Here is a 54,142-nt window from a genome sequence, read left to right on the forward strand (position 1 = left end):
TCGCCGATGACGATCTCGCCATCCGTCAGGGGAATCAAGCCCGCGATCAGGTTGAGTGTCGTGGTCTTGCCGCAGCCTGATGGCCCGACCAACGCGACGAACTCGCCATGCTCCACCTTGAACGACACGTCCTTGACGGCATGCACGGCGCCATAGGCTTTCATCACGTCCTTGAGGACCACTTCGGCCATCAGCGTCTCCTAAGGAAAAATGTGTTCGGGTCGAAACGCGTCTGTGGTGTAACTGACTGGAAACATGAGCATTTTTCGATTCCTGGTGATTTGGCCTGAGGGTAAAACCTGCTAGTGCTTGACGGCGCCTTCGGTGAGGGCACGCACGAAATATTTCTGCAGGACGAGGAAGAGCACCACGACAGGCACGCTCATCAGGAAGGTCGCCGCCATCAGGCCGGGCCAGTCGGTGGCGAATTCGGTGAAGAAGCGCTGGATGCCGACCGGCAAGGTCATCGTGTTCTGCTTGGAGAGGAAGGTGTAAGCGTAGACATATTCGTTCCAGGCGCCGATGAAGGAGAAGATCGAGGTGGCGATGATCCCCGGTGTCGAAAGCGGCAGCACGATCAGCAGGAAGGCCTGGAAGCGCGTGGCGCCATCGATACGGGCGGCCTGCTCAAGCTGGACCGGGATGTTGTCGAAGAAGCCCTTGAGCAGCCAGATCGAGAGCGGCAGGCCGAAGGTGAGGTAGGTCAGGATCAGCGAGCCATGGGTGTTGACCAGCCCCATCCAGCGCATCAGCAGGAACAGCGGCATCAGGAACACCACGGCCGGAAACATGTTGCGCACCAGGACCCCGAAGAACAGCAGGGACCGGCCGGGGAAGCGGAAGCGCGAGAAGGCATAGGCCGCAGGCACCGCGATGACGACGCCCAGGATCGTGCTTAGGAGTGAGACGTAGAAGCTGTTCCAGAAATAGAGCAGGAATTCCTGCCCGATCGAGTCGGCCGGATTGATCAGCCGCCAGTAGTTGCCCAGCGTCGGCTCGGCCGGCCACCATTGCGGCGGGTATTGCAAGGCCGCGAATTGCGTCTTGATCGATGTGAGCACCATCCAGAGCATCGGCAGCACGGTAAAGATCAGGAGGAGCACTAGGGTCAGCCGGCCGGCCCAGCGCCACCAGTCGGTGGGTTTGCGGGCGGCGCGGCGCGTGGGTTGCACGATCTGGCTCATTCCGCCCTCGCCTCGTCGCCGCGCGTCAATGCCTTCACGTAGAAATAGCCCAGTACCATCATCACGATGAACAGGATCACGGCATAGGCCGAGGCGACGCCGTAGCGCTGACGGCCGAAGGCGATGTTGTAGATGTCGGTGATCCAGATATCGGAGGCGCCCGCCGGCCCGCCGCCGGTCATGATCCAGGGGATGATGAAGGAATTGAAATTGGCCACCATGAGCAGGAGCACGGTGACCATGGACACGCCCTTCAGATGCGGGAAGGTTACGTGCCAGAAGCTCTGCCAAGTGTTGGCGCCATCGACGCGGGCGGCCCGCAGCAGCTGGTCGGGCACGGTCTGCAGCCCAGCCATCAGCATCACCATCGCGAAGGAGAATTCCTTCCAGATGTTGACCACGATCAGGGAGGGCAGGACGGTGGTGGTGTTGTCGAGGAAGTTGATCGGCTTGTCTGCCAGGCCCAGTTGCACCAGCAGGGCGCCGATGACGCCGAAATCGGAGTGGTAGAGCCATTTCCACACATAGGAGGCGGCGACCGCGCTCACCACATAGGGGATCAGCAGGACGGCGCGCAGCAGACCGCGTCCAGCGAACTCGCGGTGCAGCGCAAGGGCCGCGGCGAGGCCCAGCAGAAAGGAGAAGCCGGTCGAACAAACCGTCCAGATCAGTGTGTTGACGGTCACACGACGGAAGGAGGCGCTGGAAAGGATGGCGGCGTAATTGTCAAGGCCGACGAAGATCTTGTCCTTCATCTGGAGGTTCGGCGGCGTTTTGAAGAAGCTCAACTCTATCGTGTAGTAGATGGGATAGGCGATGACGACGAGCATCACCAGAATGGCCGGCAGCACATAAAGATAGTCGGCGCTATGATCGACGATGCGCTGCAGGATGTTGCCGCGCTCGCGCCGCCGGGGCCGCGCAGGCGCGATGATCTTCTGGTCGGTCGCGATGCTCACGGGCGCGAGACCTTTCAGCGCTGGATTGAACCTCCTGCCGGGGGCTGTGCCGCCGGCAGCTGCACCTTGCCTGACAAGATTATTTTCCAGCCATCAGGTCCTGGACCTTGGCCGCCGCATCGTCGGCCGCTTCCGATACCGACATCTTCTGGGTCAGCACGTTCTGCATCATGTCCGGCACGATGTTGTTCATGATCTCGGTGGATTCCGGGACGACGGGGAAAGGGATGCCATTGGGCAGCATGGATGTCGTGACATCGAGGAACTTGATGGTATCAAGCCGCTCCTTCATCCATTTGGTCTTGAAGCCGCGCAGATTGCCCGGGTTGGAATCGACCCAGGCCAGTTTCGTCGACCACTCCGGACCGGTCCAGAAGCACACGAGCGCCTTGGCTGCCTTTTCGTCGAGCCCGCCATCGACATAATCGCTCTTGATGATGTGAATGTTGGAGCCGCCGAACACCACGGCACGCCGGGCCGGCCCCTTGGGGATCAGGCCATATCGCATGTTCTGGACCACCTTGTCGGCCACGGCCTTGTCGGCGCCGGTGGCTTTGGAAGCGAGGTCCACCATCTTGGCGTATTCGGCCGGATGGGCGATCATCATGCCGAGCCTGCCGGCAATGAAGGGGTTCTGGTTCTCGTTCTGCGTATTGGTCAGCGCCGACACGGGCGCAGACTTGTCGCGCACATACATGTCGAAGATCGCCTGGAGGGCGGCCTTGGCGCCGTCATTGTTGATCTCGACGGTCTTATAGGTCGGCTTGTCGCTGGATTCGTCGAGGGCGCCGCCGCCATAGGCCCACAATTGCGGCATGAAGCGGAACGGCGTGTTGCCGGCATTCTGCTTGGCCACCAGACCGTACCCGGGAATGCCCAGCTTGTCGTGAATCTGCTTGGAATAAGTGACGACATCATCCCAGGTTGCCGGCGGGTGCTCCGGATCGAGCCCGGCCTGCTTGAACAGGTCGGCATTCCAGATCAGGGCCATGGTCTCGTTGTTGGTGGGAATGCCATAGGACACCCCGTCATACATCACCGACTTCATGGCCCCTGGCCAGAAGTCGGAGGTTTTGTAGCCGACATCCTCGGGCTTCAACGGCATGAAGTAACCTTTGGAAGCGAATTCGACGCTGCCCAGGATCTGCAGCCGCACCACCATCGGGGCGGCGTTGCCTAGTGTCGCCGTGCGCAATTTGTCGAGAAGCTGATTGTAGTCGATGTTCTGGTAGTCGAGCTGGATGTTGGGATAGGTCGCCTTGAACGCGGCCCAAAAATCCGCATGGACCTTCCGGGACAGGTCGGGCGAGGCATCGTTCGGCCCCGTCCACCAGACAGTTACCTTGCCCTTGTAGTCGAGCGGCACGACCTTGGAGCACTCCGCCGCCGTGTCCACGCTTTCGGTGCCGGCGATGCTGCGGATGTACTGCGGTGACCATTTTGAGAGGTCGACGTCCTGTGCGCAAGCGACGGTCGCCAGCATCGACACCGTCACACCCAATGCCACCGTCCACAGGCGCATCGGCCGTTCTCGTTCCGGCCGTGCGGCGGCGACGCGATCCTGCGAATTCCTCATCGGGATATCTCCTCCTCACGCCGGCAAGCGCTTTCGGCCGACCGCGCATGCGCGTCTGAATCTGGCGCAGTTCCACCCTCGACGGTCGGCATTCTCCGACTTCGTCCAAAGTCTCTAGACACTTCCAAACCAAATCGTATCTGTCAATCTAAATCAGATCGTACATTATTTTGAGCCATTAGCGTATGATAGGCTTGGCTTGCTGTAAAAAGGTGCTTAAACAGGCATTCATGGACAAAACGAGCCCAATCCCTCCGCCGTCTGGGGATACCTTCGACCAGCCAGGCTGGGTCTATGAAAGGATCCGCGACGAAATCGTTTCGGGCCGGCTCGGTCCCAACGAGCGGCTGAAGATCGCGGAGCTGGCCGCTCGTTATGGCACCTCGACCAATCCGGTCCGCGAGGCGCTGCAGCAGCTGCGGGGAGAGGGTTTCGTCCTGATCGAGCCCAATCGCGGCGCCCGTGTGCGGCCGATCGACGAGGACTTTGTCCGCGACATTATCGAGATCGAAGTGCTGATCGAGCCGGCGCTGACGCGCTGGTTCGTCTCGATTGCCGGCGACGCGGATATCGCTGCGCTCGAAGAGGTGCAGGCCGAGATCGAGGAGCTCAATTTCCGCGATCCCATCAGACATGCCGCGCTCGACACACACTTTCACCAGCTGATCTATGACCGTCACTACAACCGCCATGCCGCGGTGCTCTGGTGGACGCATCGCGAGATCCTGCGCGCCATCAGCAGGCGGTTTCCGACTTCGCTCAGCCGGCGCGTCGCCGTGATCCGCGAACACCGCGAATTGATCGAATGCATCAGGGCCCAGGATGCCGATGGCGCCGCCAGGGTCGTGGCCCGGCACGTGGAAGGATCGGGCCGCCACGTTATCGAGCAGATGGGCGCGGCCAGGCGAGCGAGCCAGGCAGCCCCTGTGCTCGCCAGCAAAAGAGAAGAACGATAGGGAACGCCAGCATGCCGCTTGATACGATCGAAAACAATGTCCGGACCGCCTCGCACCCGAGCGAACTGCGCATCACGGACATCCGGACCGCCACCATCGTCGGCCACGGCTATTATCCGATGCTGCGGATCGACACCAATCAGGGCATCTACGGCCTTGGCGAGGTGCGGGACGGCGCCCATCATGACACCGCCATGCGCCTCAAGCATCTGCTGGTCGGGCAGAACCCCTGCAACGTCGATTATCTCTTCAAGTCGATCAAGACCTTCGGTGGCGACAGCCGTGAGGCCGGCGGCGTCTGCGGCATCGAGATCGCGCTGATGGATCTGGTCGGCAAGGCCTATGGCATTCCCTGCTACCAGCTGCTCGGCGGCAAATATCGCGACAAGGTTCGCCTCTATGGCGATACGCCGGCACCAGACAAGATGACGCCGGAGGGCTATGTCGAGGTGGTCAGGCAGCGCAAGTCGCTCGGCCTCACCTTCATCAAGTTCGACCTGCCGGGCCAGTTGTTCGAGGCTACTCCGGGCGCCCTGATCGGCAGCAACACCAAGTATGAATATCCGCAATACAAGCAATGGTACGTGCCCGGCCGAGGGCCGGGGCCGCGCATCAGCCAGGCTGGCGTGGAACTCGCAGTCGAGATCACGCGCGCCGTTCGTGCGGCGGTGGGCGACGAGATCTCGCTGTGCACCGACCATTTCGGCGAAGGTTTCTGTACGGCTGACGAGGCCATCAAGATCGGCCATGCCCTCGAGCCGTTCAACCTTGCCTGGGTCGAAGATCCCCTGCCCTGGACCGATATCGCCAACCACAAAAAGGTAGCCGATGCCCTGCTAACACCGGTGGCGGCGGGCGAGGATCTTTATCTCTGGGAAGGTTTCCGCGAGGCCATCGAGACCCGGGCCTTCGACATCATCCATCCTGACATGTTGTCCTCGGGCGGCCTTATGGAAACCAAGCGCATCGCCGATCACGCCGAGCGTTTCGGCATTCCGACTGCGCTGCACGCCTGCTGCTCACCCATCGGATTCATGGCCAATGTGCATCTGGGTGCAGCCGTCGCCAGCCTGGTGGCGGTGGAACATCACGGGCTCGACCTGCCCTTCTTCACCGGCCTCGTCACCGGCATGACCGACGATTATATGGCGGACGGTTATGTCACCGTGCCCGACAAGCCGGGCCTGGGCATAGACCTCAACGAGCCCGTCATCCGGGAGCACTTGCGCGAGGGCGCCAGGTATTTCGGTGACACCAGCGAGTGGAACCATCTGCGCGTTGGCTTCGACCGCGTCCCGCACTAGAGCGGGCGCTCAGATAGAAGCAAGTTTTGCCATAACCCTTTGTTTTCAAGCGTCTTTGCGCGTCATGCCGGTGTCGGCCGACGCGAGATGCACCAAGGATGTTTTCCATGAAGATCACCGACCTGCGCTGCGCCGTCATCGGCCGCCATCCCATCGTGCGCATCGTCACCGATGAAGGCCTCCACGGCCTCGGCGAAGTCGAGTACACCAAGCCCTATCTGAAACCCTGGGTGCTGCATTTCCGCGAGGCGCTGATCGGCGAGGATCCGACCGATGTCGAGCGCGTGATGCTCAAGATCCGCCAGCGCGGTTCCTTCAAACCGTATGGCGCAGCTGTTAGCGCCATCGAGCACGCTCTTTGGGATATTGCCGGCAAGGCCGCGGGCGTACCCGTCTACAAGCTGCTGGGTGGCAAGGTGCGCGATAAGGTGCGCGTCTATAACGGCTCCATCCGCAAGAAGCGTACGGGCGACCGCCCCGAGGACTATGCGGATGACGTGAAATGGATGATGAAGCGGCCTGAAAATTTCTTCATGGTGAAGCAGGGCATAAGCTTCCACTCCAACATGAAGCGCAGCATCCCGGGCTTTCACTACGGCGTCAGCCAGCCGCCGGATTATCACGGCGCAATGGACCAGGGCCCGATCAGCGAGCGCGGCATGGCCCATATGCTCGACTGCGTCATTGCCATGAAGGAAGTGCTCGGCGACAAGGTCAGCCTGGCGCTGGACTGCGGCCCGGGCTGGATGTTGCCCGACGCCATCCGCTTCGCCCGCGCGGTGGAGAAATACAATCTCGCCTGGCTCGAGGACATGCTGACGGGCGACTACGTTCCCTGGGTCAATCCGCAGGCCTATCGAGAGCTCACGGTATCGACCACCACCCCCATCCACACCGGCGAACAGATCTATCTGCGCCATAATTTCAAGGAGTTGATCGAGACGCAGTCGGTGCGCGTCATCGGCCCGGACCCGGCCGATATCGGCGGCATCGCCGAGCTCAAATGGGTGGCCGAGCACGCCCACATGCACTCGATCCTGATGGCCCCGCACGGCACAGCCAACGGTCTGCTCGGTCTCGGAGCCCTGATCAATGTCTGCGCCACCTTGCCAGCCAACTACATCGCTTTCGAATATCCCTCCGCGTCCGATCCCTGGTGGACTGACATCGTCACCGGCCTGCCGAGGCAGATCGTGACCGACAGCATGGTCGACCTGCTGGAAGCACCAGGACTGGGGCTGGATATCGATGCCGAGGGGGCGAAGAAATATCTCAAGGAGGAAGACGCGGGGTTCTTTGACTAGAGGCCGCGAGGATCGGTCGCATTAGCATCAGTTTCTGGCACCGTGGGCAACGGATATGGCGAACCAGCCGAAATCTGGTTCCCGGACGAGAACCGATCGTGTCTCCAGACTGGTGTAGCTCGTTGTATCCAACTGGGAGCTGTACCGACCGCGTCGATGGCGAACTCTTATTTTTTGGTGATTGTGATTCGCACCCTCCATCGCGTCGTACCTATTCGATGGGGCTCGCCACCCTATGCATTAGCGAAGCCTTGGATGGTCTGGATAGACTGCTGCGATAGAGCTCGCGTCCCGGGGCGTGGAGGAGCAGGGCCCCGCAATCGATCGGTGAGGAGTGCTCAAGCTGCGCGAGGGGCGATGTTGAGTTTAGTCTCAGCAGCCACAGTAAGGTGAATTCGCCAGATGGTGGCCTGACCTGAGACCCTCCTCTCCTCCGGTTTGAGAGAGAGTCTTCGATTTCATTTCTGGCCTTAAGCGGCCTGATTTTCCATTGTTGCTTTCAGCCCGAACTCGGCAGGCGTCCTATTGCTGAGGGCTGAGTGTGGTCGGTGGTGGTTGTAATCTTCTTCCACGAGGTGATGGCGCTGCGGGCTTCGACGAGTGTGGAGAACAGTGTGTGATTGAGGCACTCGTCCATAGAGCGTCCGTTGAAGCTCTCGACGAAGGCATTTTTCATGGGCTTTCCAGGCGCGACGTCGTGCCACTGGGCAGCGGTTGCCTGGCACCATCAGGGGAAATGATGATGCAAAACCAATAACTGATTGTACATTTAGAAATGGTAGCGAGGAGTGGACTCGAACCACCGACACGCGGATTATGATGATTGTAACTCACGTTGATTCATAAAGCAAATCTGACTCCATGTCGCGCCTATGTCGCGTCAGGCCAGCAGTGACCGCTCCGCCTCAGCAAGCTCACTACCGTCGTCTCCTCTCGGAAACAGGTGACCATAGACGTCCATCGTCATCACAATCGACGAATGGCCGAGCCGTTCCTGGACGACTTTCGGCGGCAGTTCGAGTCCACCGTCGGCTTTCCGATTGATGCACCACGAAGCATAGAAATGCCGGAGTGCGTGCATGCCGGTGTACTTCGCCGCCAAGATCGGTTTGCCTTCCTCATCCAACCTTGGGGTACCATCTGCTGCCACTACCGGAACGCTGACCTTGCCGGCCAGTTGTGGGGGAACCAGGCCGCGATTGATGATATTGCCAAGGGACTCGACGTTGCCGGTCCCGGTCGGGAATACGAGGTGCAGCTTGCCTTCGTCGTCCTTCTTCTCCTTGCGACGTGGGCATGACAGCTTCCATTCTCGCAAGGTGTTCAGGACCAACGGGGGCAAGGGGACGACCCGCTCGCCGGCCTCCGACTTTGGGGCTCCGATTTCGTTGTACCGGTCGGCTCGCTGTCGGACATGGATCTGACGCGCATCGAAATCGACATCGGACCAGAGCAAGCCGCGAAGCTCCGAAGCTCGCAAGCCTGTAAAGATCGCAGTCAACAGCAGAGGGCGCCAACGGCCGGCGACGGCGCCGACGATCGCCTTGATCTCTTCACGAGTCGGAATATCCACGCCAATCTTGAGCTTGCCCTTCTGACGACGCTCAGAGCGCCGCTCCTTGCCGCGGGTCCGCTTCGAACGAAGATCCCGAACGACGTTGCGCGCGACCAAGCCGCGCTCCTGGGCATCGCCAAGCAGCGAACCAAGGCTGACCAGCACCTTGCGGACCAGTGCTGCCGAGCGCGATTTGGCTTCCTTCTGCCCAGGCGCGGGCGTGCCCTTCCGCAGCCGGTCCTCGAACTCCCGCACCAAGGGTGCCGTAAGTTCAGACAGACGATGGTCTCCCAAATAGGGATTGATGTGCAGCGTAATGTGCTGGCGGTATTGGTCCAGCGTCGAGCGCTCGAGGCCGTTCTTTTCGCCAGTGCCGAGCCATTTGTCGGCGGCCTCCTTCACCTTCACGCTCTGGCTCGAAGCCGTATGCGTGCCGTCGCGGACCTCGCCCATGACAGTCGTCTGGTACGTGGTTGCATCCTTTTTCTTGTCGAAGGTCTTGATATGGCGCTTGCCGGCCTGGTCGACATAGTCGAATACCCAGGCCTCTTTGACCTCACCCTTCGCGGTTTTCCAAGTGCGCTTGCGGATCGACATGACAGATGACTTCGCTTGATTACCAACAAAGCCATCATGTTGCAAATTAATCCGCTTGTCAACGCGTACTTTGTGCCCTTCGCAGATCTACTCTCGATTCTCAATTTTCAGGGAAAAGGATGAAATTGGCAAAATAAAAAACACAAAGACCATATGACATACCAAGAGTTATGGCGTTAAGCTTAGTAATTCGTAGAGGCACAAATAAAAATGACATGGTGCCACCGATCGACACAAGCAATAAATACCTGAGCAGGAGACCTAAAAGAAAACCTGCCGATTGATGATTCAACAATTCCGGATAATTGTGTTGAAGGCGAGAAAGATTTAAGAGAAAGTCAATCAAGCCCGAAATTAATCCTCCAATCATACAATAAAACAGACGAATTTGACTTGGCATTAACAAAGTTACAACAAATCCGTCCTCTTCGATTGCAGATTTCTCTTTATTTTCCTTTGAGTTTACAAGTAAATGGGTGTCCTCGGGTAATCGCTCTAAATCATTTTGTTTCCTATAGAGTTCGATTTCGTATCTTAATTTCAAAAGTTCCAGTTGTGAGCGCTCTTGCTTTTGATGGCGGTTTTTCGCTGTCAAATCGATTACCGCCTGTGATAGGCCGGGCCAAAGAGCAACAGAAACTGACAATAATATTAGCGGGGCAGATAGCCACTGTGGGAGAGTGGGCAGTAACGTCTGTATATCAGACATGTCGCTTATCCCGATTGATGCGGCTTGAACCCGCTTTCATAGCTATACCGTCCCACCTTCGCAGTAAAACGCAGACACCCAATGGATATGCTTCGTCCGTCATCTGCTATTTAAAAGATACTGTCACAATTGGCCCAAATCTCAAGGACTTGCATCGAGCGACATGAACTGGAACACACCAAAGGGGCGAGCTTATTGCCGCCCCTTTGGCTTCGAACAGATCGTTTCAGCGAAAACTCCTGTTGATCAGGCTGCACAACTGCCTGCGTACCACCCTCACGTCTCTCTGTGCCGCCCGGATCCGCGCCAGCCCGCCCAGATTGAGACGGGCGAGTGCGGCTTGCTCCAGGGCGAAAAGCGACTCAGCAAGGGCGGCCGCAATGCTGCGGGCAGACTTGGCTACCATTGGCCCTCCCGCTGCTTCAGATTTGCTGCCATACCCGTCGCGTAGACGCCCACGGTGTTCATAAATCCAATGACCATCCCGTTTCGGCCACCAGGGAGCATGTCTACGACGATACCGCCCAAAAGAGTGGTGTTGCCATAGGTCGGATAGAGCCCCAAGAAGGCGATGTATTCCTCAGCAAACGCCTTGCCGGCTGCATAATCGTCGCAATAGTTGCCCGTCGGTTTTACATCCCAGTAGTTGGAGCCACCGCCTCTTGGCTTCCGCCTGGTAACAAAGGACAGTGCATCGGCGAGAGGTGGCGCGGACGCCTTTACTGCCCTCTCGCGCGCTTTGCGGACCTTACCCAAGCTAACGATGTTTCCCATCCTAGCTCCTCCAGTCGCAGCCAACGGCGCTGAGGACGATCGCGGCGCGCCGCGAGGCGTGTTGTCCTGAGCTCCAATCTCGATAGTCATCCGCGTGAAAACGGGCGCCACCGTTCGCCATGGGAATGAAGTCGCAAGCCTCATTCCATTCTTTCGGGTACATCTCGGCCATGAGGAGACGGCGCTCGAAAGCGAGCCATGCGCTATAGCTGTCGAGCAGATCGTGCGTGAGGGGCTCGGCGGCGGCCGTAGGCTGGCCTATGAGGGTGACGCCGCCACCGATGAGCGGAAGAGCGGCAAGGCCACGCAGGATGCCACGGCGATTGAGGAAATCAGCCATTGGTCTTGTCCTTCTCCTGCTCGCGCAGCAGCCGCCGGCTCAGAGCAAGGATTTCGCTTTTCTCCTCCGGAGACAGGATCCTGAACGCGGCCAGCAGCCAGGTTAGTTGATCGAGTTCGGAGCCATTCCTAGGCGCCGGCCCGAGCGGACGAGGACGGGAGGTTTCAGGCAAGCCGGTAGCGGCTGCCGGAACGTGTGTGTTCGGCATGGGATTGCTCCATTTTCAAACTGATGGCGAAGCGGCCCATATTGTGGTATCGCTTCCAGCATCATTTCTAGCTTGACCTCTGACATTTCGTCAAGCATCATTTGGAGCATCGTTTACAGCATGGATCAGGAGACGAAGGTGAAGGAGAACAAGCTGCGCCGTATCGCGGACCGCCGCGGGTACCGGCTCGTAAAAAGCCGTTCTCGCGATGAAGGCGCCATGGACTACGGCCTTTATGCCGTCATCGATATCAGTACGAACGGGGCAGTAAATCCGGCTATTGCTGGGCGATGGGTCTGTAGTTGGACACTCGACGCAGTCGAAACGTTCTTCGAAACTCCAGAAGCTTGATATGACAAAAGATCGCAAAGATGCTGAGGCGGTAGTGCGTTATGTGATCGCGGACGGCGCCCAACAAGGCGTGAGCGATTATGCAGCGCGAGGACGGCGGTTAAGGTCGACCAGTGATGACGAACTCCGGTCGTTGTTTGTTGCGGCCTATGGTCGTTGGGCGCTGAATCCCATGGCGCCAGATATTCAGCGCGAAACGGACGATATCAATGCCGAATACACGCTAAGAGGACAAAGTTGCCCCTTCGACTTGGTCTCCGAACAAGTGGAGGCGGCGATCAATAAAGTAGCAGCGGGCCTCCTGAATTTAGATGAGGAAACGCGTGCCCGCATCGACGGTGAACTCCACAGAAGGTACGATGAGGCGCATCGAAACAAGAATTAGCCTCCCGACCTACCCAATCTTCGTCGCCGAGAATGGCGAGGGGCCGGGCGTGAGGCTGAGGAAGGCTGCCGCGGGCGGCATCGTTGGCAACGGCTGAGGGAAAAGGGATACCTTGGGAAATGAGCGACGATCAAAAGCCGCCGGAACACGTGCGCATTACCGCGCCATCGACCGATCAGGCCCGGTCGCCGATGCAATATCTTTGGCCAATGCCTCCAGCCGAGCCTAGGAGAACTTTGACTAGTGCTGACTTTCGGAACGCTTCCATCGACGGCGTGATCGACGCGCTGGGGCAGCTCGAAGCACGGTTCCCAAAGGACGACCCTGTGCGTGAGGCCATCGTGAACTGCAGGCGCGGTGTGGCCAAGCACTATGTCGCGCCGACGGGGCCTTCTTCGGATGGACTCAAAATTGTGAAATGACCTGCGGGCCTAACGGCGCCGCCGGTGTTATCTACGTCGCGGAGAATGGCGAGAAGGCCACGTGATACCGAAAATCGACGATCCGCTATTCAGCCCAAAGTGCAAGCTGGCGAGAGCTAAGACCTTGATCGCGGAGATTGAGGAAAAAACTCAAGATTTCGTTCGCACCGCTCCGATCGAACTAGCGGACACACCGCATCCCAACACGGCTAGTAAGCGCGCGGTGTTTCTAATGGCACCCACGCCCCCGCCAGTTGAAATCTCGCTGATCATCGGTGATGCAATTCAAAACCTTCGAGCTGTTTTTGATCACATCGTCGCCTGTCTCGCATTGGCCGAAGGCAACTCCTATACAGGCGTATCCTTCCCTTTCAATATAGATTCAACCAAGTTTGAACAAGACTACAGGCGAAGCACAAGAAAGATTTCCCCGCGCGCTCGAAAACTCATTTACCGCCTGAAGCCTTATGGAGGTGGTGATTATTGGCTCTACTTACTGAATAAATTGTCCAATGCCGACAAGCATCGCACCTTGACGCTTTGCGCGGTATCGGTTGGTCGACTTGTACACGAGGTTTCATGCGATACGCCGTTTGAAGCAAGCAAGGATTTTACTGGACGATTAACGCAGGGAATTCATTTGTTTACCTATCCGGCCGATGCAAAATTTGAAATCAGGAATGCCAAGGCCGATATTGCACTGGCATTTTTGAGTTTTTCCGAGGCGGAAGATAGGCCGGTGTTGGATATATTGCGCTCGCTATGTAATCGCTCGGAGCGAATTCTTATTATGTTTGAACGCCTTTTCTTCAAGTGATGTGGAGACATCACGCTTTCCTCGGCCGGCGCTTACCCGTGAGTGCAACGGTTTCCTCGGCCCAGTCCAGAAGGGCGGCGACTTCGCGGTGATGGTTGAAACTCAAATCTAAGCGACGCCGCTTACTTTCGAAGGCCTATCCTGCGGTGTCCCGCTCTACGTTGAACTGCGAGCTGTTCGTCAAATCTCTTGAAGCGACGCCTGTCAAGGAAGTCGCGGGCGACGTCCTCGAATCGCTCAAGCGCAGCGAAGAACAGTCCAATGAGGAAGATGCCAAGTACGAACCCAATGAGGTCATGCATCACAATTAATCCTCTAGCTCGAGGCCAGGCTCATAATCGCATATTTTCTTCCGCTAGGAGACTGAAAATTGCAACGGGCCAAGGTCTCGGGCGCGATCCGCAAGATTCTTGTCTATGCCCACCTCGGATAGTGTCGGAGCTTTGGGTTTTTCCGCAACCCATTGCTTGTGCTGATTACTCCCGTCTCCGCCGGGCTTGAGAAGCCCTGTATCCCGCTGCGCCGCCATCAATTCGCCAATGCGGCGCTCGGCGCGGATGCGGATTTCAGAAGCGTCGATTTCAAGCTGGCGGTTGGCTAAGTCGGCAAATTTGCCTATCCTGCCGCTCGCGGCGCGCCCTGAGGCAGCACCTATCCCCGACGAGGTGCGGGCCTGCCGCTTCCAACTGCAAAAGCCTTGGGGCGCGCCGATCCTTCTGGAGGAAACAATGCGGTTCTTGGGATTGGCGGTAGCGCTTCTCTGTGCCGGGCCGGCGGTGGCGGCCGAGAAGGTCAACGTCTGGATAGACATATGTCCCAAGGCAATGGTGCCGGCAGATTGCACCTTCTTTACAGCGATCCACTGGTATCAGATCCCTGAGCCACAGGCTAACTCTGCTTCACCGGCCGTTCGGTCCGCTCAAAAGCGTCTTCAGAAAAGATTGCCGGCGGGCACCTACATGAAGGTCGAGCAATTTGCCGTCGGCCAGAGCATGGGAACGGATTCTTATATGTTCTTCGCATGCGACCTCAAAGGCCAGGACCCAGCGACTTTACCTGATAATACCGAGGCGGCCGTGAAGGGAAGTTGCCTGAGGTAGGCGCTCACGGACATGTGGCCGATATCGAACAAGGTCAACAGCCCAAGCTACAACGAGCCCGATGTGGCGGATTCGGTCGATGCGCCACCGGCGCCGGCTGGGGACTATAGCGAGGATCCGGGCCTCTTCTAAGTCGAAGCCGGCCCCTCCAGGAGGGGTGAATCACACCGGAGTCACGCTTACAATCCTCATCATCGAAATCAATGAGGGAGGACAGAATGACAGATAATACCGTGGTTCATCTTGGAGAAAATTCTCCGGAACAGGTTGCCTACAGGCTTTTGGAAACCATAGCTTCAAATGAAGGTAAGTCATTGGAAAGCAACATGGCGGGTAAAGCTTTGGCCGAACGGGCGTGGCTGCTTGATACCTATGCTGAGTGCCTGTTGGTGGTTAGAAATCCAGCGGGTCGCAAGAAGACCGCTAGCTAAGGCTTCGATTATGTGAAGGAGACACGGGAACCTTCTTCTCCTCTGGAAGAAGGTCTTGACCGGAGTGAGGCGAATTGCGCCAATCAGCTCGTCACGGGCCTACCAGCGGTGACTCGGTTTACGCAAAATTGAACTTTCTGATGATATCTTGGGTTATTGACGGCGAACGCTTCCCGCCTATATACGTTACAGCATCACCACCCCTCGGGAAACCACCCGCTGTGTCGGCCATGGGGAACCGAGATTCATGACCCCGGGGACGCCTTGCGCGTCCCCGTATTTTTTGAGGCGAGAAGTGACTGCAGTTCCACCGGTTCCGATCAGCAGACTTCGCGTCAGGATTTTTGTTGATTGGTGGAACTTCTCACTTTCCCTCAAGCGGAAAGATAGCAATTTCAACACGGATTGGCGTCCAATTGGTCCGCTTCTGGCATCGGAGGCGGGAAAGATGGTCGATCCGAGTGCTCCCGCAATTTTTGAGGGTATGCACGTCTACGGATCGTTCGATCCCAATAAACCCAACGACGTTCGACTGCGAAACTGGTTCACCAATAAATTAGACAAAATGCCCGGTACGCATGTTGTCCTTCTCGCTCGGCAGAAGAAAAAGGGTTACCCAAAATGCCCTCAATGCCAGGCAGAAGCTACTCACTGCCATGCGTGCGGTGCTGATATGCGAGGCACTGAGGAGAAGGGTGTCGACACTAGAATCGTGGCCGACATGATCAGCCTTGCGTGGGCGCAGGCCTACGACGTGGCCGTGCTCGTCTCAGCGGACCGCGATTTTGTGCCGGTAGCCGAATTCTTGCAAACCAAAGGCATAAAAGTCGTCCATGGTGCTTTTCCTCCCAACGGAAGTCATCTTTCGCAGAAGTGCTGGGCGAATATTGATATTTCTAAATTGATGGCACAGTTCAAGAGACCGTAGCTCGTCGCCATCCTCGATTGTCCGGATGCGCGAGAACAAGTCCCTCAATGAACCGCGCCGCTCTCCATCGGCCGGAACATGGCGAGGATCTCCTCGCGCAGCCGTTCGAAAAACTCGACGGTGGCGCGGCATGACGGTTCGCCCGTGAGGTCATCGGCGATTTGCGCCATGGTGTTGAAGGCGAGCACCAACTCTTCCGCGGTAACGAGAGCGGGCTCCCGGAAGTAGCTCTGAAAGGTCAACTCGTAGTGGTCGAGCGCGTCCAGGAGGGGCTTGCCGGCAGGGGTCGACGAGCCCAGCTTGCGCGCACCTACAAGCATCGCAGACGCCTCGGGATTGAAAGGCGGGATGATCGGTTCAGGTTGGTCGTGATCGTTGCCCATGTTATGCCGGTCCATAATTCGCGGTGGCGGTCATGGTGGTGCGGCGAATCTGGTCACTCAGCGCCATGGCGATGCCCCGCGCGTCGCGCGCCATGGTGTGGATGGTGATCGGGCCGGTAACGTTGGTCTCGTTCGAGATCGAGCTCGTATTCAGGCCACCGGCGCCCACGCTGCCACCGCCTCTGGCCTTGGCGGCGGCGCCTGCACCGGACGGAAGGGCCCCGATTCCTCGATACCCGTAGATCCCGTGAGCGCTAGCGCCGTGCCAAGGCGACCAGCCGCCCTTCCTCGCCTGATCGAGCGCGAAGTCGACCTGCTGTTTCCAGGTATTTGGATTGCGAGCATTAAGCCCAGTGGTCCTGGTAAAGGTATCCCCAAGGCCACCGTTCATCATGCCGCGGGCAAGGCCGCCGTAATGCAATTGGAACGGGCCGAATGACGTTCCAAGATCGCCGCCATGATCAGGCTTCGTCGGGTCGTAACCACGCAAACCTTCGGATGCGGCAACACGTAGCGCGATGTCCGGGTCTATCCCGCGCTTGATGGCAGCCTGACGGATATAAGCGACGACTTCTGCATTGCTGCCGGTGAGACTTACAGCGCCACCAAGATTGGAGCCATAGCCGCCGCTGCCTGGATGACGCGGGCGACCTCCGCCGCCGCTACCCATGTTGTTGCCATCGGGGGTGTAGCCGAGGTCGGCGCTACCACCGAAGAACATGTCGTTGATGTCGTTGCCCCAACGCACCAGGGCGACGGGGACCGGGTTGCCGTGATCGACAGACCTGCCCTGCACCTGGAGATCGCCGCCGAGCGCGTGGTTGGGCGTGATACTGCCGCCAGCGCTGCCGAGTTGAAGGAGCTCAGGTCCGCGCTCGCCGACGAGATAGCGCTTTCCAGCACCTACGGAACCGCCAGATGCCTTGTGCCCATCGACCGGCCCAGGCCCGATCACACCGGGGACATTGCGCACCCCGTTTTCATCGACCCCATCACCCTTGGTTTGGGCGAAATGTGAAATGACGTTCTCGCCGGGTTTCAAACCGAGCGGGTTTTGGGCCTTCTGCATGAACTTGTCGAAGGCATCACTGTACGAACTGATGGTCACGATGCCGTCGGCTATCGTCTTGATGGCGCTGGCCGTCGCATTCGCCGCACTGGCGAAGTCGCCCATGCCCTTTGTGACCGCCTGCCAGTTGATGCGCTGCAGAGCGTCTGCAACAGAGGTCAGGATCTCGTCGACCTTCGAATTGATCAGGTCGCGGTTCTTGTCGACCCATTCTGCCATGGCCTTCAGAACCGGCGTAAGCGCCTTGTCGAGGATCGGCAGCACTGTGTTGCCCAGCGACGTCGCAGTCTGGACGAGCGCTTCCCATGCCGCATAGAGGTCCCGCGATGCCTGAATCTGGGCTTGTGTCGGGGCGAGCTTCTCGAGCGACTTGACGTAGGTATCGAGCGCCGAGCCGCCCTGCAGCATCAAGGCGATCGTACCCTGATCGATGCCGATGGCCTTCAGATAGTAGGCGGCCTTCGACGGGTCGGTCTGCGCGAGGACATTGGCGGCCTTGGCCAGGTCCTGCATGAATTTCACAGGGCCGTGCTCGGTGTCGATCGGCCGGTTCGCCGCCGCCATCAACTGGTAGAAAGCCAGCGGCAAGGTCTGGCCCTGCGTATGAAGGGCGTTCAGCGCGTCAGAGATCTTCTGGAATGAGCCGGCCGTCGCATCCGCGCTGCCGCCCACGCGCTCCGCCGCCTTGCCCCAGGCATCGATCGTCTGCGGCGAGGCGCCCAGCGTGTTGGCGAAATTGCCAAGCTGGGTATTTGCCGAAACCAAATCGGCAATGAAACCCTTGAGCGAGTTGGCACCGGTGATCGCAGCATACAAAATCAAGATTTCGGTCGCGATTTTCGAGATGCCGGCCGCAACGCTCTTGGCGCTGTCCTCCATCTCCTTGCCTGCCTTGGTGAAGGCAGATTTGGTCTTCGCAATATTCGTCTCGGCCTCTTTGCGGCCCTTTTCTAAAGGCTTGGTGTCCCAGCCGAGTTCGAGGATGAAGGAATCGAGCAGCGTGGCCATAGGGTGTCATTTCAATCGCAGTTAGAGGGGTTGCCGGGCGCCCGGCCAAGTACTCCGTCGCCCGGCTGCGCATCGTTACTGCCGCCACCAATGCGCTGGGCGGCTTGCGGCTTCCAGTCCCCGCAAGAAGCTCAAATCTCCGGCAAAGGCGCGTTGGCATCGATCAGCAGCGCTCGAAACGCGGCGTTCCAGGCCGCCCGCATCTCGTCGAAGGCCTTGCTGCCGCGGCTATGCTCTTCCTCCCCGAGCACCGCCTCCGCGGCGCGCTGCAGAGCCTTCGATTCAACGGTGGGCGGCCAAGTTGGAAATCCGGCATCGCGAACGACCGTGCATGCGGCCCGGATGCGCAGCCAGTGAAGCCGGGCTTCCTCCGCTTTCTGAATGAGATCCGCCGCCAAGGGCGCCATGACAGCACCGGCGGCGTTGCCGATCTCCTCACGTGCGCGGCTTGCCTCTGCCTCCGATTCCTCATGCTGACCGCGTACCGTGTTGAGGGCCGCCTGCGCTGCCTCGAGCGCGTCCTCGGCTTCCGCCTCTGCTAGTCTGGCGCGCCTCAAGACTTCGCCGGAACCCTTCTGGCGCCCTTCGATCACCGCAGCGAGGGTCTCGCTCGCCAGCCCCTTCCTAGCCGTCTCTACAGCGGCCTTGGCGCTCCCGAGTGCACTCTCGGCATCGCTCACCATGCGCTCAGCGCGCTCCACGGCCGCGCGGCGCAGTTCGAGCGTCCCGCGCTGGCCGGATGCCCGTTCGATCGCCTCCGCAAGCCGACGGCGCGGCTCGCTCAAGGTATTCCTGTCATCGTTGGCCACCAGGCCGATGATCTTCGCCATGGCGCCCTCACTTCATCGCGTCAGGAAACATTTCGGCAAACGATGCACGGGCCTTGGCGCTCGGCGCCTTGTGACGGTCGGCAGGGCTGCCGGTTGACACACCGAAGCCAAAGCCGGTGCTGACTGCCGGCGCGCCCGGATGCATGTCTGCGAAGCGCTTGCGCACAGCGCCGTCCTGCGCACCCTTCATCGGGTCCATGGTCCCACCGGGGCGAGGCCGGCCAGGGAACGGCTCCGGCTCGTCGCCGGCCATGTCGGGGTCGTCGTCCTCTGCCTCTTCTGCCTTTGCGGATTTGCGCTGCATGAAGTCGATGAACGCCTTCTTGTTCGTCTCGAAGTCTTCCGGCGCCAACGCGCCGATCGTGCGTACGACCCGATGCAACGGGCTCAGCTCGCTCTCATCGGAATCGGGGTCCTCGTCCGTGGCAAGGCGGCGCCGGCCAACATAATCGTGACGGCCGCCCTTTTTCAGGTCGTCCAGTGTCGGCGAACGATCGAACGAGCGCTTCACGGTGGGTGCGCCCGTCAACAGCGACGCATCCAGGCCCAGGGCCCGCACCGCTGCCTCTGGCGTCTTGTACTTTTTCACCAGCGCATCCCGCAGAGCGCCGTCCGCGGCGTACTCTTTGGGGTGGCTGATGTGCTCATCGGCCCACAGATGCCAATTCGCCAATTCGTAATCCGATAAGGCCCGAGTGGGGTGACCTTCGCTAAGTTGCAGTTTCATGGTTTCCTCATTTTCCAAATTTGTCAGAATACGATCCGACGAAATTGCTGAAGACTTGCTGTGTCGGCGGTGAATGCGGGTTGGAGTGGTCCGACAGGCTGCCCTGAAAGCTCATCGGCATCCGCGGCATCCGCCGATCGATCGACATCGGGCGCCCGTAGCGCGGGTCTGGCGCCATACGCCGCATGTTCTGAATCAGTTCGTCGGAGATGATCATCGGGGTCTTGGAAGATGCAGCCCAGATCGCACCACCGGCCGCGTTGATCACGTCGTCGTGGCCGTTCCCGGTCTCAGGGTGATTCACCTGATCCTTGCCGCCGGGCCCGACGCGACGCTCAAGACTGCTCAACTGGTCGACAAGCCGAGCATTGTCCAACAACTCGACCCGCCTGGAGTTCAAGACCGGCAATATCGTCTTGTAGATGTCAGACCGCGATATCTCGCAGCGCTCGTACGTGACGCCGTGCTTCCGAAATGCCGAAACCGGCCACTCGCCGCCGTAGCTGTCGCCGATGACCTTCCCGATACGGTAGATCTTCAGCACCTCACTGAATTCCTCAACGACGGCATCAGGGCTGAAAGGTGGTCGTACTTCCCTCACAAGATCCAAGACGATCATCTCGCCTTGCCGGTGGGCTATTCCAAGCGTCATGCTGTCTGAGCGCCCTCCAGAAGGGTCGCAGAACGCATGGAAAACCTTCCCAGGGATATAGGGCAGCTCTCGGCGCCCTTGCATTACCAGGCTTTCAACGAGCTCGCGGTCGATAAAGCTTTCGATGTCGGTGCGGAATTGGCCGCCATATTCAGCACTCGCTCGGGCGGTGTCCTTCTCATAGGCGCGCTCGACGACCTTACGGCTCAAGCTAGGGTTCAGGTCCAAGCTGGCGGCTTGCGCAACGAGGATAAGCTCGTCGCCGTCGGGACCGTAATGGCGTTTGTATGTTTGGTACGCTTCGCCTTTTCGTGCATGCGGCGATGAGATGCAGGCCAGCATGCCGCCCGTCGTGGCCAAGCTCGGCCGGGCTGCGCCAAGGATTTCCGTGTCGGGATTGGCGACACCCTCGCCACTGCGCCAAAAGCAGATCTCGTCAGCCACGATCAGCACGCTCGTCGAGCTGCGAATCGTCCTGAAGCTCGCTGCCGCGATGGTGATCTCGATCTGATTGCGAAGGGTGATGCTGTCGGCAGTGACGCTCTGGACGAGGTCTTGCCATTCGGGCACGGTCCTCAGCGTGCCTTCCACATACTCCATGATCTTCTTGGCCTGCCCCTTGCTGGCGCTCAGCACTTGGATGGCGCCCCACTCGCCCGGCGCCAATACATGCTGGTGGCGCACGATCACGGCGAAGAAGACGACCAACGCTGCAATCGCGCGGCTCTTGCCCGACCTCCGACCGGCGATTACCCAAAATTCTTCTATAATGCGCCCAGGCTCGCGCTCGCGCTTGGTGAGCCTTTCGAAGATGCGGCGCTCCTTGCGGCTCAGCTTCTCGCCAAGGGCCCCAATCAAAAGGACATGCCAGGCGGCCCAGCTCGCGCCTTTCAAGGTCGCGCCGAGCAGGTCCTCCCGCTCCAATGCCTCGCGCATGCTGTAGTCGGCTACGAGGCTCACCGGGCAGCCCTCGCGCGTGCAGCCTTCTCAGCCTCTACCTTGGCTGCCCAACGCTGGCCTGGGGCAGGCTCCTTCGTGCGCCGCTTGATGCCCAGGCGCTGCAGGAGGCGAGCACTGACGTTGCTGACGCGGGTCAGCTGTTCGAAATCGATATCGTCACCTCGGATGATACTGTGCTGCATCTTCTCGCTAGCAACCACACTCGCCGCGGCTTGCCGGATCAATGCGCGCTCGGCCTGAGACAGCGCCGCCTCGCCGCCGAGATCCTCCGTGAAGGCCAAAATGAGATCCACGAAGCGACGAGCGGTTGCTGAGCGCTTGTCAATATCACGGGGCAGCAACGATCCATTGGAGATGGCGGAACGGGTGCGCGGCGGCCTTGCGATGATCTGGGGACGGGTGGCTGTCATGGCTCACATGAATGCGGACAATGTGCGCGACATGCAAGCAACACGGCAATGTATCTATTTGTAATCGTTCGGATTAATTGTCGACAAGCGGATATATAGTCTGCTTGTTCGTAACCACCTCACGCGAACGTGAACGGAGGTAATTTGCCGGCGGCTCCAGCGCGGAAAATCAAGCAATTTCGCACACTTATTTTGCCGCCTCCATGAAGGAACAGGGCCACCTTATCACCAGTCGTTCACACCCTGCGTTCACACCCCTCCCTTTCAGGGAGGAGGGGTGGTGTGAACTGTGAACGCATTGGGGTTTTGTTCACACCTCTGTTCACATGTGAACGCCTTTGATTTCAGGCACTTGCAGCGTTCCCGTTCACGCCTGTCGTTCACTGTGAACGGTGTGAACGAAATCGGCCCTTTGTTCACACCAGGTGTGAACGCTATTTCAGGCTCCTGGGACTGCTGTTTTCCCCTTGGGGGTGATGCTCCATTTGCCAAGCGTGACCTCGACGAGCTTCTCCTTGGCCATCGCCTGGAGCTTACGGTTGACGTTGGATTTCGTTCTGCCAATCGCAGCGCCCCATGTCGTTTGCGTGCCCGTGGGCTCTTCGAGCATGGCCTTCAGCAGCGCGACCTTGATATTGATTTCGGCGTCGTGGCGCTCCTCTGCGAACTCCTCGGCGCTCGGGCGCAGCGTCGGCAATTGCACTTGGCGACCTTTGGCGTCGATCACCTCTGGGCTGCCCGTGATTTCAAACCGGAAATAGATCGGCTTGAATTCGAGGCCGCGGAGCTTGCCTTGCCAATGCAGGGTGACGAGGCCTGTATCGGCTTGCTTGGCTAAGCAGAGGTTTCCGTCGACCTCATTGAGGATGGCACCGCCGCCATATGGAACGAGATTTTCCTCGCTGGCATTCTTCACCGGGTGTGCAGCGACCAGGACGGACGGCAGGCCAGAGATTCGGGTAAGCGGCCGGATCCTTCGCATGAATTCGCCTCCCTGCACATTGTCGTTGATGTTGTCGCCGTCGAACCATGCCGCCAGCGTATCGACAAGGATGAGGCTGAAGGGGCGCTGCATTGCCATCGCGTCCAGCTTGGCGAGAACCTCCTCAGGCTTCAGACGAGCGTCCAGAATGACGAGGTCATCTGCCAGCTCGGCAAGATCGATATTCAACAGGTAGGCGGCGATCTTGAACCTCATTCTGGCATCGTCAGGATTCTCGAAGGCAAGATAGGCGACGCGTCCGCGCGACACCTCGACACCCAGGATATCTTGCCGCCCGGTGGCAATTGCTAAGGCAGCAACGATCTGGAAGGCCGTCTTGCCTGCGCCGGTCCGAGCCGTAATGGTGTACAGGGATGCCGACCGCACGATCGGTTCAATCGCATAGGAGAGCGGCTGGTATTCCGCACAAAAGGCCGCCGCCGACTTAAAGCCGGGCGACGTCGCAAGCGGCTGATAGCGCTCGGCGATGACAAGGCCTTCAGCGCCGGCCGGAACCGCAATTTTCCTCATTGGCGACCACCAAGGATGGCGTCGTTGAGGTCGTTCAATCCCACATGCGCAGTGCGGACGAGAATGACTTCTCTGCCTGCGGCGCTCCAGGATGAAGCACACTGCTTGGCAGCTCGTTCTCCCGCCGGGTCCCGGTCTATGAGGATGCTCAAACCTTCGATCCCCGCGAGAACCGGAAAGCTTGCTATCGCGCCGGAAGTGCTCGCAGCCCATGCGGGTCGAAAGCCAAGCTGGCGAGCGGCCTGGACGGTCTCGATGCCCTCGCCGATGACGAGGCCGTGAGTAATGCTTTGGTCCGGATCCAGCTTGATCACACAACCAGCGACCGGCCCAAGCATGGCGCGGTCCATCTTCCGGCCTTCCGACGAGAAAACGGTGCGGTGGATGGCCTTCGGCTGGTCGGTGATGATATCGCGATAGAGCGCGATCATCGCAGGATGGCGTGCGCCCTTGAAGGGACATGAGGGATGAAACCGGATTACGGCCGCACCGGCCTCCGGAAGCTCCAGACCGCGGTTGGCGAGATAGGTCTCTACGAGGGTCTTCCCAGGCTCGACCGCCTCTTTCCAGATTCCAATCGCCAACTCTGAACGATCAGTGTCATCACTGGCGCCATCAACCAAACGGCTGCGTGGAGGTAGGGCAAGATCGCGGCGGTGTGACATTTCAAGGCCGAGGCGCTCCATCGCATAGCGCTTGCACGCGATCGGGTCGTCGCCGGCGTGGCTAAACACCACGAAGCCATCTGGCGCACCCGGATTGATCCGAATTGACAGGGAGCGATCCCGCGCGCTGTGGCCTGGACCTGGTGCAAGGATCTGATTGCGCCCGACGGCGTCGCCACCGAGAGCACGAGCGATCGAAAGAGGCGAAAGCATCCCGCGGCACCTCAGAACGGAATGTCATCATTGGGATCGTCGACACGGGAGGCACCCGGGCCTGCATTGGAAGTCGGCGACGAATTCTGAGTCTGCTTCCGTTTCTGACGCCGCGCGGCAAGGACACAGTCGACCAAGATAGATAAGGCGATGCGGGTCTCTGTGCCTTTTTCGTAAGTCTCGACTTTCAGCGCTCCGCTCACCGAGACTGCTTCGCCGTCGGTAAGTGTTGCAAGATCATCAGCCGCATCGCCGAACGCGATGAGAGACCACCAGGCTGTACCGTCCCCCTGCCCTTCCCGCACCTTGGCGGTGACATAGGACTTGCCGGCCTGCGACGTCTTGCGTTCCGGCATGCGGAATAGTTTGCCTGAGACCATTGCAATTGCCATTTCAGCCTCCCCTCGCTTACCGCTCCTCAGACGCGGATTCGGGAAGCTTTCCGGCTGCAATGTTCGAAAAGAAGGTCTTCAGACCGGTCCGCGATGCACACCACGCTCGGCCGACTTTCTGCGCGGGGATCATGCGCTTTTCCAACATATAGAACGCCCGCCGGCGATCGAGGCCGAGTTCGGCAGCGATTGCGTCAGCGCCCCAAATCAAATCTTCCTTCACCGAGGTCATAAGCCTCTCCCATAGAATCTAAGTCCGAACTTAGGATTATATCGGATGGGAATGAACCGCAAGTGCGGACTTGAGATTTATATGCGAAAGCTCTACTGTTCCGTAATCAGACGAGATAATGGGGATCGATGTGTACAGCTATAAGCAGGTCGAGGCAGCGCTCGCGAAAGTGCAAGGTGCCCCGGAGCGATCGATCGGTGTCATTCGAGGGCGCATAAAAAGGCTGCAGACCCTCGGTCTATCGCCAAGCAACCCCGGAAAAGGGAAGCGTCTTACCTATCAATTTAAGGACATCGCCCTCTGGGCATTGGCCCTGGAAATGGCACAACTCGGCTTAGATCCGACCTACATCGCCAAGTCCGCAAAATTCGCAGGAGAGAAGGTCGGTGCTGTTTTGTTCGAGGGACGCTCGTACGAAGGGGAGCCTGCCGATTTCATTTACAGCTTCGCGCCAAATCACATGAGCGCGGATGCCGTCGACGAAGCCTTCCGAAAAGGGATGCCAGAGCTTCTCACCGACACGGCGAGTCTATGGCTGAAAAGCGCCGGAGCAACAACGGCTGCCATTCAAGCTGCCTTTGAGAAGATCGACGACAAGGCGAAACAGTCAGAACGAGCTAAAGACGCTTGGCTCCCCCCTGTCCGCTCGTATTGCTCAATAAACGTTTCGAAGTTGAGGCGAGACTTATTGGTGGCGCTCGATTCGGTTTCAAAATGAGCCCTTCCACGCATTTCGTGTCGCAGCCGTGTCGCGCGGACCTGCCGACAATCTCAAAAAATCGTTTGAAATCAACGGTAATAGCTTGCAACACGTGCAACATGAAAAAGCCCCGGAGATTTTCTCAGCCGAGGCCTAACATATTGATCTTGAAGAAGAAAAATTGGTAGCGAGGAGTGGACTCGAACCACCGACACGCGGATTATGATTCCGCTGCTCTAACCAGCTGAGCTACCCCGCCACAGGGCCCGGATGAACCGGAACGGCGCGGGTTATGAAACGCCGGGCCGGAACTGTCAAGCGTTTGGGGGCGGAAATCTTTTCCCGGCCCCGCTTTGTGGACAACCGCTCCGTCAGGCCTTGGCGAGAGCGCCGAGCAGGCCCTTGTGGATGGCCTCGTTGCCGGCAACGATATCGCCGGTCTCAAGCATGGTGTCGCCGCCCCGGATGTCGGAGACGAAGCCGCCGGCTTCCCGCACGAGCACGATGCCGGCCGCAAGGTCCCAGGATTTCAGCCAGCGCGAGGCGAGGCCATCCAGGCGGCCGGAGGCGACATAGGCGAGTTCCATGGCAATCGAGCCGAGATTGCGCGCGCCCGCGACATGGCCGAGCACGGCGCCGAGATCGGCGATATTGGCGCCCTGGTGGCCATGGCCGAGATGCATCAGCCCCATGCCCACCAGTGAGTCCTCCATCAGGCGGCGGCCGGACACGCGCATGCGGCGGTCGTTGTGGAAGGCGCCCTTGCCGCGCTCCGCGACGAACAGGTCCTCGGTGGCGGGATTGTAGACGACGCCGGCCACCAGCACGCCCTCGCGCTCCAGCGCCACCGAGGTGGCGAAGAAGGGCATGCCATGCAGGAAATTGGTGGTGCCGTCGAGCGGATCGATATGCCAGCGATGCGTCTTGTCGGCCCCTTCGACGACGCCTGCTTCCTCCATCACGAAGCCATAGCCGGGGCGCGCCTTCTCCAGTTCCTGATGCAGGGTGCGCTCGGCTTTCTTGTCGGCAATTGAGACGAAGTCGCCGGGTCCCTTGGTGGAAACCTGCAAGTTCTCGAGCTCGCCGAAATCGCGCTTGAGACCCTTGCCGGCCTTGAGCACGGCAGCAACCATCACATTCATCAAGGGTGAACGCAGCATCACGGAACTTTCAAATAACGGGCGCGCGACAGGACACGCGGGAGGGTATGAGTTGGAGGAGGCCTGTCTAGTGGAAAACGGCGCAGGATTGAACGGGAAAGTGAGGGCGGCGGTGAAAAAGGCTGGGCTCGCGGAGAGGGGGTGGGGAGGAGGCCGCCCCTTTACGGCAGGGATTCCATTTGCCGGGACGCCGGCCTCCCTCACAGGCCGTGATAACGGGCGCCTTCCATGGCTGCTGCCTGCACCTCGGGGGTCTGGCGGGCCATGAATTCGTCGAGCTGCTTGTCTTGCAGTCCAGCCGCCTTGGCGAGGATGTTCCACATGCAGGCCAGGATCGGATTGGGCGCCAGGCCGACACCCGCCGCATACATGCGCGCCAGGCGGTTGCGGGCGATCGGGTTGCCGCGATCGGCGGCGCGCTCGAACCAGTCGCCGGCGAGCTCCTGGTCCTCCTGCACGCCGTCGCCATTGAAAAGGGCAATGCCATATTCCACCATGCCATCGAGATTGCCGGCATTGGCGGCGGCCTGGAAGAAGTCCGCCGCCTTCTTGGGATCAGCCGGCGTCCCCCTGCCTTCCTTGGTCAGGATGCCGAGGGAATAGAGCGCCTCGCCATTGTTGGCGATAGCCGCCTCGCTGAAGCGCTTGTAGGCGGTGGCATAGTCCGGCGGCCCGTTGGTAGGCTTGAGCGCGATAATGCCGAGATTGTACGAGGCCTCCGGCACCATCATCCCCGCAGCGCGGTTGAGCAGCAGCATGCCGCCCGCCTCGTCCTTCGGCACGCCGTTGCCCAGGAGCTTGATCATGCCATAGGCGAAGATGGCGTTGCGGTCGCCGCGCTCGGCGGCTTCCGAATACCATTGCGCCGCCTTGAGCTTATCCTGCGGCACGCCGAGACCGCCGGCATAGAGCTGGGCGAGCAGGGTCATCGCCGCCGGGTCCTGCGCGGCGGTCACACGCTTGGTCGCCTCGTCGAAGGCCTTGAAGTAGAAACCACGCTGGAAAGCGCCGTAGGCCAGATCCGGCGGCGGGCTGCCCGCGACCGGCTCGAGATCCTCGCCATCCGGGTCGGACACAGCCGACCTGAGCAGGGTCTCCCGCGGGTTGGCATCATCAGGCGATGGGACGACGTTCGTTGGGAGTGTCCCGGCCCTGGGCAGCATGTCAAGCGGCGTCGGCCCATCGGCGGGCGAGGCGGCGTCCGCGGGCTGCGTCGTCGTGGCCGGGTTGGCAGTATCAGTTGGCTTGGAATCATCGGCAGGGTTTGAGCTGTCGGCAGCCGGCGCCTGAGCGGGGGTGGCCGCGTCCGCGGGCTTGGGTGCGTCCGCGGGCTTGGGTGCGTCCGCGGGTGCTGGAACATCAGCGGGCTTGGCTGCGTCAGCGGGCTTGGAGCTGTCGGCGGCCGGCGCCGCTACTGGCGTGGCCGCGCCAGCAGGCTTGGGAGCATCCGCGAGTGCTGGAGCATCTGCCGGCTTGACCGTATCGGCGGGCTTGGCCTGATCCACCGGTGGCGATGGCGTCTGTTGCGCGAACGCGGCCCCGGTCGGTCCGAGGAGGGCAGCCGGCAGTGCCAGCGCAAGGACAGCAGCAGCAACGCGCCCCTTCATGCGTGGTCCCTTTGTTTCAGCACTCGATCGGCCAATGCGACGGCCTCGGCCGGGCCTTTGTCGTGATCCCAGACGGCATTGCCCAGGGCGATGAAATCGGCGCCGGCATCGGCGAGCACCGGTACGGCGGCGAGATCAGGCGCGAAGGCGACGCAGGGCACCTCGAACAGCTCGGCCCACCAGTTCGTGCGCTCCACCACGCCCTCGAGCGGCGGCAGGCGGCCGTCGCGATTGGGTTCGCCAAACATCACATAGTCGACGCCCGACTCGGCGATCGTCATGGCGTCGTCCTTGGAGCGGATGCCGCCCGCCCCGACAATGCGTTCGGGTTTGAAGCCCTCGAGCGCGTCGGTGAGGCCCTTGCGCCCGTCGCTGAGATGCACGCCATCGGCGCCGGCGCGCGCCACCACGGCCGGCCAGCCGCTGACCAGCAGGGCGGCGCCGGCGCCCTGCACTGTCGGCGCGATCTCCTTGATCAGCTTCTTAGCGCTCTGGTCGTCGCCGGCCACGGGGGTGAACAGCACGCAGGCGACCTCCCCTGCCCCCAGCGCCGCCTTGAGCACGGGCAGAAACCCCGCCACGTCGGCGATGGCAGGAGTGACCAGGTAGATCTGAACGGGCGGGCGGGGCGGACTATCTGCCATGCTGTTTCCTAGAAACGCTGCGTCCTCTTCGCATCATTGCCGCTTCCTTGGCGACAGCCGGCATTGAATCGGCATGCCAGGCAGGGTCAGCGGTCTTTCCGGCAAAGATGCGGCAAGCGGGCTCAGGTGCGCAGGATCTCGACACCCGGGAGCGGCTTGCCTTCCATCCATTCCAGGAAAGCGCCGCCGGCCGTCGAGACATAGGAGAATTGCTCGGCGACCTTGGCATGGTTGAGTGCCGCCACCGTATCGCCGCCGCCGGCAACGGAGAGCAGCTTGCCCACCCTGGTGCGCTTGGCGACATGCTTGGCGGCTTCCACGGTGCCGTGATCGAAAGGATGGAGTTCGAAGGCGCCGAGCGGGCCGTTCCACACCAGCGTCTCCGCCTCGTCGATGGCGCCCTTGATGCGCTCGATCGACTGGGGGCCGGCATCGAGGATCATGCCGTCATGCGGGATCGATTCCAGGCCATAGGCATGGCTCGGCGTATCGGCGGCGAAGTGATAGGCAACCACGGCGTCGACGGGCAGGATGATGGCGCAATTGGCCTTCTCCGCCTTCTCCAGGATGGAGCGGGCGGTATCGGCGAGGTCGCGCTCGGCCAGCGATTTGCCGATGCCGACGCCCTGGGCATAGAGGAAGGTATTGGCCATGCCACCGCCGATGATCAGGGCATCGACCTTGGCGACGAGATTGCCGAGGAGCTCGAGCTTGGTCGAGACCTTGGCGCCGCCCACCACGGCAACGACCGGGCGCCTGGGCTGCTCGAGCGCGCGAGAGAGCGCCTCGATCTCCGCCTGCATGGTTCGGCCGGCATAGGCCGGCAGGAGATGGCCGAGGCCTTCGGTCGAGGCATGGGCGCGATGAGCGGCCGAGAAGGCATCGTTCACCCAGATATCGCCATTGGCGGCCAGCGCCTTGACGAAGTCCGGATCGTTCTTCTCCTCGCCCTTGTGAAAGCGGGTGTTCTCCAGGCAGAGGATGTCGCCGGGCTGCATCGCGGCCACCGCGCTCGCAGCCACCTCGCCGATGCAGTCATCGGCGAAGGCGACGGGGCGCTTGGCAATCTCGGCGAGCTTGGCCGCCACCGGCTTCAGGCTCTCTTTCGGGTCGACGCCCTTGGGACGGCCGAAATGCGCCAGCAGGATCACCTTGGCCTTGGCGCGAGAGAGCTCGAGGATGGTGGGGATCACGCGCTCGATGCGGGTGGCGTCGGTGACGGCACCATTCTCCATCGGGACATTGAGATCGACGCGCACCAGAACGCGCTTGTTCTCGACGTCGAGGTCATCAAGGGTGCGAAAAGCGCTCATGCCTGTCCTTGTCCATCCATTTTTCGGCGCACTGCCTGAACAGCGCCACTTCACCAATCAAACGGGGGAGCAATAGACCAAGCGCGGTCGCTGTTCCAGCGCGGAAGGTGAATTTGGTTGGCGGATTTTTGAGAAGGACCGAAGGAGAAAGACGAGAAGCCAGCAGGCTCTGGCCGCGCGGCCGTTGCTGTTCGGGCTAAAGCCAGGTTCAAGGTGAGGGAACAGGCCAACGGCATGGCCTCCCGCCAGACGAAAACAGCGCCCCGGTTTCCCGAGGCGCTGCTCCAAACTCAGATCGAGCGCAGCGCTCAGATCAGGCTGGCGAAATGCACCGCCGTGTCGGCCATGCGGTTCGAGAAGCCCCATTCATTGTCGTACCAGCTCAACACGCGCACGAACTTCTCGTCGATGACCTTGGTCTGGTCGAGCGCGAAGATCGAGGAGTACGGGTTGTGGTTGAAGTCGCGGCTGACCAGCGGCTCGTCCGTATAGGCCAGCACGCCCTTCAGCGAGCCACGCTTGGTGGCCTTGATGATGGCTTCGTTGACCTTCTCGACACTGGTGCGCTTGCGGGTGTTGATCTTGAGATCGACCACCGAAACGTTGGGCGTCGGCACGCGGATCGAGGTGCCGTCGAGCTTGCCCTTGAGTTCGGGCAGCACAAGGCCGACGGCCTTGGCGGCGCCGGTCGAGGTCGGGATCATCGACAGGGATGCCGCGCGGGCGCGGTAGAGGTCCTTGTGCATCTGATCGAGCGAGGGCTGGTCGTTGGTGTAGGAATGGATCGTGGTCATGAAGCCACGCTCGATGCCGAAGGCCTCATGCAGCACCTTGGCGACCGGCGCCAGGCAGTTGGTGGTGCAGGAGGCGTTCGAGATCACCATGTGGTCCTTGGTGAGCTGATCGTGGTTGACGCCGTAGACCACCGTGAGATCGGCACCATCCGCGGGGGCGGAGACCATGACGCGCTTGGCGCCGGCGGCCAGGTGGGCGGCGGCCTTGTCGCGGGCGGTGAAGATGCCCGTGCATTCCATGGCGATGTCGACGCCCAGGTCCTTGTGGGGAAGGTGGGAAGGATCCTTGATCGCGGTGACCTTGATCTTCTGGCCCTGGACGATGATCGAATCGCCCTCGATCTTCACTTCGGCCGGGAACTTGCCGTGGATGGAGTCATAGCGCAGCAGATGGGCATTGGTTTCCACCGGTCCGAGATCGTTGATCGCGACGATCTCGATATCCTTGCGCTTGCCTTCGACCACGGCGCGCAGGATGTTGCGGCCGATGCGGCCGAAGCCGTTGATGGCGACACGAACTGTCATCCGACTTTTCCTTTTTTCTCTACCTTCGAAATTGGCGTCACGGCATTTCCCGGCAGCTTGAATACCCGTTCTCGCGTGGGAAATGCATCAGGCAAAAAGAGAAGCACTTTCCAGATCCGTATGACCGGGAAGTACCTGAGCTCGCGTCAGCCGTTGTGACGGCGCAAGGCGGTCTCGGCCACGGCCTCGGCGGTGATGCCGAAATGGCTGTACAGATCCTTGATCGGGCCGGAGGCGCCGAAGCCGGTCATGCCGACGAAGCCGCCACTGGGTCCGATCACCGCATCCCAGCCGAAGCGCACCGCGGCTTCCACCGCAACCTTCACCGGCGCATCGCCGATGATGCTGGCCTTCACCTCGTCGGGCTGGGCCAGGAGCAGTTCGAGCGAGGGCACCGAAACCACGCGGGTGGGCACGCCGCGCTGGTTGAGGATGGCGCGGGCGTTCATGGCGATCTCGACTTCCGAGCCCGAGGCGAACAGCGTCACCGCGGCCGTGCCGCCGCCGGTGCCGGCCAGCTCATAGGCGCCCTGGGCGCAGAGGTTCGCCGCAGTCGCATCGCGCAGCAGCGGCAGGTTCTGGCGGGTCAGCGCCAGGATGGTCGGGCCGTTGGTGCGCTCCAGCGCGAGCTGCCAGCACTCGGCCGTCTCGATGGCGTCGCAGGGACGGAACACACGCATGTTCGGGATGGCGCGGCAGGCGGCCAGATGCTCGACCGGCTGGTGGGTCGGGCCGTCTTCGCCGAGGCCGATCGAGTCATGCGTCATCACATAGACCGGCGAGGTGCCCATCAGCGCCGCGAGGCGGATGGCGGGGCGGGCATAATCGGTGAAGATGAAGAAGGTGCCGCCGGCCGGCACGAAGCCGCCATGCAGATAGATGCCGTTCATCGCCGCGGCCATGCCGTGCTCGCGAATACCCCAATGGATATAGCGGCCCTTGAAATCCTTCGGCGTGATCTCGACCAGGCCCTTGGCCTTGGTGTTGTTGGAGGGCGTCAGGTCGGCCGAGCCGAGCACGAGTTCGGGCATCACCTCGACGATCACGTTGAGCGCGGCCTCGGAGGATTTGCGCGTGGCCATGGCGGTCGGGGTGGCGGCCAGCGCCTTCTTGTGGGCGAGGATAGCCTTGCCGAGCTTGGCCGGGCGCTCATGGCCCATGCGGCGCTTGAACTCGGCCTGCTTGCGTTCGGACAGGGCGGCGAAGCGCTCTTCCCATTCCTTGCGGGCGGCGACGCCCCTGGAACCGGCTTCGCGCCAGGCCTTGAGGATGTCGGCGGGCACCTCGAAGGGAGCGCCGGTGATGCCGAGATTTTCCTTGGTGAGCTTGGCCTCTTCCGGACCCAGCGGCTCGCCATGGGCCTTGGAGGTCCCGGCGCGATGCGGGGAGCCGAAGCCGATGGTGGTCTTGCAGGCGATCAAAGTGGGCTTGTTGGACTTCTGCGCGGCCTCGATTGCGGCTGCGATGGCGTCCTGGTCATGGCCGTCGACGTTCACGGCACGCCAGCCGGCGGCCTGGAAGCGCTTGACCTGGTCGACCGAGTCCGAAAGCGTCAGCGGGCCGTCGATGGAGATGCCGTTGTGATCCCACATCACGATCATCTTGTTGAGCTTGTAGTGGCCGGCCAGCGCGATGGCCTCCTGGCTCACGCCCTCCATCAGGTCGCCATCGGAAGCGATGACGTAAGTATAGTGGTCGACCACCTTCTTGCCGAACTGGGCGGCCAGCATCTTCTCGGCGAAGGCGAAACCGACGGCGGTGGAAATGCCCTGGCCGAGCGGGCCGGTGGTGGTCTCGACGCCGACGGTGTGGAAATTCTCAGGATGGCCGGGGGTCTTGTGGCCGAGCTGGCGGAAATGCTTCAGTTCCTCGACCGTCATGCCGGGGACGCCGGTCAAATAAAGCAGCGAATACAACAGCATCGAGCCATGGCCGGCCGACAGGATGAAACGATCGCGGTCCGCCCAATGGGGCTCGGCGGCATCGAATTTCATGAAGCGCGTGAACAGAACAGTGGCGACGTCGGCCATGCCGAGGGGCATGCCGGGATGGCCCGACTTTGCCGCCTCTACGCCGTCGATCGCCAAGCCACGGATGGCGTTCGCCAAGCGGTTCTGCATTTCGCTGAGTGCCATGGAATGCTTCCTGATGAAATCCGCCGGAAATTGGCGAAAAGGGCGTCGGGTTCTTAGCACCTCATCCCCGACTGTCAATGATTGCCAGGTTTTTGCACGAAATTCGTCGGAAGCCATGCCGTCAATGCGATGGAATGGTGCTATTGTGAGAATCAGGGGAGCGCGCCCGGCCTTGGCTGCCGGGTCGATCCGCGTTAGCTTTATACTTTGGAGCCAAAGTCAGCCTTTTGATGATTCGAACCCGGGCTGTCATAGCGAAAAAGAGTGAGTACGCCCTTGTCTGTGGATACTGCCTTGCACCGCCTCAATACTGCTTTAGCCCAGCTTGAAGAAGTAGCCGAGCATCGTGCAGAACTTGATCGTACTATCGCCGGGCACCGTATCGAAGTGCAGGCCCTCTCGGAAGATCGCAGCCGTCTCGCCATGGAGCTTGACGCGAGCTACGCTCGTTTCTCCACCCTGGAAACGGCCAATCGCGATGTGTCGCGTCGGCTGGACCAGGCGATGGACTCCATTCGTCACGTGCTTGAGCCGCAGGACCGCTAAGTTATGGCCCATGTATCCGTCACAATCGCGGGACGCGCCTATCGAATGGCTTGCGACGAAGGGCAGGAAGAGCATTTGCTGGGCCTCGGCCGGCAGCTCGATGCCAAGATCGATGCCCTGCGCTCTTCCTTCGGCGAAATCGGCGACATGCGCCTTGCCGTGATGGCCGGCATCATGGTCGCCGACGAACTCGCCGAGATGCAGCGCCGCGCCGCCGCCCTCCAGCAAGACCTCGAGGATCTGCGCCAGACCCGCGACGGCGCCCTGCAGCGCGAGCAGCAGACCCAGATGCGCGTCACCCAGGCCCTCCAGGACGCCGCCCAGCGGGTGGAGAAGCTGGTCGACACCCTGTCGAAGACGGGCGTGTGACTTCCTGGGACCGCTGGCTTTCAGCCGGCTCTTGGAAACGCCAACGCTTCGGACCGAGATTGGCCGTTGACGACGCTAGAGCACGGTGGCTTTAGATCCGATCGCCGATGAGGCCGGAGAGGCTGTCATCCCCGGCGAGCATGTCACAAGCTCTTGCTTGTGACTGCGAGGAAAGGGGATCCAGGGGCCGAGGTCTCTGCCCTGTCGGCCCCTGGATCCCCTTCCCCTCGTTCTCTCTCGCTGCGCTCGCGAGCAACTCAGCCGGGGATGACAGCCAAAGCAATCGAACTTGATGCCACCGTGCTCCAATGGCGATGTCGCTGCTGGATCCCGAACATCATCGTTTCCAAGAGCCGGCTAAAAGCCAGCGGTCCCAGGCAGGATTCTTCTCGTTTCCCACTAGCGCAACCCCCTCCCCGTCCTTATTATCTCGACTGCGGTGCTGCCTGGTTCGTCAGGACAACTGTATCCCCGGGGCCATACGACTCCCAAGGGAGCTGTCACTGTCCTTGCCCCTGGGCTTGGGCATTACGGCGCCCACCTACATTAGTAGGCGCCCGGGATCGAACCGTCCAACGGCCGAGGTGGCCCGCTCCTTCCTTTTTCGTGCGTCTGATGACTTCCAGCGATCACAAGACCCATCTGCGCCAGAAGGCGATGGCGGCGCGAGCAGAGATCCGCGGCCATCAGCGCCAGGCAGCGACGGCGAGAGCCGCGCATCACGCCTTGAGCCGCCTGAAATACACCAGCGGCGTCGTCGGTCTTTACGAGGCCTTTCGGGACGAGATCCATCCCGGCGAAATAGCCGAGCGCCTGCACCATGCCGGCCGCAGGCTGGCTTTGCCGACGACACCGAAATATGGCCAGCCCCTCACCTTCCGCGCCTGGGCCCCCGGCGATCCGCTGGTGGTAGGGCGCCACAACATTCCCGAGCCCTCGCCCGAGGCGGAGGAAGTGCATCCGCAGGTGCTGCTGGTGCCGCCCGTCGCCTTCGACCGGCGCGGCTATCGCATCGGTTATGGCGCGGGTTTCTATGACCGCACCATTCCCCAGTTGCGGGCCCTGCATCCCGTCTTCACGCTCGGCTATGCCTTCGCCTGCCAGGAGGTCGAGTATCTGCCGGCCGAGCACCATGACGTGCCGCTCGACGCCATCGCCACCGAAAATGAAATCATAACCGTGTCGGGGCGTTGAAATGCGTATCCTGTTCCTCGGTGATATCGTCGGACGCACCGGCCGCAACGCCGTGATCGAGCGCCTGCCCGGCCTGCGCGAAGACTGGAAACTCGACGCCGTCATCATCAATGGCGAGAACGCCGCCGGCGGCTTCGGCCTCACGGAAGCGATCTTCGACGATGTGATCAATGCCGGCGCCGATGTGGTGACGCTCGGCAACCATTCCTTCGACCAGCGCGAAGCCCTGGTCTTCATCGAGCGGGCACCCCGCCTGATCCGCCCCGCCAACTATCCCAGGGGCACGCCGGGACGCGGCGCCACCCTGGTCGAAACCAGGGCCGGCGCGCGCCTGCTCGTCATCCAGGTGATGGGCCGTATCTATATGGACGCGCTGGACGATCCCTTCGCAGCCTTGGAACGCGAGCTTGCCGCCTGCCCGCTGGGCCTCGGCGCCGATGCCGTCGTCGTCGATGTCCACGCCGAGGCGACCAGCGAGAAGCAGGCGCTCGGCCATTTCGCCGACGGCCGCGCCAGCCTCGTCGTCGGCACGCACACGCATGTGCCGACCGCCGACCACCAGATCCTCGCCCACGGCACCGCCTACATGTCCGATGCCGGCATGTGCGGCGACTATGACAGCGTGCTTGGCATGGACAAGGAAGAGCCGATCCGCCGCTTCATCCAGAAAACGCCGGGCAACCGGTTTGAGCCGGCGGCGGGCGAGGCGACGCTATCGGGCATCGCGGTGGAGACGGACGACCGGACGGGGCTCGCGGTGAGGATCGCGCCGGTGCGGATTGGCGGAAGGCTGTCGCAGGATGGGCCGGCGTTTTGGGGGTAGCGGGGGCGGAGCATTGGGAATGGATGCTTACGGGTGTTAGACGCCGCGCACGCTCCACAGGGCACTGACGGCGGCTTTGCGCCCCATGCACGAACCCGCTCCGCGGGAGTGCCGCCTCCTTCTGAGATGGCGGGCTCGTCATTGGCCTTGAGCGGGTAGAGGCCGCGATCTGACCATGGAGTTCCTTCAACGAGAGGAACTCGCCATGGCTACCTTGTCGACCAATGCATCGATCACGCCGCTGCGCCAGCGCATGCAGCAAGACATGCTCATGCGGGGCCTGGGCTCCCATACCCAGCAGGACTACGTTCGTCACGTCCAGCGCTTCGCAGTCTTCCTCCGACGCTCTCCCGATACTGCGACGCCCGATGACATCCGCCGCTTCCAGCTGTACCAGCATGAGAACGGCGTCGGCCCTGCGACGATCAACGGTGCAGTCTCGGCACTGCGGTTCCTGTTCCTGGCGACGCTGAAGCGGCGGGATCTGGCGCGTGCGCTGGTAATCATCCGGCATCCTCGCAAGCTGCCCGAGGTGCTGAGCGTCGAGGAAACGGCGCGGCTGCTCGAAGCGGCACCGGGCATCAAGTACAAGGCCGCGCTCGGTGTCGCCTACGGCGCGGGCCTGCGCGTGTCCGAGGTTGCACACCTCAAGGTCGACGATGTCGACTCGACACGCATGCTGCTCCGTGTCGAGCAGGGCAAGGGCCGCAAGGATCGCAACGCGATGCTGTCGCCTCAGCTTCTTGAACTGTTGCGGCTGTGGTGGCGTGAGGGCAAGCGGCGCGGGGTCATGCTCCCGCATGGCTGGCTTTTCCCGGGGCGGGGCTGCACGTCGCCGATCTCGTCGCGGCAACTGCACCGCGCGGTCCAGGAAGCGGCCGAAGTCGCCGGCATCCGCAAGCGCGTCAGTCCGCACACGCTGCGGCACAGCTTCGCCACGCACTTGCTCGAACAGGACGTCGACATCCGCGTCATCCAGGTACTGCTCGGGCACAGCAAGCTCGAGACCACCGCGCTCTACACCAAGGTCTCGACCCGGACGATCCATGCGGTCGCCGGGCCGCTCGACCGGCTGATGTCGTTGATGGAAGGCAAGACGCCGCCCGGCTGACGTGCGCACCTGTGTGGAGGTCGCCGACATCTTCCGTACTGGCGGGCCCGCCTACAAGGCCGTCCATGCAGGGCACCTCAGCCTGCAGCAGCTCAAGGTGATGTCGGCGGTCGAGCACTGCCGCACCGCCGCCCTCGGCGGTCACGTCGAGGCTTGCGAGGACTGCGGCCAGTGGCGGATCGCCTACAACTCCTGCCGCAACCGGCACTGTCCGAAGTGTCAGGGCGCGGCGGCGCGGACCTGGCTTGCCGAGCGCGAGACCGACCTGCTGCCGGTCGGATATTTCCACGTCGTGTTCACGCTGCCGGCCGACGTCGCCGACATCGCCTTCCACAACAAGGCACTCGTCTACGACCTGCTGTTCAAGGCGGCATCGGAGACGATGCTGACGATCGCGGCCGATCCCAGGCACCTCGGCGCGCGCATTGGCATCACCGCAGTGCTCCACACCTGGGGCTCGGCGATGACCCACCATCCGCACGTGCACATGATCGTGCCCGGCGGCGGCATCGCGCCGGACGGAAGCCGATGGATATCGTCGCGACCGGCCTTCCTGCTGCCGGTGAGGGTTCTCGGCAAGTTGTTCCGCCGGCTGTTCCTCACCCGGCTGGTCGCGCTCCACGAGGCTGGTCGGCTCGCCTTCTTTGGGTCGCAGGCGCACCTCACCGAGCGGCGGGCATTCCTGCGCCATCTTGCTCCCGTCCGGAAGACACGTTGGGTGGTTTACGCCAAAGCGCCCTTCGCCGGGCCGGAGGCGGTGCTCGCCTATCTGTCGCGCTACACCCACCGGGTCGCGATCTCGAACGGGCGCCTCATCCAGTTCGATGAGAGCGGCGTCACCTTCCGCTACAAGGACTATCGCCGCGACGGCGCCGACCGGCAGCAGGTCATGACGCTCGCAACCGACGAGTTCATCCGCCGGTTCCTGCTCCACATCCTGCCGCGTGGCTTCCACCGTATCCGCCACTACGGCTTGCTCGCAGGCGGCTGCAAGGCCGGCCTCGCGCTCGCCCGCGAATTGCTAAGCGTGGCGTCGCCGCCCGATGACAATATGCCGAAAGAACCGGCTGACGTCCGCCCGCCATGCTCATACTGCGGCGGACGCATGATCGTCATCGAGGTGTTCGAACGGTGGAGGCAGCCGCGCGGACCGCCCCACCATTCCCCTTCGACCGGGAGCCGCACGCCATGACCCGGCATGGCATGGTCCAGCCTTCAGCCTCAGGCACTCAGCCCTCGGCGACGAGCCCACGCGCGTCCACGGTGATCCTCGATGCCGAAGGGGCCGCGTCTGGCCGCGCGACGGGCCGACAACATCACGTGGAGACGCAACGAAGCGGTCTGTCCGCGTCTATCGCGGCGCTTCCCCGCAGCGGTCGCGCCATCGCCGACATCAGTCGCAAATCGAAATCCCCATAGCCATCGACTGTGGCCCGCGGGTTCCTGCATGAGAGGCTTTCGTACGCCTCACGGCACCCGAAACCCTTCACCATCTCGGACCTTCGCAATGTCCGCTGCTCGGTTAGACGAGCCCGGGAGTTGCGGACGCGAACCGACCTGGCTCTATATATGCCGCGCGGTGCATGAGACACTGAACCTTAAGAATGCGAGGGAGGCGATCTATGGATGCCGAAACGCTGCGCTCTCTTCAGGCGCCGATCAAGCAGCGCTACCGCGAGACACCCGATGCGGCACTGGTTCCGGCGAGGGCGGAGGCGCGGATGGGCATCGATGATGTGGCATGTGTCGTGCCGACCTGGCATGGTGAGACGAAGGCCGGTCTCCATCCGGCGGCCGGCGGCGATGGTACGCTCGCCTGCTCCGCCGACATGCTGCTGGAGGCTGTTGCAGCGTGTGCTGGCGTAACCTTTCGCGCTGTCGCCACCGCATCGGGGGTAAAAATCCGCAGCGGTCGGGTGATCGCCGAAGGTAAGTGGGACGCGCGCGGTACCCTGGGTGTTGACCGCAGCGTTCCCGTCGGGCTCACAGAGATCAAGTTGCGATTCGAGGTAGATTGCGACGCCGATCCGGCAAAGCTGGCGCGAATGATTGAGACCACCGAGCGCTATTGTGTCATCCTACAGACACTGGGCAATCCGCCGCGCATCCGCGTGGAGTAAGTCGGCTTCACCGGCTACACTGAGCCCGCTCGTCGGAGAGCGCTGCCATTGGCGTTGAGAGCAGGTCAATTGGCGTCAGTACGGCCGCCCTCATCCGCGACCTGAGACCGCCACTGCTTGACCAGATCCCGCCGACGGCTCGGATAGCGGTCGGTCTGAAGCTCAGCACGCTCGATCCGCTCCGTGCGGAAGGTCCGAAAATCCTGCCGCATCTCGCACCATCCGGCGACGAAACGCGCGGCCTCGATAAACCCGAGCGAGATCGGCCAGATGACACGCTCCGTCGAAACCCCCTTTTGATCACGATAGGCCAGGCGAACCTTGCGCTGCTCGCGCATGGCCTGGCGCAGCATTCCCAGATCCACGGATTGTAGCTGTGGGGGCCGGCGACCGACATGAAAGACATTGTCATGAAGTTCATGCCGCAGATCAGGGGGAAGCACCGCATCGATCTTGGCGAGCGCGTTGGACGCCGCGAACGCGAGACCATCGTCTGTTTGTCGGCTAACCCATTGAGCGCCGAGTGCGAGAGCGTGAATTTCCTCCTGTGAAAACATAACCGGTGGCAGCAGGAAGCCGGGCCTCAAGACATAGCCGACGCCTGGCTCCGGGCGGCACTCAGCGCCTGTCCAGTTGTCTCAATCATCACTTTTCCTTTCGTGAGGGGCGATGAATTGACACTATCGCAGCACAGGGACAGTTTTTGTCACCATGATGGTGCGAGGATGTGACCGGCTCAAAATGGGGTAGTTAAGGGCTCTAGTGAGGCCTGCTTCGATGTCTGCTATCATTTTTCGGATGACAGAATTAGGCTGACCGCCTTCGGCCCCCTCCTGCATTTTCGCGGAAGCCTTGGTAGGAGTGAGTGAGATCATCAGGTTGAGCGCGGCGACGGGAGCTTTGGGGGGCGTCACCCCGTTCCATTGGTGCTGCAGCAAGCCGGCATAAGAATATCTAAGCTGTGGCGTCTGTTCCCTGTGTTAGCCAAGCTCGGTCGAACAATTCCACCACCCGCCCATATGTCGCCAAGGAGATCTGGTCGATGCCATTTCCAGCGCCGGAGAGAAATTCACCGAGCCGCTGGTCGACTGCGGCAGGATTCGCAATCGGCAGGCCTAGTGCTGCTAAATCGTGAGATATCAGGCCGTTGGCTGGGAGGTAGGCTTCTGCTTCATGCAAGAGCCGTGCGCTGGTCGCAGGCAGACGCACAATGGCAATGCGGGTGACGGAGGGGCGCGCGTCAAGATCGATGATCGTCCCGCCGCACATCAATCCACCGAGGATGCTAACCGGCGGGGACGGAGGAAAGAGGCAAAGGAAGAACTCGGCGTCACCCGCGCGCTCTCGCAGGTTCAGGCGCATGAGGCGCTTGCCAACGGTAACGGTGCCTTCGAGCTGAAGTCGTCCCGTTGGCAGGACCTCTGCATAACTCGCAACCAGCCTGCGGGGATTTGGCACTATCGCAATCGACAGTTCTCCCCGGATCAGCCGGCCGCGATAATATGGCGACCAAGCGTGCGAATAGCAGGCGAAGATGCCGGTCAACGCCAGGTCCGGCTCCTGTCCGTGTGCCGGCGCGATCGACGCTTCAGCGCGTCCCCGAAGTGCGTCGGGCTCACGATGGTGACGGGCACATATCTCATCCAGGAAGGACTCGGCATCGCATTCAGCGACCCAATCACCAGACCGATCTAGCTCGAGCACCTTCGCCCAATCCTCGTACAACTGACGCTCACGTGGACGGGCGCGTCCTTGCAGCCATTTGTAGGCGCGATTGACATCAAATGAGGTGGACGAATTGGCACGCCGAAACATCTTGGCAAGGTCTTTGGAGGTGACGGCGCCCAGGAGAGCCGCCGTTAGGCGCAGCTTCTTGTCGATATCGCGTGCCACTCGCCACCCTACCCGACCATTAGGCCGCCTGGAATTCCAACCCCATCTTCCAGGAAAAGACAAAGAAATCCAGTTCTTTCCTCGCGGGAGGTCTTCCAGAATTTGGCCCAGAGCGTAGACCCAGAGCGCACAAGCGCTGCATGCACCAGATGTTCGGATTGGCGTGGATCCACCATGTCGATGAAGCTTCGCAGGTGTACTACAAGGCAAGTTTTGTCCGGGGATAAACCATGGCTCTGCAACTCAACGACACGGTTCCTGACTTCGATGCGGTAACCACCGAAGGCAAAATCCGTTTCCACGATTGGATCGACAACAAGTGGGTGGTGCTGTTCTCCCACCCGAAGGACTTCACGCCGGTCTGCACCACCGAACTTGGCTATATGGCCAGAATCAAACCGGAGTTCGACAAGCGCGACGTAAAAATCATCGGGCTGTCGGTCGATCCGATAGATCGCCATGCAGGCTGGGCAAAGGACATCGAGGAGACCCAGGGTTTCGCGCCGAACTATCCTATGATTGCCGATGTCGACTACAATGTCTCGAAGCTCTACGGAATGCTGCCCGCGGCCGTATCGGGAGACCCAACTAAACGGACCCCCGCCGACAACCAGACTGTGCGCAACGTTTTCGTCATCGCGCCGGACAAAAAGGTGAAGCTCATTCTTGTCTATCCGATGACCACCGGCCGCAATTTCGACGAGGTGCTACGCGTCATCGACTCTCTCCAGCTCACCGCCAAGCACAAGGTTGCGACGCCCGTGAACTGGAAGAACGGCGAGGATGTCATCATTGCCGGCTCCGTCTCGGACGACGACGCCAAGAAGCAGTATCCCGACGGCTGGAAGGCGCCGAAGCCTTATATTCGGATCGTGCCGCAGCCCCAGGCGTAGCTGTCCTGGCTAGCGGTCGCGAGACTTCAGGAGGAACGCGACAGAAATGATCTCCCGTCAGCTCTTCGAGGCCATTTGAAGCACCTCCTCCTGCCTACTCGCAAACCGCCAGGGCGACGAGGCCCTGTTCATCGATCCTTGCTGGATACAGTCGACCCCTGTCTGCAGCTCGTGCGCGAACTTGACCTCAAACTGGTCAAGGCCGCGGACACGCGCCTGCACGCCGACCACATCACAGGTCTCGGTGCGTAGCGCGACCTAAGGCGAGCGACCCGCTCACGCGCCAGCAACTCCGTCTATCATTGCAGGTCGTCAACGTCCCTGGGAACGTTCAATTCGTGATTTGGAGATCGCCGTGGACCACGTTCTGGATCGCTTTATCGCCGACGCGCACGCGATAGTCAGCCGCTACGAAGATTCGGCAGAGCGGGTGACCAATATCGCGCCGTTGATGCGGCGCTTACTGGACTCAGACAGATCGTTCCTGCAGCCCGAACACTTCCGCTCCAACCCGGAACACTATCAGCGTAATGCTATTCATATCTCGTCCGACGGACATCTGTCGCTGTTTGCACTGGTGTGGTTGCCGGGGCAATGGACGCCGGTGCACGACCACGGCAGCTGGGGCGTAGTCGGTATCGTCCAAGGGCTGCTGGAGGAGCGCTCTTACATGGCGATCGACGGCGAGATCACAGGGGACACCGGCATCCGCCTGCGTCGAGGCGGGGTGATTCTGCTAAATCCAGGCTCGGTGACCAGTTTTGTGCCGAACCCCGATCATATCCACATGACCGGCGTGGCCGAGGGGCTGGAAACGTGCGTCAGCCTGCACTTGTATGGGCGGAACATGAATTCGTTCCACACTTACGATGTTGCCGCCGGCACACGGTATCTGATCGATGTACCGCATCAGGAAAGCCGATAGCCTGGCATATTCGACATGAGCACGTCGCCAACAGAACTCGCGCTTGGATATCACAATTGCTGCCGCGCAATACGAGACGTACACCTGCCTTGCGGAAATTTGCAGAATTCTCGAACCACACGTCACTCAGCCCTGAGCTAAGAACAACTGGATGATGCTTACATCGCCGGAGTGAAGATCGATGCCGATGTCAGCCAGCTCGCCAATTCTATTGGAACCCAATTTGGCGCTGGCCCTTATGTTTGGTCGTCAGCTTATGCGGCCCGGTGTAGACGTTACCGCGCTGCTCGTAGACGACGTTTTTCTCCTTCCTCAGAACCTCGACCGCGCGCTAGAGGAAGTCCAAGGTCCCGACCATTTCCGCTAAGCAGACATTCTGAACGTTTTGTGAGGGTCAATCTCGACCCTTTGCTCAGGCGAAGCAAACGCCCTCTATCGATCCCTTGGACAGCAGAAGCCCCCAGTCAGGTTCCGGCCCCTAAGCGGATAATTGCGGCCCCTCTCGGACAGTTGCCGGAGTTCCCACAAGCGGACCTTCCGATTGTCCTAGGAGAGTCAGAAGAGACCGTATTGCTTCCGGAACATATGGCATACGAGAATTGACATTTCTTGCGCTTTATGTCGTAGTCTCCCTCGGAATGAAGCGCAGCGCCGATCCGGGTCGGCCGGCCGCTTCCGCCCAACTCGGTTGATCAGGCTTTTGCCGGCGGCGTATCAGCCGCTTTGCCTTTTCTGCCCGGCTCTTCTTGGCTGCACACCAGGATGGGGCGGAGGAGCGAGGGATCACGCGGCCGGCTCGTCGCCTTCGGGCGGCGAGGGTTCTCGCCTTCGGCTTTGCCGGAGGTTCGATCCGATCCGTTCGGCCTGCGTACGGGGCTTGATGAGGAACCTGTGGGATCGGCGGTCCGTGGAACCGCCCTGCGATCCCTTTGCGATGGGAAGGGCTTTTCGGTCCGGCGTGCAAGGCTGGAGCGGAGGTTCGTCTGGAACCAGGGCCGGTTCGCCGGTCCCGGCGGTGGCGACAGCGAGGACAGGGCTGTCGGCGCCGGCAAGCGGGGCGAGAAATCGTCGCGCACGCTCCTCTCCCCATCGCCCGTTCCGTGGGCGAGACGATGTCAGGGTCGCTGGCTTGCCTGGCTCGCAAGCTGCAGGCGGCCGCATCGTCTGACCGGCATGGCTTGGATGAGGAGGGACCGCGCCCTCCTGTCCTCTTCATGCCGTCCATCCGGCGGGCTGGAGGCGCAGAAACCGGCGAGTTCGAAGGAACAAGCCGGGGACGAGGCTCCGGGCGATGGACATGTCCGGGCCTGACGCGCTCTGTCGGCGCGCGGGCTGGGGACGAAGACAGGGGCGACGGCGGCCGCATCGACAGGCTGCCAGGCACTCCACCGAACACAGGATCGCGGCTGCTCTGCGGCCGCCGTCGCCCCGCTCTTCCCCATGCTCCGGCCTGCTCAGGGCGCGGAAAGGCGAACCTGTGGCTTGGTGCCAGGGACGCGCCGAGAAATCTTTCCCCACGAAGCCGCAGAAGGGAACTGCGCCTTGTGCACAAAATCCACCGGATTGTTTAGCCCCTTCGCAACAGTGCTTGTATAGTGCCAGGGACCTCTCCTTCATTTCAGATTCTCCGGCCGAACGACTTCCCTCTTTTTCCCGACAAGCCTACAAACAAAGTGATTTCAGGAGAGTGCCATGGCTGGCGCACCGGTTGCTTCGTCATCCGCCACCGACCCTCGTCCCGCCGAAAGCGTCCCGACAGGACGGGTGATCCTGGTTTCCGCTGCCGCGGCGATGGGCGGCTTCCTGTTCGGCTATGATACCGCCGTGGTGAACGGTGCGGTCGGCGCCATCCAGAAATGGGCCAATGTCGGCAATGCCCTGCTCGGCTTCTCGGTGGCGAGCGTGCTGCTCGGCTCGGCGGTCGGCGCATGGTTCGCCGGGCCGCTCGCCAACCGCTATGGGCGCCTCGCCATGATGCGGGCCGCCGCGATCGCCTTCTTCGTCAGCGCCATCGGCGCCGGACTGCCCTGGGATATCTGGTCCTTCACCGTGTTCCGCCTGGTCGGCGGTGTCGCCGTGGGTATCGCCAGCGTGATCGCCCCGGCCTATATCGCCGAGGTCTCGCCGGCCAATCTGCGCGGACGCCTGGGATCGCTGCAGCAAATGGCGATCGTCACCGGCATCTTCGTGGCGCTCTTGTGCAACTACGTCCTGGCCTATGCAGCGGGCGGGGCGGAGAAGACGCTGTGGTTCGGGCTCGAGGCCTGGCGCTGGATGTTCATCGTGGAGGCCGTTCCCGCCATCGTCTATGGCGTGATGGCGAGCCTCATTCCTGAATCGCCGCGCTATCTCGTCTCGAAGGGCGACATGAAGGACGCGATCATCGTCATTCGCCGCTTCCTCGGCAATACGCCGCCCGCCGAGACCCGCGTCGCCGATATCCGCAGGACGCTCGGCGTCGAGGAAAAGCAGACCCTCGCCGACCTCAAGGGCCCGGCTGCGGGCCTGCTACCGGTGGTCTGGGTCGGCATTTTCCTGTCGGTGTTCCAGCAATTCGTCGGCATCAACGTGATCTTCTACTATTCCTCGGTGCTCTGGCAGGCCGTCGGCTTCACCGAGGCGGATTCGCTGAAGATCACCGTGATCACCTCGGTAACCAACATCGCCACCACGCTGATCGCCATCGCCCTGGTTGACAAGATCGGCCGCAAGCCCTTGCTGCTGCTCGGTTCCCTGGGCATGACGCTGACCCTTGGCACCATGGCCTATATCTTCGGCACCGCGCCGACGGCGATGGTCAATGGCGCCTCGCAGCCCGTGCTCAGCGATACCGCCGGCCTCGTCGCCGTCGCCGCCGCCAATCTCTATGTCGTGTTCTTCGGCATGAGCTGGGGGCCAGTGGTGTGGGTGCTGCTGGGCGAGATGTTCAACAACCGCATCCGCGCCTATGCCCTGGCGCTGGCCGCCGCCGCCCAATGGGTCGCCAACTTCCTGGTCTCGCAGACCTTCCCGCCGCTCGCCGCCGCCGGCCTCGGTCTCGCCTATGGCTTCTACGCCACCATGGCGCTGATCTCGCTGTTCTTCGTCTGGCGCTTTGTCACCGAGACGAAGGGTCGAGAGCTGGAGGAGATGGAATAGCTGGGAGCGCGGACGTCCTACGACACTCAAGAGAGTGTCGGACGATCCGCTCTTGAACCTCTATCGTCGCAGGAAGAGGTGGAGCGCGGCTCGACGCACAGCATTCTTCTCGGCATCACTTGTGGTTCAAGAGCGGACGAGACGTCCCGCTCCCGGGGATTACGCGCTCCCAGGAATCATGCACTCCCATGAATCACTTGGCCACGCTCTTTGCCGCCTCGACGATCACATCCGCCACCTCCCGGGGATGGGAGAGGATCAGGGCGTGGCTGCCCGGCACGGTCACAGTCTTCGCCTTGATTGCCGCTGCCATGCTCTGCTCCAGTGAAACCGGCATCATGCGGTCATCGCCGGCGACGATGTACCAGCTCGGTCTGGTCTTCCAGGCCGCCTCCGTCACCTTTTCGCCGAAGGCGCTGGCGGCGATGGGAGCTTGCGCCACCGCGAGCACACGGGCCTCGGCCGCAGGAACATCGGGGGCGAAATCCTTGACGAAGGCATCCGGTGCCATGGCCAGGAAACCCGCGGCGTCGGGCTTGATTTCAGCCCCGCCGGGAGTCGGCGGCGCAGCCTTGAGGAGGTCCATCACGGACTGGCCCTGCGCCGGCGCCGTGGCAGCGACATAGACGAGCGCCTTGACCTTGTCATCCGTACCGGCCTGCGTGATCACCGAGCCACCCCAGGAATGTCCCACCAGGACGACCGGTCCCTCGGCATCGGCGATCGCCCGCCTTGTGGCTGCGACATCGTCGGCGAGCGAGGTCAGCGGATTCTGCACCGCCACCACCTTCAGCCCGGCCTGCTGGAGGATCGGAATGACCTTCGACCAGCTCGAACCGTCGAGCAGGGCGGCATGGACCAGTATGACGGTATCCGCGCGAGCGGCGCTGCCCAGGCCGGCGGCCAAGGCGAGGATGGTCCCCGCAACCGTTCCAAGGATTTTCCTGCGCATGGCAATCTCCCTTGCGTTTCGATGGCGTGGAGATAGCAATCCAGTTCATATATATCCAATATCGTATTGGATAAAATCGATATTGGAACGATATGTCGATACAGCGTCTGCGCCACTTCATCGCCCTGGCCGAGGAAGGCAATTTCGCCCGCGGCGCCGAGCGCTGCGGCATCAGGCAGCCGCCTTTCTCGCAATCGATCGCCAGGCTGGAACGCGACTGCGGGGCGACCTTGTTCCTGCGCGCAGCCGGCGGCACGAAACTGACGCCGGCCGGCGAGGCGCTGCTGCCGGAGGCTCGCATTACCGTCAGCGCCTTCGATCGAGGCAGCGCGCTGGCCCGGCGCACGTCGCAGGCGGGGCAGCCGGTCCGTATCGGCCTCGTCCATGCCGCGCTCTGGGGGGTGATGCCTACGCTCCTGGCCCTGGCACATGACGAGGAAATTCCGGTCGAACTCATTCAGATGCGCAGCAACGAGCAGCTTCAGGCTCTCGCTGACGGGCGGCTCGACCTCGGCGTCGCCTCTCCGCCCTTCGCGATGACGGCGCGCATGCGGGCCATAGCCTTTCATGGCGAAGAGATCGTCGCCGCCGTGCCCGCCGCTCAGGCTCCAGCGATGGGCGATACAATCGCCCTCGGCGAGATCGCCGATCGACTGGTGATGTTCCCGCGCCAGCAGGGCCCGGCTCTGCATGAAGCGATCCTCGCCATGTTCGCCGCCCAGGGTCTGACGCCGCGCATCGCGCAGGAGACGCCGGAGATGATGACCACCTTGGCGCTGGTTGCCGCCGGCATCGGTGCCGCCTTCGTGCCGGCCTCGGTGGCGCAGGCCCTGCCGGCCGTGGGCGTCCTCTATCGCCGCATCGCCGATGACGTCACCGTGCCCGCCTGGCCGCTGTCGCTGGTGCACATGCCGCTGCCGGCCACCAGTCCGGCGGGGCGCCTCCTTGCGGCCTGGCAGAGGAAATGACACGTGTGGGATGGATTTTTGCCGCCGTCGCTTCTATAAGCCGCGCCACAATTCACGCGGGCAGGTGCGACAGCCGCCGCCCGCCAAAACAAACCAAGGCAGGACAGATGGCCGGTCACTCCCAATTCGCCAACATCATGCACCGCAAGGGCAAGCAGGATGCCAAGCGCTCGAAGCTCTTCTCCAAGCTCGCCCGCGAAATCACCGTGGCGGCCAAGCTCGGCCTGCCCGACCCGAACATGAATGCCCGCCTGCGCGCTGCCATCCTCGCCGCCCGTGCCGAGAACATGCCCAAGGACAATATCGACCGCGCGATCAAGAAGGCGGCCGGCGCCGATGGCGAGAACTATGACGAGATCCGCTATGAGGGCTACGGTCCCGGCGGCGTCGCCCTGATCGTCGAGGCGCTGACCGACAACCGCAACCGCACCGCCTCGGATGTGCGCTCCTACTTCACCAAGGCGGGCGGCAACCTCGCCGAAACCGGCGCGGTGTCCTTCATGTTCGATCGCGTCGGCGTGGTCGAATACGCCGCCGACAAGGGCACGCCGGACGCCATGCTGGAAGCCGCGCTCGAAGCCGGCGCCGACGATTGCCTTTCGTCGGAGGACGGCCACGAGTTCGTCTGCGCGGCCGAGAACCTCGCCGAAGTCACCAAGGCGCTGGAAGCCCAGCTCGGCGAAGCCCGCAAGTCGGGCCTCGTCTGGCGCCCGCAGAACACCATCGCCGTCGATGACGAGACCGGCGAGAAGCTGATGCGGCTGGTCGATACACTCGACGATCATGACGACGTGCAGCATGTCTATGCCAATTTCGAGCTGTCGGACGCCATGATGGCGAAACTGGCGGAGTAATCCTTCCCGGGTGCGCGGACGTCTCGTCCGCCTTCGCCCTCTCCGCGAGCAGTACGGTTCAAGATGCGGACGAGACGTCCGCGCACCCGGGAAACACCATGTCCCAGCACCCCACCCGCATCCTCGGCGTCGATCCAGGCCTGCGCCGCACCGGTTGGGGCGTGATCGAGGTGCTGGCCAACCGCCTCTCCTTCATCGCTTGCGGCACGGTGTTCTCGGATGACAGCGAGGAACTGGCCCACCGCCTGCTCGCCCTGCACAAGGGGCTGACCGAGGTGGTCGTCAATTATGAGCCCGACGAGGCGGCGGTCGAGCAGACCTTCGTCAACAAGGACGCGACGGCGACCCTCAAGCTCGGCCAGGCCCGCGGCATCGCCATGCTGGTGCCGGCGCAGGCCGGGCTGTTCGTGGCCGAATATGCGCCGAACCTCGTCAAGAAGACGGTGGTCGGCTCCGGCCATGCCGACAAGAAGCAGATCCGCCTGATGATCAAGGTGCTGCTGCCCAAGGCCGACCCGAAGTCCGACGACGCGGCGGATGCGCTGGCGATCGCGATCACGCATGCCCATCACCGGACCAGCCACAATCTCGCGACGGCCTTGAAGTAACCTGGGAGCGCGGACGTTACGGCATTGCCTTCCTTGATTTTACCCTATAGAACAAACCGTGAATTCATAACCCCGGAGGAATCATGTCCCAGGCCCAGAAAGCAGCTGCCTTCGCCGATCTGCATCGCCGCTCCGAACTCTTCCTCCTGCCCAATGCCTGGGATGTAGGCTCGGCCAAGCTCCTGTCCTCGCTGGGCTTTTCGGCTATCGCCACCACCAGCGCCGGCCTTGCCTTCAGCTATGGCCGCAAGGACGGCCAGATGTCGCGCGAGGAAACCCTCGCCAATGCCGGCTCCATCGTGTCGGCGAGCGAGCTTCCGGTCAGCGCCGACCTCGAGAACGGCTTCGGCGACAGCCCCGAGGCGTGCCAGAGCACCATCCGCGATGCCGTCGGCGTCGGCCTTGCCGGCGGCTCGATCGAGGACGCCACCGGCCGCCCGGACCAGCCGATCTACGAGATCGGCCTCGCCACCGAGCGGGTGCGTGCCGCCGCCGAGACGGCCAGGGCGGCAGGCTTCGTGCTCACCGCCCGGGCCGAGAACTTCCTGCATGGCATTCCCGATCTCGACGACACCATCCGCCGCCTGCAGGCCTTCCAGGAAGCGGGCGCCGAGGTGCTCTACGCCCCCGGCCTGAGCCGGCTCGACCAGATCAAGAGCGTGCTCGGTTCGGTGGACCGGCCGGTGAACATCCTCGCCACCCTGGCGGGGCAGGAATTCTCCATTCCCGATCTCGCCGGGCTCGGCATACGCCGGGTCAGCGTCGGCGGTTCCTTCGCCCGCGCGGCCTTCGGCGCCTTGAAGCGCGCCGCGCTTGAGCTGCGCGACGAGGGCCGCTTCGGTTTTGCGAAAGACGCGATGCCCTATTCTGAGCTGGCGGCGATCTTCGGGAAGTGAGCCCCCGGGATCGCAGGCTTCCACCCTGCTCTTGCAACGACAGCGCCTGTGGGAAGGGAAGAAGCAGGCTGGAAGCCCGCGATCCCAGGAAGCCCGAATCATGGCAAAGCGCTAAAAGCGCCCTGAGAGGACTTTCATGATCGGCAAACTGCGCGGCATCATCGACAGCTACGGCGAGGATTGGGTGATCCTCGACGTGCAGGGCGTCGGCTATATCGTCTATTGTTCGAGCCGTACGCTCGCCACCCTGCCCTCCCCGGGCGAGGCGGCCGCGCTCGCCATCGAGACCTATGTGCGCGAGGACCAGATCCGCCTGTTCGGATTTTCCAGCGACAATGAGCGCGACTGGTTCCGCTTGCTTCAGACCGTGCAGGGCATCGGCACCAGGGTGGCGCTCGCCATCCTCTCCACCCTCAAGCCGGCCGACCTTGCTTCCGCCATCGCGCTTGGCGACAAAAGCGCTGTCGCCCGTTCGCCCGGTGTCGGCCCCAAGGTTGCCCAGCGCATCGTCACCGAGCTCAAGGACAAGGTGCCGAGCTTCGGCCATGTGCCGTCCGACGTGATCGGCCTGCAGGCCGAGCTCGGGGACAAGCGCGCGCCCGGACCGGTCAGCGATGCCGTCTCCGCTCTCGTCAATCTCGGCTACGCACAGACGCAGGCTTCCGCGGCTGTCGCGGCCGCCCTGCGCGAGGCCGGTGAAGGCGCCGAGACCGCCAGGCTCATCCGCCTCGGCCTCAAGGAACTGGCCCGATGAAGCCGCCGCGCAAGACCAATGCCGCGGAGCCGCCGAGGCCGGGCCGCCTGATCAGCGGCGACTCGCGCGAGGAAGACGCCGTCGACTCCAAGCTGCGCCCGCAGGACCTGTCCGAGTTCGTCGGCCAGGCCAAGCTGCGGGAAAACCTCGCCGTCTTCATCGAAGCGGCCCGCAAGCGCGGCGAGGCGCTCGACCACGTGCTCTTCGTCGGGCCGCCCGGTCTCGGCAAGACCACGCTGGCCCAGATCGTCTCGCGCGAACTCGGCGTCAATTTCCGCGCCACGTCCGGCCCGGTAATCGCCAAGGCCGGCGACCTTGCCGCTTTGCTCACCAATCTGGAAGAGCGCGATGTGCTCTTCATCGACGAGATCCACCGCCTGAACCCGGCGGTGGAGGAAATCCTCTATCCGGCCATGGAGGATTTCCAGCTCGATCTCATCATCGGCGAGGGGCCGGCCGCGCGTTCGGTGCGCATCGATCTCGCCAAGTTCACGCTGGTGGGCGCCACCACGCGCGCAGGCCTGTTGACGACGCCGCTGCGCGACCGCTTCGGCATTCCCCTGCGCCTGCAGTTCTACACGGTCGAGGAGCTCGAACTGATCGTCAAGCGCTCGGGCCGCGTGATGGGCGCGCCGATCGCCGATGACGGCGCCAACGAGATCGCCCGCCGCGCCCGCGGCACGCCGCGCATCGCAGGCCGCCTGGTGCGCCGCGTGCGCGACTTCGCCTCGGTGCTCGGCGCCGAGACCATCACCCGCGCCATCGCCGACAAGGCCCTGCTCGCACTCGAGGTCGACCAGGCCGGGCTCGACGCCATGGACAACCGCTACCTCAACCTGCTGGCGATGAATTTCGGCGGCGGGCCGGTGGGCATCGAGACCATCGCCGCCGCCCTGTCCGAGCCACGCGATGCCATCGAGGACATCATCGAGCCCTATCTGCTGACACAAGGATTCCTCAACCGCACCCCGCGCGGCCGCATGCTGACCGCGCATGCCTTCAAGCATCTGGGTCTCGCCGTGCCGAGCTCCACCCCGCCGCAGATGACGCTGTTCGCGGACGAGGAGTGACTGGGCGTGCTTGTAGAAGCTAGTCCGTTGGAGTAGTGTGGTTATGCCTTATCTGCCGCCGGTCACGGTCGTTGAAATGCAAGAATATTTGTCTGCGGTCAGCAAATTGATGGACGAGACTGATCAGGCTCTGTTGGTGGATTACCTTGCCTACAACACTACAGCAGGCGATCTGATTCCCGGGACCGGTGGCGTACGCAAGTTGCGGTGGGCACTTCAGTGGGCGTGGAAAACGTGGTGGTGCTCGAGTGATTTATTTCTATCACGACCGAGATATGCCGCTTTTTCTTCTGACTGCCTATGCGAAGAACGAGCGTTCAGACGTCAGCCAGCAGGACAAAAACGCATTCAAACAGATAACAACCCTCTTGGCCGAGGCTTATCGGGGCAAAAGAAGATGAGCAGGATTGCAGACAGTATCAAGCGGGGCCTCGAAGAGGCACTGGCCTACGCCAAGGGCGAAGCGGGAGAAGGCACTTATCGTGTCCATATTCCCAAGGTCATTGATGTGAAGGCTACCCGTGCGAAGCTCGACATGAGCCAGGAAGAGTTCGCTGCGCGTTTTGGCTTCAGTGTGAACACGTTGCGTCACTGGGAGCAGGGTCTTCGGCAGCCCGAGGGTCCTGCACGCGCCTATCTGCTGGTCATCGAACGAGCCCCGGCGGCTGTACAGGAAGCATTACGCGCAGCCTAATTAAGACGCGTCCGAGTATGGGCTTCCAGTCCGATCTTGAAGCGGCAAGGTAAAAAGAAAAGACGAAGAGCCTGTGACTGGCTCTCCGCCTTTTTCGATAATGTGATGGTTCAGGAGCGGACTGGAAGTCCGCGCTCCCTAGTTACGAATTCCCGGCGCCGTTCAGCACGGTGACGGCGCGACGGTTCTGGGACCAGCAGGAATTGTCGTTGCAGGTCGCGACGGGGCGTTCCTTGCCGTAGGAGATCGTCTTCATGCGGCCGCCGGAGATGCCCTGCGCCATCAGGTAGTCGCGCACGGCCTGGGCGCGGCGCTGGCCGAGGGCGAAGTTGTAGTCGCGGGTGCCGCGCTCGTCGGCATGGCCTTCGATGGTGACGGTGTAGCGCGGATAGGCCTTCAGCCATTGGGCCTGCTTGTTCAGGGTCTCCTGGCCGATGCTGGTGATGTCGGACTGGTCTTCCTCGAACAGCACGCGGTCACCGACATTGACGACGAAATCCTG

61 protein-coding genes, 1 tRNA gene, 1 other RNA gene and 2 pseudogenes (2 of these 65 only partly in view) are annotated in these 54,142 nt (G+C 61.8%); 32 read left to right on the forward strand and 33 right to left on the reverse strand.

The features are described 5' to 3' along the window. The 4 genes from ACMDCR_RS25705 to ACMDCR_RS25720 all read right to left on the reverse strand — a co-directional run. Positions 1-191 carry the beginning of an ABC transporter ATP-binding protein gene (locus ACMDCR_RS25705; RefSeq protein ID WP_413989339.1) on the reverse strand. It extends 907 nt beyond the left edge of the window, so the window shows 191 of its 1,098 coding nt (coding positions 1-191); the start codon lies at positions 189-191; its stop codon lies beyond the left edge, outside the window. 111 nt (positions 192-302) lie between these two features. Beyond that, entirely contained in the window at positions 303-1,184 is an 882-nt protein-coding gene (locus ACMDCR_RS25710; protein ID WP_413989340.1) for a carbohydrate ABC transporter permease, read from the reverse strand. Beyond that, entirely contained in the window at positions 1,181-2,014 is an 834-nt protein-coding gene (locus ACMDCR_RS25715) for a carbohydrate ABC transporter permease (protein WP_413993726.1), read from the reverse strand. The genes ACMDCR_RS25710 and ACMDCR_RS25715 overlap by 4 nt, the downstream gene beginning before the upstream one ends. Before the next feature lie 208 nt (positions 2,015-2,222). Further along, complete coding sequence (locus ACMDCR_RS25720) at positions 2,223-3,665, reverse strand: ABC transporter substrate-binding protein (RefSeq protein WP_413993727.1); 1,443 nt, start codon at positions 3,663-3,665, stop codon at positions 2,223-2,225. Between the two features lie 284 nt (positions 3,666-3,949). Here ACMDCR_RS25720 and ACMDCR_RS25725 point away from each other — a divergent pair, with 284 nt between their 5' ends. The 3 genes from ACMDCR_RS25725 (at position 3,950) to ACMDCR_RS25735 (ending at position 7,283) form a co-directional block, all read left to right on the forward strand. Next, entirely contained in the window at positions 3,950-4,675 is a 726-nt protein-coding gene (locus ACMDCR_RS25725; protein ID WP_413989341.1) for a GntR family transcriptional regulator, read from the forward strand. Between the two features lie 11 nt (positions 4,676-4,686). Beyond that, positions 4,687-5,979 (forward strand): mandelate racemase/muconate lactonizing enzyme family protein, encoded by a 1,293-nt coding sequence (locus tag ACMDCR_RS25730; protein WP_413989342.1) that lies wholly within the window; start codon positions 4,687-4,689, stop codon positions 5,977-5,979. A 107-nt stretch (positions 5,980-6,086) separates the two neighbouring features. After that, a complete protein-coding gene (locus ACMDCR_RS25735; RefSeq protein WP_413989343.1) occupies positions 6,087-7,283 on the forward strand; it encodes a mandelate racemase/muconate lactonizing enzyme family protein in 1,197 nt (398 codons plus the stop codon). Positions 7,284-7,789: 506 nt separating this feature from the next. Here ACMDCR_RS25735 and ACMDCR_RS25740 read toward each other — a convergent pair. The 7 genes and pseudogenes from ACMDCR_RS25740 to ACMDCR_RS25770 form a co-directional block, all read right to left on the reverse strand. Further along, positions 7,790-7,986, reverse strand: a pseudogene (locus tag ACMDCR_RS25740) (integrase core domain-containing protein); the annotation flags it as partial. A 177-nt stretch (positions 7,987-8,163) separates the two neighbouring features. Beyond that, the gene (locus ACMDCR_RS25745) at positions 8,164-9,435 is read right to left on the reverse strand and encodes a tyrosine-type recombinase/integrase (RefSeq protein WP_413989344.1); all 1,272 of its coding nucleotides are present in this window, start codon (positions 9,433-9,435) and stop codon (positions 8,164-8,166) included. A gap of 100 nt (positions 9,436-9,535) precedes the next feature. Then, positions 9,536-10,144, reverse strand: coding sequence for a hypothetical protein (locus tag ACMDCR_RS25750; RefSeq protein WP_413989345.1), 609 nt, complete (start codon positions 10,142-10,144; stop codon positions 9,536-9,538). A 226-nt stretch (positions 10,145-10,370) separates the two neighbouring features. Beyond that, complete coding sequence (locus ACMDCR_RS25755) at positions 10,371-10,550, reverse strand: hypothetical protein (protein ID WP_413989346.1); 180 nt, start codon at positions 10,548-10,550, stop codon at positions 10,371-10,373. Then, a complete protein-coding gene (locus tag ACMDCR_RS25760) occupies positions 10,544-10,918 on the reverse strand; it encodes a hypothetical protein (RefSeq protein WP_413989347.1) in 375 nt (124 codons plus the stop codon). The genes ACMDCR_RS25755 and ACMDCR_RS25760 overlap by 7 nt, the downstream gene beginning before the upstream one ends. 1 nt (position 10,919) lies before the next feature. Beyond that, entirely contained in the window at positions 10,920-11,258 is a 339-nt protein-coding gene (locus ACMDCR_RS25765; protein ID WP_413989348.1) for a hypothetical protein, read from the reverse strand. Further along, entirely contained in the window at positions 11,251-11,466 is a 216-nt protein-coding gene (locus ACMDCR_RS25770) for a hypothetical protein (RefSeq protein ID WP_413989349.1), read from the reverse strand. The genes ACMDCR_RS25765 and ACMDCR_RS25770 overlap by 8 nt, the downstream gene beginning before the upstream one ends. Before the next feature lie 138 nt (positions 11,467-11,604). Here ACMDCR_RS25770 and ACMDCR_RS25775 point away from each other — a divergent pair, with 138 nt between their 5' ends. The 5 genes from ACMDCR_RS25775 (at position 11,605) to ACMDCR_RS25795 (ending at position 13,752) form a co-directional block, all read left to right on the forward strand. Then, positions 11,605-11,817: a hypothetical protein gene (locus tag ACMDCR_RS25775; protein WP_413989350.1), complete on the forward strand. Its 213-nt coding sequence runs from the start codon at positions 11,605-11,607 to the stop codon at positions 11,815-11,817. Between the two features lies 1 nt (position 11,818). Beyond that, entirely contained in the window at positions 11,819-12,202 is a 384-nt protein-coding gene (locus ACMDCR_RS25780) for a hypothetical protein (protein WP_413989351.1), read from the forward strand. A 119-nt stretch (positions 12,203-12,321) separates the two neighbouring features. Further along, on the forward strand, positions 12,322-12,624 hold the full coding sequence (locus ACMDCR_RS25785; protein WP_413989352.1) for a hypothetical protein: 303 nt from the start codon (positions 12,322-12,324) through the stop codon (positions 12,622-12,624). A gap of 61 nt (positions 12,625-12,685) precedes the next feature. After that, entirely contained in the window at positions 12,686-13,441 is a 756-nt protein-coding gene (locus tag ACMDCR_RS25790) for a hypothetical protein (protein ID WP_413989353.1), read from the forward strand. 95 nt (positions 13,442-13,536) lie between these two features. After that, positions 13,537-13,752: a hypothetical protein gene (locus ACMDCR_RS25795; protein WP_413989354.1), complete on the forward strand. Its 216-nt coding sequence runs from the start codon at positions 13,537-13,539 to the stop codon at positions 13,750-13,752. Positions 13,753-13,796: 44 nt separating this feature from the next. On the opposite strand, the gene ACMDCR_RS25800 is transcribed toward ACMDCR_RS25795, so the two are convergent. After that, positions 13,797-14,252: a hypothetical protein gene (locus ACMDCR_RS25800; protein WP_413989355.1), complete on the reverse strand. Its 456-nt coding sequence runs from the start codon at positions 14,250-14,252 to the stop codon at positions 13,797-13,799. Positions 14,253-14,759: 507 nt separating this feature from the next. Here ACMDCR_RS25800 and ACMDCR_RS25805 point away from each other — a divergent pair. Then, on the forward strand, positions 14,760-14,972 hold the full coding sequence (locus tag ACMDCR_RS25805) for a hypothetical protein (RefSeq protein ID WP_413989356.1): 213 nt from the start codon (positions 14,760-14,762) through the stop codon (positions 14,970-14,972). A gap of 295 nt (positions 14,973-15,267) precedes the next feature. Beyond that, a complete protein-coding gene (locus ACMDCR_RS25810; RefSeq protein ID WP_413989357.1) occupies positions 15,268-15,900 on the forward strand; it encodes an NYN domain-containing protein in 633 nt (210 codons plus the stop codon). Positions 15,901-15,944: 44 nt separating this feature from the next. On the opposite strand, the gene ACMDCR_RS25815 is transcribed toward ACMDCR_RS25810, so the two are convergent. The 10 genes from ACMDCR_RS25815 to ACMDCR_RS25860 all read right to left on the reverse strand — a co-directional run bounded on the left by ACMDCR_RS25815 (position 15,945) and on the right by ACMDCR_RS25860 (position 24,954). Then, entirely contained in the window at positions 15,945-16,283 is a 339-nt protein-coding gene (locus ACMDCR_RS25815; RefSeq protein WP_413989358.1) for a hypothetical protein, read from the reverse strand. 1 nt (position 16,284) lies between these two features. Beyond that, positions 16,285-18,360 carry a hypothetical protein gene (locus tag ACMDCR_RS25820; protein ID WP_413989359.1) on the reverse strand — a complete coding sequence of 692 codons (2,076 nt, stop codon included), beginning with the start codon at positions 18,358-18,360 and terminating at the stop codon, positions 16,285-16,287. 131 nt (positions 18,361-18,491) lie between these two features. Further along, positions 18,492-19,190 carry a hypothetical protein gene (locus ACMDCR_RS25825; RefSeq protein ID WP_413989360.1) on the reverse strand — a complete coding sequence of 233 codons (699 nt, stop codon included), beginning with the start codon at positions 19,188-19,190 and terminating at the stop codon, positions 18,492-18,494. 7 nt (positions 19,191-19,197) lie between these two features. After that, the gene (locus tag ACMDCR_RS25830) at positions 19,198-19,917 is read right to left on the reverse strand and encodes a hypothetical protein (RefSeq protein ID WP_413989361.1); all 720 of its coding nucleotides are present in this window, start codon (positions 19,915-19,917) and stop codon (positions 19,198-19,200) included. Positions 19,918-19,924: 7 nt separating this feature from the next. Further along, entirely contained in the window at positions 19,925-21,529 is a 1,605-nt protein-coding gene (locus tag ACMDCR_RS25835; RefSeq protein ID WP_413989362.1) for a hypothetical protein, read from the reverse strand. Continuing rightward, entirely contained in the window at positions 21,526-21,939 is a 414-nt protein-coding gene (locus tag ACMDCR_RS25840; protein ID WP_413989363.1) for a hypothetical protein, read from the reverse strand. The genes ACMDCR_RS25835 and ACMDCR_RS25840 overlap by 4 nt, the downstream gene beginning before the upstream one ends. Positions 21,940-22,378: 439 nt before the next feature. Next, the gene (locus ACMDCR_RS25845; protein WP_413989364.1) at positions 22,379-23,452 is read right to left on the reverse strand and encodes an AAA family ATPase; all 1,074 of its coding nucleotides are present in this window, start codon (positions 23,450-23,452) and stop codon (positions 22,379-22,381) included. Further along, positions 23,449-24,330 carry a toprim domain-containing protein gene (locus tag ACMDCR_RS25850; RefSeq protein ID WP_413989365.1) on the reverse strand — a complete coding sequence of 294 codons (882 nt, stop codon included), beginning with the start codon at positions 24,328-24,330 and terminating at the stop codon, positions 23,449-23,451. Before ACMDCR_RS25850 ends, ACMDCR_RS25845 begins: the two co-directional genes overlap by 4 nt. Positions 24,331-24,341: 11 nt before the next feature. Then, the gene (locus ACMDCR_RS25855) at positions 24,342-24,722 is read right to left on the reverse strand and encodes a single-stranded DNA-binding protein (RefSeq protein WP_413989366.1); all 381 of its coding nucleotides are present in this window, start codon (positions 24,720-24,722) and stop codon (positions 24,342-24,344) included. A gap of 16 nt (positions 24,723-24,738) precedes the next feature. Continuing rightward, entirely contained in the window at positions 24,739-24,954 is a 216-nt protein-coding gene (locus ACMDCR_RS25860; protein ID WP_413989367.1) for a DNA-binding protein, read from the reverse strand. Positions 24,955-25,072: 118 nt separating this feature from the next. On the opposite strand from ACMDCR_RS25860, the gene ACMDCR_RS25865 reads away from it, so the two are divergent. Continuing rightward, on the forward strand, positions 25,073-25,672 hold the full coding sequence (locus ACMDCR_RS25865) for a hypothetical protein (RefSeq protein WP_413989368.1): 600 nt from the start codon (positions 25,073-25,075) through the stop codon (positions 25,670-25,672). Between the two features lie 164 nt (positions 25,673-25,836). On the opposite strand, the gene ACMDCR_RS25870 is transcribed toward ACMDCR_RS25865, so the two are convergent. The 7 genes from ACMDCR_RS25870 to tkt all read right to left on the reverse strand — a co-directional run bounded on the left by ACMDCR_RS25870 (position 25,837) and on the right by tkt (position 33,832). Beyond that, positions 25,837-25,913, reverse strand: a tRNA-Met gene (locus tag ACMDCR_RS25870). A gap of 112 nt (positions 25,914-26,025) precedes the next feature. Beyond that, a complete protein-coding gene (locus tag ACMDCR_RS25875; protein ID WP_413989369.1) occupies positions 26,026-26,814 on the reverse strand; it encodes an inositol monophosphatase family protein in 789 nt (262 codons plus the stop codon). A 200-nt stretch (positions 26,815-27,014) separates the two neighbouring features. Next, entirely contained in the window at positions 27,015-28,421 is a 1,407-nt protein-coding gene (locus tag ACMDCR_RS25880; RefSeq protein WP_413989370.1) for a tetratricopeptide repeat protein, read from the reverse strand. Then, the gene (locus ACMDCR_RS25885) at positions 28,418-29,065 is read right to left on the reverse strand and encodes a thiamine phosphate synthase (RefSeq protein ID WP_413989371.1); all 648 of its coding nucleotides are present in this window, start codon (positions 29,063-29,065) and stop codon (positions 28,418-28,420) included. Before ACMDCR_RS25885 ends, ACMDCR_RS25880 begins: the two co-directional genes overlap by 4 nt. Before the next feature lie 122 nt (positions 29,066-29,187). After that, positions 29,188-30,378 carry a phosphoglycerate kinase gene (locus ACMDCR_RS25890; protein ID WP_413989372.1) on the reverse strand — a complete coding sequence of 397 codons (1,191 nt, stop codon included), beginning with the start codon at positions 30,376-30,378 and terminating at the stop codon, positions 29,188-29,190. A gap of 308 nt (positions 30,379-30,686) precedes the next feature. After that, complete coding sequence (gene gap, locus ACMDCR_RS25895; RefSeq protein WP_413989373.1) at positions 30,687-31,697, reverse strand: type I glyceraldehyde-3-phosphate dehydrogenase; 1,011 nt, start codon at positions 31,695-31,697, stop codon at positions 30,687-30,689. Positions 31,698-31,843: 146 nt separating this feature from the next. After that, positions 31,844-33,832 carry a transketolase gene (tkt, locus tag ACMDCR_RS25900; protein WP_413989374.1) on the reverse strand — a complete coding sequence of 663 codons (1,989 nt, stop codon included), beginning with the start codon at positions 33,830-33,832 and terminating at the stop codon, positions 31,844-31,846. 294 nt (positions 33,833-34,126) lie between these two features. Between tkt and ACMDCR_RS25905 the strand changes: the two genes are divergently transcribed. The 8 genes from ACMDCR_RS25905 to ACMDCR_RS25940 all read left to right on the forward strand — a co-directional run bounded on the left by ACMDCR_RS25905 (position 34,127) and on the right by ACMDCR_RS25940 (position 39,995). Next, positions 34,127-34,378, forward strand: a complete 252-nt coding sequence (locus tag ACMDCR_RS25905; RefSeq protein ID WP_413989375.1) for a DUF4164 family protein — start codon at positions 34,127-34,129, stop codon at positions 34,376-34,378. Positions 34,379-34,381: 3 nt separating this feature from the next. Then, positions 34,382-34,747 (forward strand): cell division protein ZapA, encoded by a 366-nt coding sequence (locus tag ACMDCR_RS25910; protein WP_413989376.1) that lies wholly within the window; start codon positions 34,382-34,384, stop codon positions 34,745-34,747. 436 nt (positions 34,748-35,183) lie between these two features. Next, positions 35,184-35,341: non-coding RNA, 6S RNA (gene ssrS, locus ACMDCR_RS25915), on the forward strand. Positions 35,342-35,362: 21 nt separating this feature from the next. Beyond that, a complete protein-coding gene (locus ACMDCR_RS25920) occupies positions 35,363-35,941 on the forward strand; it encodes a 5-formyltetrahydrofolate cyclo-ligase (protein WP_413989377.1) in 579 nt (192 codons plus the stop codon). 1 nt (position 35,942) lies between these two features. Further along, positions 35,943-36,764: a TIGR00282 family metallophosphoesterase gene (locus ACMDCR_RS25925; protein WP_413989378.1), complete on the forward strand. Its 822-nt coding sequence runs from the start codon at positions 35,943-35,945 to the stop codon at positions 36,762-36,764. Between the two features lie 205 nt (positions 36,765-36,969). Then, positions 36,970-37,875 (forward strand): tyrosine-type recombinase/integrase, encoded by a 906-nt coding sequence (locus ACMDCR_RS25930; RefSeq protein ID WP_413989379.1) that lies wholly within the window; start codon positions 36,970-36,972, stop codon positions 37,873-37,875. 1 nt (position 37,876) lies between these two features. Beyond that, entirely contained in the window at positions 37,877-39,067 is a 1,191-nt protein-coding gene (locus tag ACMDCR_RS25935) for an IS91 family transposase (RefSeq protein ID WP_413989380.1), read from the forward strand. Between the two features lie 430 nt (positions 39,068-39,497). Further along, positions 39,498-39,995: an OsmC family protein gene (locus ACMDCR_RS25940; RefSeq protein WP_413989381.1), complete on the forward strand. Its 498-nt coding sequence runs from the start codon at positions 39,498-39,500 to the stop codon at positions 39,993-39,995. Positions 39,996-40,060: 65 nt separating this feature from the next. On the opposite strand, the gene ACMDCR_RS25945 is transcribed toward ACMDCR_RS25940, so the two are convergent. After that, complete coding sequence (locus ACMDCR_RS25945; protein ID WP_413989382.1) at positions 40,061-40,348, reverse strand: helix-turn-helix transcriptional regulator; 288 nt, start codon at positions 40,346-40,348, stop codon at positions 40,061-40,063. Positions 40,349-40,390: 42 nt separating this feature from the next. Here ACMDCR_RS25945 and ACMDCR_RS25950 point away from each other — a divergent pair, with 42 nt between their 5' ends. Beyond that, complete coding sequence (locus ACMDCR_RS25950) at positions 40,391-40,546, forward strand: hypothetical protein (RefSeq protein ID WP_413989383.1); 156 nt, start codon at positions 40,391-40,393, stop codon at positions 40,544-40,546. 403 nt (positions 40,547-40,949) lie between these two features. Here the strand turns inward: ACMDCR_RS25950 and ACMDCR_RS25955 are convergent, their stop codons facing one another. Further along, a complete protein-coding gene (locus ACMDCR_RS25955; protein WP_413989384.1) occupies positions 40,950-41,888 on the reverse strand; it encodes a hypothetical protein in 939 nt (312 codons plus the stop codon). A gap of 230 nt (positions 41,889-42,118) precedes the next feature. Between ACMDCR_RS25955 and ACMDCR_RS25960 the strand changes: the two genes are divergently transcribed. The 4 genes and pseudogenes from ACMDCR_RS25960 (at position 42,119) to ACMDCR_RS25975 (ending at position 46,844) form a co-directional block, all read left to right on the forward strand. After that, the gene (locus ACMDCR_RS25960) at positions 42,119-42,781 is read left to right on the forward strand and encodes a peroxiredoxin (protein ID WP_413989385.1); all 663 of its coding nucleotides are present in this window, start codon (positions 42,119-42,121) and stop codon (positions 42,779-42,781) included. Positions 42,782-42,827: 46 nt separating this feature from the next. Next, positions 42,828-43,030 (forward strand): annotated as a pseudogene (locus ACMDCR_RS25965) (MBL fold metallo-hydrolase); the annotation flags it as partial. 106 nt (positions 43,031-43,136) lie between these two features. Further along, a complete protein-coding gene (locus tag ACMDCR_RS25970; RefSeq protein WP_413989386.1) occupies positions 43,137-43,706 on the forward strand; it encodes a hypothetical protein in 570 nt (189 codons plus the stop codon). A gap of 1,692 nt (positions 43,707-45,398) precedes the next feature. Then, a complete protein-coding gene (locus ACMDCR_RS25975) occupies positions 45,399-46,844 on the forward strand; it encodes a sugar porter family MFS transporter (protein WP_413989387.1) in 1,446 nt (481 codons plus the stop codon). 193 nt (positions 46,845-47,037) lie between these two features. Here ACMDCR_RS25975 and ACMDCR_RS25980 read toward each other — a convergent pair whose 3' ends face one another. Continuing rightward, positions 47,038-47,796, reverse strand: coding sequence for an alpha/beta fold hydrolase (locus ACMDCR_RS25980; RefSeq protein ID WP_413989388.1), 759 nt, complete (start codon positions 47,794-47,796; stop codon positions 47,038-47,040). A 92-nt stretch (positions 47,797-47,888) separates the two neighbouring features. On the opposite strand from ACMDCR_RS25980, the gene ACMDCR_RS25985 reads away from it, so the two are divergent. The 8 genes from ACMDCR_RS25985 (at position 47,889) to ACMDCR_RS26020 (ending at position 53,640) form a co-directional block, all read left to right on the forward strand. After that, positions 47,889-48,764 (forward strand): LysR family transcriptional regulator, encoded by an 876-nt coding sequence (locus ACMDCR_RS25985; protein ID WP_413989389.1) that lies wholly within the window; start codon positions 47,889-47,891, stop codon positions 48,762-48,764. A 107-nt stretch (positions 48,765-48,871) separates the two neighbouring features. Then, positions 48,872-49,618 carry a YebC/PmpR family DNA-binding transcriptional regulator gene (locus ACMDCR_RS25990; RefSeq protein ID WP_413989390.1) on the forward strand — a complete coding sequence of 249 codons (747 nt, stop codon included), beginning with the start codon at positions 48,872-48,874 and terminating at the stop codon, positions 49,616-49,618. Positions 49,619-49,716: 98 nt separating this feature from the next. Further along, entirely contained in the window at positions 49,717-50,226 is a 510-nt protein-coding gene (gene ruvC / locus ACMDCR_RS25995; RefSeq protein ID WP_413989391.1) for a crossover junction endodeoxyribonuclease RuvC, read from the forward strand. A gap of 80 nt (positions 50,227-50,306) precedes the next feature. Further along, complete coding sequence (locus ACMDCR_RS26000; RefSeq protein ID WP_413993728.1) at positions 50,307-51,122, forward strand: isocitrate lyase/PEP mutase family protein; 816 nt, start codon at positions 50,307-50,309, stop codon at positions 51,120-51,122. A gap of 136 nt (positions 51,123-51,258) precedes the next feature. After that, a complete protein-coding gene (gene ruvA, locus ACMDCR_RS26005; RefSeq protein ID WP_413989392.1) occupies positions 51,259-51,876 on the forward strand; it encodes a Holliday junction branch migration protein RuvA in 618 nt (205 codons plus the stop codon). Continuing rightward, positions 51,873-52,946, forward strand: a complete 1,074-nt coding sequence (gene ruvB, locus ACMDCR_RS26010; protein WP_413989393.1) for a Holliday junction branch migration DNA helicase RuvB — start codon at positions 51,873-51,875, stop codon at positions 52,944-52,946. Before ruvA ends, ruvB begins: the two co-directional genes overlap by 4 nt. Positions 52,947-53,221: 275 nt before the next feature. Continuing rightward, the gene (locus ACMDCR_RS26015; RefSeq protein ID WP_413993729.1) at positions 53,222-53,347 is read left to right on the forward strand and encodes a hypothetical protein; all 126 of its coding nucleotides are present in this window, start codon (positions 53,222-53,224) and stop codon (positions 53,345-53,347) included. Between the two features lie 134 nt (positions 53,348-53,481). After that, complete coding sequence (locus ACMDCR_RS26020; RefSeq protein ID WP_413993730.1) at positions 53,482-53,640, forward strand: helix-turn-helix domain-containing protein; 159 nt, start codon at positions 53,482-53,484, stop codon at positions 53,638-53,640. Between the two features lie 142 nt (positions 53,641-53,782). Here the strand turns inward: ACMDCR_RS26020 and pal are convergent, their stop codons facing one another. Next, a protein-coding gene (pal, locus tag ACMDCR_RS26025) for a peptidoglycan-associated lipoprotein Pal (RefSeq protein ID WP_413989394.1) crosses the window boundary here: on the reverse strand, positions 53,783-54,142 show its 3' portion. It continues 168 nt past the right edge of the window; the window shows 360 of its 528 coding nt (coding positions 169-528); its start codon lies off the right edge, out of view — the gene reads right to left on this strand; its stop codon occupies positions 53,783-53,785.

Source organism: Labrys okinawensis, from assembly GCF_047345005.1.
Taxonomy (GTDB): Bacteria; Pseudomonadota; Alphaproteobacteria; order Rhizobiales; family Labraceae; genus Labrys; species Labrys okinawensis.

Excerpts from the sequence above, each read along its gene's own strand:
- ACMDCR_RS25855 (WP_413989366.1), bottom strand. The coding sequence starts at position 24,722 with ATGGCAATTGCAATGGTCTCAGGCAAACTATTCCGCATGCCGGAACGC.
- ACMDCR_RS25715 (WP_413993726.1), bottom strand. The coding sequence starts at position 2,014 with ATGCTCGTCGTCATCGCCTATCCCATCTACTACACGATAGAGTTGAGC.
- ACMDCR_RS25890 (WP_413989372.1), bottom strand. The coding sequence starts at position 30,378 with ATGAGCGCTTTTCGCACCCTTGATGACCTCGACGTCGAGAACAAGCGC.
- ACMDCR_RS25750 (WP_413989345.1), bottom strand. The coding sequence starts at position 10,144 with ATGTCTGATATACAGACGTTACTGCCCACTCTCCCACAGTGGCTATCT.
- ACMDCR_RS25760 (WP_413989347.1), bottom strand. The coding sequence starts at position 10,918 with ATGGGAAACATCGTTAGCTTGGGTAAGGTCCGCAAAGCGCGCGAGAGG.
- ACMDCR_RS25975 (WP_413989387.1), top strand. The coding sequence starts at position 45,399 with ATGGCTGGCGCACCGGTTGCTTCGTCATCCGCCACCGACCCTCGTCCC.
- ACMDCR_RS25930 (WP_413989379.1), top strand. The coding sequence starts at position 36,970 with ATGGCTACCTTGTCGACCAATGCATCGATCACGCCGCTGCGCCAGCGC.
- ACMDCR_RS25830 (WP_413989361.1), bottom strand. The coding sequence starts at position 19,917 with ATGAAACTGCAACTTAGCGAAGGTCACCCCACTCGGGCCTTATCGGAT.
- tkt (WP_413989374.1), bottom strand. The coding sequence starts at position 33,832 with ATGGCACTCAGCGAAATGCAGAACCGCTTGGCGAACGCCATCCGTGGC.
- ACMDCR_RS25710 (WP_413989340.1), bottom strand. The coding sequence starts at position 1,184 with ATGAGCCAGATCGTGCAACCCACGCGCCGCGCCGCCCGCAAACCCACC.
- ruvC (WP_413989391.1), top strand. The coding sequence starts at position 49,717 with ATGTCCCAGCACCCCACCCGCATCCTCGGCGTCGATCCAGGCCTGCGC.
- ACMDCR_RS25990 (WP_413989390.1), top strand. The coding sequence starts at position 48,872 with ATGGCCGGTCACTCCCAATTCGCCAACATCATGCACCGCAAGGGCAAG.
- ACMDCR_RS25825 (WP_413989360.1), bottom strand. The coding sequence starts at position 19,190 with ATGGCGAAGATCATCGGCCTGGTGGCCAACGATGACAGGAATACCTTG.
- ruvB (WP_413989393.1), top strand. The coding sequence starts at position 51,873 with ATGAAGCCGCCGCGCAAGACCAATGCCGCGGAGCCGCCGAGGCCGGGC.
- ACMDCR_RS25785 (WP_413989352.1), top strand. The coding sequence starts at position 12,322 with ATGAGCGACGATCAAAAGCCGCCGGAACACGTGCGCATTACCGCGCCA.
- ACMDCR_RS25725 (WP_413989341.1), top strand. The coding sequence starts at position 3,950 with ATGGACAAAACGAGCCCAATCCCTCCGCCGTCTGGGGATACCTTCGAC.
- ACMDCR_RS25765 (WP_413989348.1), bottom strand. The coding sequence starts at position 11,258 with ATGGCTGATTTCCTCAATCGCCGTGGCATCCTGCGTGGCCTTGCCGCT.
- ACMDCR_RS25840 (WP_413989363.1), bottom strand. The coding sequence starts at position 21,939 with ATGACAGCCACCCGTCCCCAGATCATCGCAAGGCCGCCGCGCACCCGT.
- ACMDCR_RS25980 (WP_413989388.1), bottom strand. The coding sequence starts at position 47,796 with ATGCGCAGGAAAATCCTTGGAACGGTTGCGGGGACCATCCTCGCCTTG.
- ruvA (WP_413989392.1), top strand. The coding sequence starts at position 51,259 with ATGATCGGCAAACTGCGCGGCATCATCGACAGCTACGGCGAGGATTGG.
- ACMDCR_RS25820 (WP_413989359.1), bottom strand. The coding sequence starts at position 18,360 with ATGGCCACGCTGCTCGATTCCTTCATCCTCGAACTCGGCTGGGACACC.
- ACMDCR_RS25865 (WP_413989368.1), top strand. The coding sequence starts at position 25,073 with ATGGGGATCGATGTGTACAGCTATAAGCAGGTCGAGGCAGCGCTCGCG.
- ACMDCR_RS25805 (WP_413989356.1), top strand. The coding sequence starts at position 14,760 with ATGACAGATAATACCGTGGTTCATCTTGGAGAAAATTCTCCGGAACAG.
- ACMDCR_RS25885 (WP_413989371.1), bottom strand. The coding sequence starts at position 29,065 with ATGGCAGATAGTCCGCCCCGCCCGCCCGTTCAGATCTACCTGGTCACT.
- gap (WP_413989373.1), bottom strand. The coding sequence starts at position 31,697 with ATGACAGTTCGTGTCGCCATCAACGGCTTCGGCCGCATCGGCCGCAAC.
- ACMDCR_RS25960 (WP_413989385.1), top strand. The coding sequence starts at position 42,119 with ATGGCTCTGCAACTCAACGACACGGTTCCTGACTTCGATGCGGTAACC.
- ACMDCR_RS25920 (WP_413989377.1), top strand. The coding sequence starts at position 35,363 with ATGACTTCCAGCGATCACAAGACCCATCTGCGCCAGAAGGCGATGGCG.
- ACMDCR_RS25755 (WP_413989346.1), bottom strand. The coding sequence starts at position 10,550 with ATGGTAGCCAAGTCTGCCCGCAGCATTGCGGCCGCCCTTGCTGAGTCG.
- ACMDCR_RS25745 (WP_413989344.1), bottom strand. The coding sequence starts at position 9,435 with ATGTCGATCCGCAAGCGCACTTGGAAAACCGCGAAGGGTGAGGTCAAA.
- ACMDCR_RS25815 (WP_413989358.1), bottom strand. The coding sequence starts at position 16,283 with ATGGGCAACGATCACGACCAACCTGAACCGATCATCCCGCCTTTCAAT.
- ACMDCR_RS25940 (WP_413989381.1), top strand. The coding sequence starts at position 39,498 with ATGGATGCCGAAACGCTGCGCTCTCTTCAGGCGCCGATCAAGCAGCGC.
- ACMDCR_RS25720 (WP_413993727.1), bottom strand. The coding sequence starts at position 3,665 with ATGCGCCTGTGGACGGTGGCATTGGGTGTGACGGTGTCGATGCTGGCG.
- ACMDCR_RS25925 (WP_413989378.1), top strand. The coding sequence starts at position 35,943 with ATGCGTATCCTGTTCCTCGGTGATATCGTCGGACGCACCGGCCGCAAC.
- ACMDCR_RS25770 (WP_413989349.1), bottom strand. The coding sequence starts at position 11,466 with ATGCCGAACACACACGTTCCGGCAGCCGCTACCGGCTTGCCTGAAACC.
- ACMDCR_RS25800 (WP_413989355.1), bottom strand. The coding sequence starts at position 14,252 with ATGTCTATCCAGACGTTGACCTTCTCGGCCGCCACCGCCGGCCCGGCA.
- ACMDCR_RS25850 (WP_413989365.1), bottom strand. The coding sequence starts at position 24,330 with ATGCTTTCGCCTCTTTCGATCGCTCGTGCTCTCGGTGGCGACGCCGTC.
- ACMDCR_RS26020 (WP_413993730.1), top strand. The coding sequence starts at position 53,482 with ATGAGCCAGGAAGAGTTCGCTGCGCGTTTTGGCTTCAGTGTGAACACG.
- ACMDCR_RS25730 (WP_413989342.1), top strand. The coding sequence starts at position 4,687 with ATGCCGCTTGATACGATCGAAAACAATGTCCGGACCGCCTCGCACCCG.
- ACMDCR_RS25945 (WP_413989382.1), bottom strand. The coding sequence starts at position 40,348 with ATGCTGCGCCAGGCCATGCGCGAGCAGCGCAAGGTTCGCCTGGCCTAT.
- ACMDCR_RS25735 (WP_413989343.1), top strand. The coding sequence starts at position 6,087 with ATGAAGATCACCGACCTGCGCTGCGCCGTCATCGGCCGCCATCCCATC.
- ACMDCR_RS25780 (WP_413989351.1), top strand. The coding sequence starts at position 11,819 with ATGACAAAAGATCGCAAAGATGCTGAGGCGGTAGTGCGTTATGTGATC.
- ACMDCR_RS25950 (WP_413989383.1), top strand. The coding sequence starts at position 40,391 with ATGAAAGACATTGTCATGAAGTTCATGCCGCAGATCAGGGGGAAGCAC.
- ACMDCR_RS25860 (WP_413989367.1), bottom strand. The coding sequence starts at position 24,954 with ATGACCTCGGTGAAGGAAGATTTGATTTGGGGCGCTGACGCAATCGCT.
- ACMDCR_RS25985 (WP_413989389.1), top strand. The coding sequence starts at position 47,889 with ATGTCGATACAGCGTCTGCGCCACTTCATCGCCCTGGCCGAGGAAGGC.
- ACMDCR_RS25880 (WP_413989370.1), bottom strand. The coding sequence starts at position 28,421 with ATGAAGGGGCGCGTTGCTGCTGCTGTCCTTGCGCTGGCACTGCCGGCT.
- ACMDCR_RS25845 (WP_413989364.1), bottom strand. The coding sequence starts at position 23,452 with ATGAGGAAAATTGCGGTTCCGGCCGGCGCTGAAGGCCTTGTCATCGCC.
- ACMDCR_RS25910 (WP_413989376.1), top strand. The coding sequence starts at position 34,382 with ATGGCCCATGTATCCGTCACAATCGCGGGACGCGCCTATCGAATGGCT.
- ACMDCR_RS25875 (WP_413989369.1), bottom strand. The coding sequence starts at position 26,814 with ATGCTGCGTTCACCCTTGATGAATGTGATGGTTGCTGCCGTGCTCAAG.
- ACMDCR_RS26015 (WP_413993729.1), top strand. The coding sequence starts at position 53,222 with ATGCCGCTTTTTCTTCTGACTGCCTATGCGAAGAACGAGCGTTCAGAC.